Here is a 40620-nt window from a genome sequence, read left to right on the forward strand (position 1 = left end):
AAGCTAAGGCGCGCCCGGCACGCCCTACGTAATTAATTCATGGCTCTATATCTATCGACCTGTTGCCACCCATTACATCAATGGCAGAATCTGACCAAGAACCTTACCATTAGTGACCAAAACCTCTTTGGGGAACAGACCTTCATTGCCTTTAAAATCAGTCACGCTTGCGCCTGCTTCCTTGGCTATTAAAGCACCGGCAGCAACATCATACAGATTTAATTCCTGCTCCCAGAAAGCATCAAGCTGACCATCGGCGACCAGACATAAATCCACGGCTGCCGAGCCAAAACGTCGCTGGCCCGTGGTGTTTTGCGCAATTCTGCCAAAGCGTTCCAAGTTATTGTCTTCCAGGTAAGAGCGCAGGCAGGCAAAGCCGGTACCCACCATCGCATCGGCGAGATTACTTTCTGAGGAAACCGTGATTGGCAGACCATTTTTAAAAGCACCCTTGCCCTTTTCGGCACAGTAATAATCATTTAAAGCCGGTGCATAAACCGCTCCCATCATCAGTTCTTGATCAATCTCCAGGGCAACACTGACACCCCAAAAATATTGCCCTCTTGAAAATGAATGGGTACCATCGATAGGGTCGACTATCCACCGATTGGTTTGGTTAGCGCTTTGGCCACTCTCTTCGCCCCAAAAACCATATTCCGCGTACTTTGTGGTAAGCGTTTCTTTTAAAAAAGCCTCAACCGCAATATCCGCCGCAGTAACAAAATCTCGCGGGCTTTTTTTGTTAACTTCAACATTTTTTAAGTCTTTAAAGTAAGTCAATGCAATGGATCCTGCTTCGCGGACCACGTCTTCAAGTTCAACAAGCGAAATAGACATCTTGGGATAACCTTATCAATCAAAAAAGGTTAATTATACGGCAAGAAAGTTAAGTCGTTGAAAAATGGCTATCGCTAAGGTGATGACTCTCAATTAATTAAAAGCGTTGTACTTAACGTAATAAATTTTACAAATTTTATAAAAAGCTGTTCACCACGAAGACACGAAGATCACGAAGATTTTACCTTGTTTTTTCGTGGTTTTACACATTAAATTAATACTGATCGCGAGTCGGCAAATACCGATCACGGTCATAGGGTGGAGCTTCATGCGCCGGAATAATATCGTTCGGCCAGTCTTTAGCCCACTGATTCCGGGTTTCTTCATCAGCGTAGTAGCGCAGATAAAGTTCGGCATCCTCCTCGCTACCACTACCTACCAAGTCGATGTGACAAGCATAGTTTTTATCGATTGGCATATCCGGATTTTCCACCCGCAACTCCTCATGCCATAATTCCTCATACAGTTCGCGATCACTGAGATGGTTGGTACTATAAAGAAATATGCGCAGCAAAGCCAAGCCGCGTATCACTTCCCACAACTTGGCGTTCAGTTGCATATCATCCAATGCTTCCGGAGCTGGCAACGTCACACCGCCTTGCACCAGCAAGTCAAAAGACGTGATTCTTTCAAATTTCTTGTAGTCCACTACATACTCCCAAAACTGTTCTCTCAATTCCTGTGACATGTCTTCTGACTCAAAAAATGACAATTCACGACGAACAAACTCATCGAGCCTATGTTACAAATGTTGAATAGGTTTCTTTCTATCAATTTCTTCTTTTGCTTCTACCGGCTTTTTTGGCATTGCGATGCCCTCAAAATCATTATCGATCATGTTGGATAATTAGATCTGCGGTAAATATAGATATTCAGATAAATAATTTCCATGTTGACAGATACCATCCCTTCAAGGGATGTTATCTGTATGAGCTTACAGTGATATAAATTAGAAATTTAATTTCTGAAAGTCTATAGTCATACAGAAGCATGCCTGAAACACTTGTTCTCGTTTAGGCTCAAAAAGACATATTCCCGCCGACGAGACTATTAACGTTTTTTTCATTCCGGAATAAATGTCTTATAAAAATAATCCACATCACAAAATGATTGCGTTAGAATTATCAATCAGCAATTTTTTTAAATATATAGTCTTGGTCATTTATATTTTTTCAGCTTTTTATAAAAGCTGCCAACTTCTCTTATCCCGCATCCAGGTTATCTCATAAAGAGCATGAATCATTTAAAGTTAAATAAATCCGATTATTACGTAATAGTACCTTTTGCTACTGTTTTGATTTTAACTATTATATTAATGGTATTAATTCAATTAAATTATTTTGACGCACATAAAATTCAATCCAAGGATCAAATAATATCGGTTGTTGCAACTTCAACCAGATCCCCTGACTCATCTATTCAGATCGGTAGTTATATCGATAACATTTATAACCTTTCTATTGATAATAAAACATTCGATGCCAACGGTTGGGTTTGGGTTACATGGTCTGAAAAAGCAGAAGAATTTTTTCAATCTCGAAAACTAACGCCTGATAAATGGTTAAATTTTGCTAATCAAATTGATAATTGGGACTTCAAATTGGAGCAATTTCATGATGACCCTATCAAACTAAAAAATGGCCATTATCGTCAAGGCTTTAAATTCTCAGGTCATTTTTATATAAATGATATTTCTTTTTATAAATTTCCATTCGAGACCTTAAAAATACCTGTTATATTTGAATTGACTGACTTGAATGAAATCAAAACAGACAAAAGCATTCATGATTTATACTTGGAACCAGATCAATTGGCATCAGGTATCGGGAACTATATTGACCTGACTGGTTACAATACTATTGCTTTTAATGTTTTTTCTAAAACACATGTATACGGCAGTAGTTTTGGCTCGACAATCATGGAGACAAAGCCTATCAGTACCAGTCAAGTAATATTTCAGACCACTTATAAACAATCTGTCAACTCAGGATTGTTATCACAGTTTTTACCATTAACAATTGTCATGTTATTGGTTCTTTTATCACCCACGTTATCTTCATCCCTTTGGGATGTTCGTCTGGGAGTACCACCGACAGCATTACTTACGTTAATCTTTCTGCAGCAAGGTTATAGAGAAAAATTGCCGGATATCGCTTATATTACCTTTATAGATTCGGTTTATAACTGTTGTTACTTCGCTATATTAATTACATTCATACTTTTTCTGTGGGGATCCAATAAAATAAACCTTGCTCCGGAATCCGAGAAAGCACTGCTTATTGATAAAATTGACCTGATAGATAAACGGTTTCAGCTATTTATTCCCACAATAATGATTGCTATCATTGTACTTACCTGGATAAAAATTAATTATTTTCATCCTTGAACAGATTAACTTACTTTCAAATAATGGTGAATTACCCACTTCATTAATAATAAACCCAAAACTACCTCAACACGCCCGCAGGGCTGGAATAACTATCCAGGATCTGTACATAATTGGCACGTTCATAAGCGGCGGGATCAATGGCGTGTTGCTGGCTGACGCTGCCCTTTAACTGGTTGATTGACTCATATTCATGCTCAGCCAACCACTGTTCCATTTCAGTCAACATTTCAGTTAAACGACCCACGCCTTGTTTGAGTAATACGCTGCAAAGATGCACGACATCGGCTCCCGCCAATAACGCTTTCAATATATCCGGTGTTTCGTGAAAACCACCGGTAACCGCCAGAGAAAGCTTGGTGCGACCATACAATAAAGCCGTCCAGCGTATACGCAACAAAGCTTCTGATGACGTTGACAGCTCCAGCTTGGGTAGTACTTCCAGCGTTTCCAGATCAATATCGGGCTGATAAAAACGATTAAATAGCGCAATCCCATCGGCACCCGCAGCTTCCAATCGTCGTGCAAAATGAATGGGCGAACTAAACTGGGAAGACAATTTCATCGTGATCGGTAAATTGACGTGACCTTTTAACTCCCGCAATATATCCAGATAACGATTTTCGACAGCATCGCTACTTTCTTCGATATTGGCTGCAACATGATAAACATTTAATTCCAAGGCATCAGCACCGGCCTGTTGCAATTGCTTGCCGTATTCAACCCAGCCACCCAAAGACGTACCGTTTAAACTGGCAATAACCGGAATCGCCAGCGCTGACTTGATTTTTTGCAGTTGCTCCAGATACTGTTCCTGATAAGTTTGAATATTATCCGGTACGGGGTGAAACGAGTCTGCTTCACCATGTCCCAAGGATTGTTGATAAAAAAACCGTTCCATTTGCTGTGCTTCAGCTTCGATTTTTTCTTCGAACAGCGAATACATCACCAACGCCGAGGCACCGGCATCTTCCAGTCTACGGGCACTCCCCACATCTTTACTCAATGGCGATGCTGACGGGACTAACGGATTCGCCAGTTTTAAGCCTATGTAATTTGTCGTTAAATCAACCATTGTCACTCTCCTTGGCAGTATCGTTTTTAAGTTGCGCTTTTACCGCTGAAACACTGGTAGCTTCGTTCCATTCCAGCTCGGATAATTGTTTGTAGTAACGATAGCGATTTTTAACATCTTGCTGTGCCTGTGCCAGAAAACGCTCGGCCGCTTCCGGATGCGTTTGCCACAACATGCTAAATCGGGTTTCAGTTTTTACAAAATCGCGGTAAGGGATTGACGGTTCCGCAGAATCAAGATGCATCGGGTTTTTACCCGCTTTGGCTTTGCCGGGGTCAAAGCGAAATAACGGCCAATGTCCACTTTTAACCGCTAAATTTTGCTGCCTGTGATTATTGGACATATCCACGCCGTGAGCGATACAAGGTGCATAAGCGATGATAATAGACGGTCCATCATGAGCTTCGGCCTCCAAAAACGCATTGAGGGTTTGGGTATCTTTACCGGCATAGGCAACATGGGCGACATAGACATTACTATAATCCATTGCCAACAAAGCCAAATCTTTTTTGGCTGTTGCTTTACCGCCAGCCGAGAATTTTGCCACGGCACCCAACGGCGTTGATTTTGACGTTTGCCCACCGGTATTGGAATAAACCTCGGTATCAAGAACCAGAATGTTAACATTACGGCCACTGGCCAACACATGATCGACCCCGCCAAAACCGATGTCATAAGCCCAACCGTCACCACCAATAATCCAGACACTTTTTTTGCTTAAACTGTCCGCCAACTGGAGCAAGGTTTGGGCAGATTGCCCAACCTGATCGACCTGATTAATCAGGGACGGTAATTTCTGTTTAAGTGTCGCAACCCGTTCACGCTGTTCGTAAATTCCTGCTTCATCAGACTGGTCGGCGTTTAAAATGGCATCAACCAACTCACTACCTAACTGATCGCGCAGAGAGGCCACCAGTTCTTTGGCATAGTCGTTTTGTTTATCCAAAGCGATGCGCATTCCCAAACCAAATTCGGCATTATCTTCAAATAACGAATTGCTCCACGCAGGACCACGACCTTCCGGATTTTTGGTCCACGGCGTTGTTGGCAAATTACCGCCATAAATTGAAGAGCAACCCGTTGCATTGGCAATCACCATACGATCACCAAACAACTGCGAAGCCAATTTAATGTAAGGCGTTTCACCACAACCGACGCAAGCACCAGAAAATTCAAACAACGGTTGCAAAACCATTGCCCCTTTTATGGTATTGGTTTTTAACAAGCGTCGATCATATTCAGGTATCGATAAAAAGAAATCCCAGTTGTCTCGCTCGGCTTCCCTTAGCGGTGGCTGAGGCTGCATATTTAAGGCTTTACGACTGGCATTGGATTTATCACGAATCGGACAAATATCAACACACAACGTACAGCCGGTGCAATCTTCCGGCGCAACCTGATAGCTCATTTCCAAACCGGCAGGAAAGTCTTTACCCAACATTGGCGTATGCTTAAAGGTTTCAGGACTATCAGCCAAAATATCTGTTGAAAAAATCTTGCTGCGAATAACCGAATGTGGACACACCATCACGCATTTTCCGCATTGGGTACACAAATCGGTTTCCCAAACCGGAATTTCCAAGGCTAAATTTCGTTTTTCAAAAGCCGCCGTACCGGTTGGAAAAGTACCATCAATCGGCATAACACTCACGGGCAAGGCATCACCTCGTCCGGCAATAATTTCACCTGTTACCCGTTTAACAAAATCAGGTGCCGCATCGGTAATCGTTGAGGTAATATCGAACAGACTGCTAACCGTTGTGGGCAATGGAACGGGATGCAAACTGGCCAGTGTTTCATCAATAGCCTTAAAATTAAGTTCAACAACACGCTGACCTTTTTTGCCATAGGTTTTTTCGACAGCATGTTTAATCGCAGTAATGGCATCGGTCTGCGGTAACACACCAGATATGGCAAAAAAACAAGTCTGCATGATGGTATTAATGCGCTTGCCCATGCCGCTTTTTTCGGCGACAGCATAACCGTCAATAACATAGAAGCGAATTTTTTTGGCAATCATCTGCTGCTGCATTTTGGCAGGTAGCGATGCCCAAACCTGTTCGACTGACTCAGGGCTGTTCAGTAAAAATACTGCGTCATCGGCGGCGTTAGCGAGCATATCGTAACGCTCCAGAAAAATCGTCTGATGACAGCCAATAAAATTGGCATCGTTTTCGGCAATCAGATAAGTGGAGCGTATCGGATTAGGACCGAAACGCAAATGCGAGACGGTAATCGCACCGGATTTTTTCGAGTCATAAACAAAATAACCCTGTGCATACAACTCAGTCGCTTCACCGATAATTTTAATGGTATTTTTATTGGCGCTTACGGTACCGTCACTACCCAAGCCGTAAAACATGGCCTGAAAAGTATCACCAAGAGCATCGGTACGATAACTTGCATCCCAATCCAGACTTGTATGCGTGACATCATCATGGATACCGATGGTGAAATTATTTTTTGGTTGTGGCTGTTTCAACTCATCAAAGATCGCCTTGATCATACCGGGGGTAAATTCTTTGGAAGACAGACCATAACGACCACCCACTACTTTCGGCAATACTGAAAACCGGGCCGCACCGCTAATATAGTCCTGCGCGAGAGCACCCAAAACATCCTTATACAGTGGCTCACCATCAGCACCAGGCTCTTTGGTTCGATCCAAAACAGCAATTGATTGGCAAGTCTCCGGCAATGCCGCAAGCAGACTTTTCGCATCAAAGGGCCGATATAATCGCACTTTAAGTAAGCCGACCGATTCACCCTGACAATTAAGATAATCGATGGTTTCCGCTACCGCTTCGGCACCAGACCCCATAATAACGATAACGCGTTTAGCCTGTGCCGAACCTGAATATTCAAACAAGCGATATGAGCGGCCTGTCAACTCGGCAAAGCGGTCCATTGCATTCTGTACAATGCTCGGCATCGCTTGATAATAAGCATTAACCGATTCCCGTGCCTGAAAATACACATCAGGATTCTGGGCAGTACCACGCAGCACCGGCTTATCTGGGGTTAAGGCTCGACTTCTATGGGCGGTCACCCACTCTTCCTTGATCATTGCCCGTAGTACGGCATCATCCAGTAAGTTTATTTTAGCGACTTCATGGGAAGTTCTAAAACCATCAAAAAAATGCATTAACGGAATACGGCTTTCCAATGCTACGGCATGGGCAATCAACGCAAAGTCCATCACTTCCTGCGGCGAATTAGAACACAGCATCCCAAAACCGGTCATCCGTGCCGACATGACATCGCTATGGTCACCAAAAATAGACAAACCCTGACAAGCCAGCGAACGGGCGGCAATATGAAATACCGTCGGCGTTAACTCACCGGCAATTTTGTACATATTAGGCAACATTAACAGCAAACCTTGTGAGGCGGTAAAAGTCGTCGCCATTGAACCTGCCTGCAAAGCACCATGAATGGCTCCGGCAGCTCCTGCTTCGCTTTGCATTTCGGTCACTTGAGGCACTGTGCCCCATAAATTGACCTGTCCGCGAGATGACCATTCATCGGCCCATTCCCCCATATTGGACGACGGGGTTATCGGGTAAATGGCGATGACTTCGTTAAGTTTATGGGCTACCGTCGCGGCAGCCTGATTTCCATCAATCGTAAGTGTTTGCTGATTTTTCATTAGACTGCCCTGTGATAAACAAAAAGTATAACAACCCTATTTTGCGTAATTGATTTAGAGAATGACTGATTTTACCCTTAATCATGAATACTGACATCACCATTTTTTTTGTAAGGTTATGAGTTACCTTACAGGCTGGACTATAATTTTTTTAAGTACAAGCAAAGCAAACGTTTCTGACATGCCTTACGAGTTCGCGGGAAACCACCTTGCCCTTCGATAAAATCAAGTGCATGCTTGAAACCAGCCATTAACCTTTAACTTTAACCTTGCTCCAACATCTCCAAGGCCAGTTGCGCCATATTTTTTGAACCACCGCCCTGCCCTAATTGCTGCTTTACCAAAATCAAATTGGCACGTATTTCATCAGCATAAGGTTTGTCGGTTAATATCCGTTTAACTTCTGCGGCCAGATTATCGGCAGTCGCCTCATGTTGAATAAGCTCTTTGACAAAGCCCTTACCCAAAATAATATTCGGTAAACCTATAAAAGATATATTAACTAGCCAGCGTCCCAACCAGTAAGTTAGCATGGAAAGTTTGTAAGCAATTACCATAGGCACTGTTAATAAGGCAATTTCCAAGGTTGCTGTCCCTGAAGTTGTCATCACCGCATCGCAGCACTGAATAACATCATAAGGCTGGTTTTTTATCACTGTAATTTTAAGCGGTGACAAACGCAAGTATTGATCAAGCAATTCATCACTGATTGAATCTGCTTGGGGCAATATAAACTGACTATCCGGCAAGCTGGACTGTAAAATTTCAGCTGCTGCCAACATGACCGGCAACATGCGGTTAATTTCGTTGGCACGACTACCCGGTAGTAAACCAACCACCGGTTTTTTTTCATCCAAACCAAAATGTACAATATCTTCAGCTCGACTATGCTGAGGATGGACTTTATCAACTGAAGGATGACCCACATAACGTACCGGCACGTTCTCGGCATCATAATAAGCAGTTTCAAACGGAAATATCACCGCCATCATATCAATCGCCTTGCCATACGTTTTTACCCGACCGGGACGCCATGCCCACACTTGCGGACTCACATAAAACAAGACTTTGATACCGAGTTGCTTGGCGTAACGCGCCAATTTAAGATTAAATTCTTTGTAATCAACACACACCAGTAAATCAGGGCGTTCAGTTGAAACCAGTTGTTGCATCAACTTTAACGCCCGACGAATCTCACCATAGTGCGTGATTACCTCAACCACGCCGATGACACCGATAGACCCTGAGTCATAGCGAATATCAATACCCGCCTGCGCCATTTTTGCACCACCCATACCCAAACCCTTAAGGTTAGGCTGCTGTTTTTTCAGCTCCAAAAACATATTGGCAGCATGTTGGTCACCGGAAGATTCTCCGGCGCTGAACATTATCGTTAAAGGGGATTTTTGAGACATGGGTAAGTTTCCCTGGGCTATAAACTAATTAATAGCCAATTCATTGGCAATCATTTCTGCCTGCTTGAGCACTGTTTCAGTGGCGAGCAATTGCATATCAGGCAGATGATGGTCGTATTAATTTAATGTTAAATTGACGCATAATATTTATCTTCTTGCCATTTTCGTGGGTTATTTTGAATATATTCAGCAATTTTTAAATAATCCTCTTCATTACGAATAACATGTTCATGAAAACGTGGCTGCCAGGAAAATTTTGTATTAATTTTTCTCATTTCAAAAGAACATCTACCCTTATACCAGTTTATAAAACGAGACAAATTTTCATGCAACATTGGGTTATTATTTCCCGTAACTCCGCCAATATTTCTGACCGTAGAGACGCGATTTATCGCGTCTGGATTGTCAGCACTATTTGAGACGCGATAAATCGGATCTGGATTATCAACGTCGTCTGGATTATCAGCACTATTTGAGACGCGATAAATCGCGTCTCTACTATCAGAAAGGGGGTTATCAATATTTATTATTCCATGCACATGATTCGGCATGACAATAAAATGATCTAAAACGACAAATGGAAATTTTTGTTCCATTTCCAACCAATATTTATTTGCCAACTGCCCCAAATCCGACAAGTACATTTTTCCTTCTTTAATATTGCCGAAAAAACAGATTTTATTGTCCGTACAAATGGTTACAAAATAAGGGGCATTCGATCCATAGTCCCAGTTTTTTAATCGAGCAGAAGGAATTCTATATTTGCCTTTATACCTATCAACCATAAATCAATCCCCGTAGAGACGCGATAAATCGCGTCTCTACTATGATAGCCAACTATGCTATCAAAACACCTCGAATAACCCCAACAATCTCCCTAATCGTATCGTCTTCAAGAAATGGACAAATCGGCAAGGAAAAACAAGTAGCCGAAACAGCTTCGGTAACAGGCAAGCTTAACCCTGCACATGCTTCTTTAAAAACATTTTGCTGATGCAACGGCACCGGATAATAAACCGCACAGCCAATTTGTTTGTCCTGCAAGGCTTTTAAAATGTCATCACGACGATCCGATAGCAAGGTATATTGATGATAAACATGCTCGCCCAAACCATCTTCATACGGCGTAATTAAAGGTAAATCTGCCATTAGCTCTGAATAAAGATGAGCAACATGACGACGCGCCTGATTGTATTGATCAATACGCTTTAATTTGGCTCGTAAAATCACTGCTTGCATTTCATCAAGGCGACTGTTGTAGCCAATCACATCATGATAATAACGAACATCTGAGCCATGATTACGCAGTTGTTTAATTTTTGCCGCCGTTTCATCTGAGTTGGTAACCACCAAACCGCCATCACCAAAGGCACCCAGGTTTTTGCTGGGAAAAAAGCTATACCCTCCTGCATGACCTATCGCACCGGTTTGTTGACCATTAATGCGTGCGCCAAAGGACTGGCAAGCATCTTCAATCAACTTTAAATTATGTTGCTCGCAAAGCAGCATAATTTCAGTCATGTCTGCCGGTTGACCAAACAAATGCACGGGCATGATAGCTTTGGTTTTCGGGGTAATGGCTTTTTCTATGGCTTCTGATGAAATATTAAAGGTTCTGGGATCTATATCCACAAAAACAGGGGTTGCACCCACATATTTAATGGCTTCGGCTGTCGCAATAAAAGTAAACGCTGTGGTAATCACTTCATCACCGGCACCTATGCCTTCGGCAATTAACGCCAAATGCAGTGCATCGGTACCTGAAGCAACACCAATGGCATGTTTAACGCCCAGATACTCAGCCGTTTCTTTTTCAAAAGCCTGTACATTAGGACCTAATATAAAGGCACAGTTTTCTATTGTTTCAGCCAATCCTCGCTCAATTTCTTCTTTTATTTCTACGTATTGAGCCTTCAGGTTTACCATGGGTATCATAATTGTTATTACCTTTTTTATTTATGTATGTAGAAACGCGTTTCTAATAGTGAAAATTGTATAACTATGAAAAGTAGACAAAAGGCTAAGGGCAAAGATCAACCCATATAGAGATTAGTTTTAGCCTTTAGTCTTTAACCTTAATACTTATTTATCGCCTAATAATCGCGTGATTTGTATCGCTGTTGCCAATGCACGTCGTCCGGCCTCACCAGAAACCAACGGATTTGCACCGGTTTGGATGCAGTTGACAAAATGTTTAATTTCTTCAAGCAGTGCGTCACCACCCTCAAAAACGGATTCTTCCGTAACGATTTCAGGAATACCGGGAAACATTTCTTTTTCACCGGTACGATATTTGGTTAAAACCCGATTTTGAAAATCAACAGAGATGTAAGAACTCGGTCTGAACAGCCGCATTTTGCGTTCCATCTTCATGCTGATCCGACTGGCCGTTACATTAGCTACACAACCATTTTTAAATAACAACCGGGCATTGGCAATATCCGTGCCTTGCGTCAGTACTGCCGTGCCACTGGCATCAATACGTTCCACTTCTGAATCGACCAACGCCAAGATAATATCAATGTCATGAATCATTAAATCCAGCACAACGCTGACATCGTTGGCGCGGGGATTAAAAGGCGATAAACGATGCGATTCAATAAACAGCGGTTTTTCATCTTTATCCAAACCTAATACGGCCGGATTAAAACGCTCCAGATGTCCCACCTGTAAAATCAAATGCTTCGCTTTGGCAATGGCTATTAACTCATCCGCCTCGGCAACCGTTACTGTAATCGGCTTTTCAACCAGAACATGAGCACCGGCATTAAGAAAGTCCTTGGAGACAAGATGATGCAAGGTAGTGGGTACAACAATACTGACTGCATCAACTTCGCCCAACAAGGCTTGGTAATCTGTCAAGACTTTGGCGCCATGCTTGTCCGCTACTGCTTTTGCAGCGGCCTCGTTAATATCAACAACGGCAACTAATTCACAATCAGGCAGGGAGGCATATTTTTCAGCATGGAATTTGCCTAAATAACCGGTCCCGATAACAGCGCATTTTAATTTTTTCATTTGCTTAACTTTGCATGGTGTTCGATTTAGTCCGAAGATAGTCTGATAAAAATAAATTATCAGCCAAGAAGCTGTCCGGACATGGATAATGCCTGATATTGTAATCTATCAAAATGTATTCAGAAACTTTTGTGGCGTTGACGGCCGAAATCACTACTTATCCGGCATCTTTTTTAAAAGATTATTACCACGAAGACACGAAGGCTAACAATTTAAAACGGAACGAACTTACAGATACCATTCCCCTTGAAGGAATGGTATCTGTCTCGGCTAATTGGTCGACGACCCAAAGAAAGAAAACTTCATGTTCTTCGTATCTTCGTGGTGAATGAAAAACAATTGCTGAAGCCCCGTTTCTCCTATATCATGTGCCTACTGAACGTTTGTTAGGTACATTTTTTGAGCTCTAAAGAAAAAATATTAAGTATGGCGATTGTTTTATTCGCTCAAAAAGGCTATTCGGGCTTGTCTATGAGACAGTTAGCTCAGGCAGTTGATATGAGTGTTGCGGCAATTTACCATCATTTTCCCGATAAAGATTCCCTTTATCTGGAATCCGTTCGCTTTGCTTTTTCGGGTAAAGAACAAGTTTTTTCTCAGGTCTGGCAAACTGACTGTTCCCCGGAAGAGAAATTGGGGCTGTTTATTCGTTCATTAGTTGAAGTCATGCTTAATGACCAGAATTTTTGTCGTCTAATGCAACGTGAAATTTTGGAAGCCAATCCCGAAAGAATGCAGTTGTTGGCGCAAGGCATTTTTAAAAGCCAGTTTTCATTATTAATGCAATTGGCCACTGAATTGGCACCTGAGCAGGATGCTTATCTGGTTGCAACCTCCATCATAGGTTTAACTCAATATTATGTTGAGTATCAGCCCCTACTTAAAAATCTTACCGGCTGGAAACCTGAATACGAGATGCCCGAAGTTATTGCAGCACATGTTACCAACCTTTTAATAAACAGCTTAAAGACAAAGACTGCATGAAAAAAATAGCCAGTCTTTTACCTTTAACCTTATCCATTGATAAACTTAACTTGCGAACAACTACCCTTGCCAGTGGCTTAATTGCACTGTTGGCTTCCGGTTGTATGCTGGGACCTGACTTTACCAGCCCCTCAAGTCCCGACACAAAAAGTTATACCACCGATAAACCGTCAAACCTTATTACCACAACGTCATCAGAGTCCGGTGCCGCACAATCTTTAGCATTGGGAAAAGATATACAAGGGCAATGGTGGACGTTATTTCGCTCCCCAGCCTTAACCAAATTAATTGAACAAGCAATGAAGCATAATCCTGATTTACAGGCTGCTTCATCGGCATTAACAGAAGCCCAAGAAAAAGCTTCTGTACAGGAAAGCTCCTTATTCCCTACCTTGGACGCAACATTCTCAACCAAACGTCAAAAAATTTCCGGTGCGCAATTTGGTAATCCTGAGTTTGAGGCGCCTGCTTACAATCTTTCAACAGGATCGCTTCAGGTTGCCTACACCCTGGATGCTTTCGGCGCTATTCGAAGACAAATCGAGGGTTTTGAAGCTCAAGCAGAATATCAGCGCTTCCAACTTGAGGGCACTTTCCTGACACTGGCGTCAAACGTCGTCACCACCGCCATACAAGAAGCGTCTTTAAGAGCCCAAATTAAGGCAACTGAGGAAATTATCGTCGCTCAAGCGAAGGGACTTGAACTAATCAAACAACAGTTCGAATTTGGGGGCGCATCGAAAGTCGATGTCTTGTTACAGCAAACCACACTCGAACAAACGCAAACGACTTTGCCGCCGTTACAGCGGCAACTGGCTCAAAACCGTCATCGTTTGACAGTTTTGACTGGCGAATTACCCAGCACTGAACTGGCCGCCCAATTCACTCTATCCGACCTGTATCTACCCGAGGGATTACCGCTCAGCCTGCCATCAAAACTGGTGCAACAACGCCCCGATGTTCGTGCCCAGGAAGCTCAGTTGCATGTCGCCAGTGCAGAAATCGGTGTCGCTACCGCCAATATGCTGCCTGATTTCACCATCAATGCCAATGTAGGCAGCATTGCCACCCGAATGGGCGATTTATTTGTTCCTGGCAGCGCCATCTGGAGCGTTGGCGGAAACCTGTTGCAGCCCGTCTTTCATGGCGGCGGACTAATCCATCAACGGCGTGCAGCGATAGCCGCTTACGAACAGGCTGCAGCTCAATATCGGAGTACGGTATTACAAGCCTTCCAAAACGTCGCCGATACCCTGAGCGCACTAGAGTTCGACGCCACTGGCTTGAAAGCGCAGGATGCAGCGGTAAAGGCTGCGTTTGACAGCCTTGAACTGAGTCAATTGCAATACAAAATCGGCGCTATCAGCTATCTGCCGCTACTTATTTCAGAGCGTAATTACCACCAGGCACGTATTACCCAAATAGCGGCACAAACCAGACGTTATACCGACACCGCCGCCTTATTTCAGGCACTGGGCGGCGGTTGGTGGAACCGCGAGAAGTTATACACCACCTTATTGGCGAACCAGGATAAAAAAGAAAAAAAGTATGAATGCTTTTTTTGTCTTAACCCTTGAGCCCTAACACTATTTTAAAATTCATGTTTAAACAACCCCCCGGCAGGAAACAGCAATGATTAAACGTATGCTCATTATGCTCATCATGGTAGGCATTGTACTCGGAGGCATTTTTGGTTTCATTAGCTTTAAGGGGCGCATGATCAAGCAATTTATGTCGTCGCAGGGTGTGCCGGTGCAAACCGTTTCCTCCATAACAGCCAACTATTTGGAATGGTTGCCAAAACTGGAAGCAGTCGGTAGCTTGCAAGCGGTTCAAGGTGCCAGCATGAGTGCGGAAGTGGCGGGTATCGTAGAAAAAATCCACTTTAAACAAGGCGATAACGTAAAAGTTGGCACACCTTTGTTGCAATTACGCGCCTATGACGATATTGCCAAACTAGAATCACTAAAAGCAACCGCGCAACTGACCCGTGTCACTTATAATCGTGACCTCGCACAATTTAGTGTCAATGCCATCAGCAAGCAAGTGCTCGATATAGACAAGGCAAACCTGGATATCGCTATTGCCAATATTGCCCAGCAGCAAGCACTGGTCGATAAAAAACTGATTCGCGCGCCCTTTACCGGACGCTTAGGGATTCGACTCGTCGATGTCGGTCAATATCTTGCGGTAGGTACCGCAATTACCACCCTACAGGCTCTGGATACAGTTTTTGTAGACTTTTATCTGCCTCAACAAGCATTAAAATCACTGGCAATCGGTCAACAAGTCACTCTCAATACGGACGTTTATCCCGCACAAACCTTTTCTGGCAGCATTACGGTGATTAATCCAAAAGTCGACATTAACACCCGTAATGTTCAGATCAGAGCCACACTGAACAATCCTGATCACCAACTACTGCCCGGTATGTACGCCACCGTAAATATTGCCACCGGACTGGCGCAACGTTATATCACGCTGCCGCGTACCACTATTACTTTTAACGCCTTCGGTTCTACCATTTATCGGGTCGATACCGATGGTCAGGACGTAGCAGGAAAACCCAAACTGATTGCCAAACAAAGTTTTGTTACCACCGGTGATACACGTGGTGATCAAATCGCCGTCCTTACCGGTGTTAAGGAAGGTGAAACGATAGTCACTACCGGGCAAATTAAACTACGCAACGGCTCACCCGTTATCGTCGACAATACTATTCAACCCAGCAACGACGCTACTCCGCAACCTAAAGACCAATAATACACCATGAATTTTACTGATATTTTTATCCGCCGGCCCATCCTGGCTACGGTAGTCAGCATGATGCTGTTAGTCTTGGGTTTGCGTGCGCTTAGTGAATTACCGGTTTTGCAGTACCCGCGTACCGAAAATGCCATCGTTACCGTCACTACGGCTTACTATGGCGCTGACCCGGACATTATCGCCGGCTTTATCACAACGCCGCTGGAAAACAACATCGCTCAGGCAAACGGCATCGATTATATCACCTCGACCAGCCAGAACAGTGTCAGTACGATAACGGCCAATTTGCGACTCAATTTTGATCCCAATAAAGCCCTGACGGAAATTAATGCCAAGGTTAATGCGGTACTTAATCAATTACCGCCAGAATCACAAACGCCGGTTTTGAGTGTGAAAATCGGCGAAACCATTGATGCAATGTACATCGGCTTTTCCAGCGAAAACTTGCCCGCCAATAATATAACGGATTATTTAATTCGCTCGGTACAGCCAAGGTTACAGGCAGTAGAAGGTATCCAGACTGCCGAGTTATTGGGTGGTAAAAACTTTTCCCTGCGTGCCTGGCTAGACCCCAATAAACTGGCGGCTTACGGACTCACGGCATCTGATGTCAGCGCGGCATTAACCAAGAACAACTTTATCGCGGGACTGGGCACCACCAAAGGTCAAATGGTGCAAGTCAACCTGACCGCATCAACCAGTTTGCATTCGGTTGCTGAATTTGAACAATTAATTATCAAGCAAAAAGACGGCGCGATCATTCGCTTAAAGGATGTCGCCAATGTCTCTTTGGGCGCCGATGATTACGAGTCCAGCGTCTCTTTCGATGGCAACAAGGCTGTTTATATTGGACTTCAGGTCGCTTCAAGTGCCAATTTGCTGGAAGTTATCGCCAGAGTGCGTGAAGTGTTTCCTGATATCCAGGCACAACTACCGGAAGGAATCAGCGGTAAAATTGTCTACGATTCAACGAAATTTGTTGATAGCTCCATCAATGAGGTCGTCCATACCCTTATTGAAGCATTATTAATTGTTACCCTCGTTGTCTTCGCATTTTTGGGCTCGCCCCGTTCGGTACTAATACCCGTTATAGCCATACCGCTTTCTTTGATTGGCACCTTTACCATCATGTTGATGCTGGGATTCTCCATTAATTTGCTGACGCTGTTGGCCTTGGTGCTTGCCATTGGTCTGGTCGTTGACGATGCCATTATTGTGGTCGAAAACGTCAACCGACATATTGAAGACGGTATGCAACCGATTCCGGCTTCACTATTGGCGGCACGGGAGCTGACCGGCCCCATTATCGCCATGACCATCGTGCTGGTTGCCGTCTATGTCCCGGTAGGCTTCCAAGGCGGACTGACGGGAGCCTTGTTCTCGGAATTTGCTTTTACCGTGGTCGCGGCAGTGACCGTATCCGCCATTGTCGCGTTAACATTGTCGCCCATGATGTGTTCGCGGTTACTTAAATCGCATACAACTAACCGTAACGGTTGGGAAGAACGTATCGTCGATTTTATTGATCGCAGGGTCTTTGCCTTGCAGCGTATCTATTCACGAACCTTACACGGCTCACTTAATTATTTACCGGTGACCAGTGCCTTTGCGGTCATCATACTCGGCAGTATTTACTTTCTTTATACCAGCTCCAACCGGGAACTTGCGCCGCAGGAAGATCAGGGCGTCATTATCACCATGTCGACAGCAGCACCGGATGCAACGCTTGAGCAACGCCTGGTTTATGCAGCTGAGGTGTTTAAAAAGTTTATGGAGCACCCTGAAACAGATCACGTTTTCCAGCTGAATGTACCTGGGCAGTCCATTGCCGGTGCAGTCCTTAAACCTTGGGATGAGCGAACCCAAACAGCGAGCCAATTACAGCCCATCATTCAGAAAGAAATGAATGCCATCGCCGGGGTGCGTGTTGCAGCTTTCCAACCGCCACCATTACCGGGTAGCAGCGGTCTGCCCATGCAGTTCGTAATCGGCACAACCGAATCGTTTGAGCAATTAAACACCGTGACCCAGCAATTTATGCAGGAAGCGCAAAAAAGCGGCATGTTTATCTTCCTTGATACGGATTTGAAAGTCGATAAACCGCAGTCACAAGTGGAAATTGACCGCAATAAAACCGCTCTGCTGGGTCTTAGCATGCAAGATGTCGGCTCGTCTCTGGCATCGATTCTGGGTGGTGGTTACGTCAATTATTTCAGTATGACCGGAAGATCCTACAAAGTGATTCCGCAAGTACAGCAAACATCAAGGCTTAATGCTGATCAGTTGCTTAACTACTATATTCGTGCTGCTGACGGCTCGACGGTTCCCCTGTCAACCATCGCTACAATCAGCACAAAAACCGTACCGCAATCATTGAATCACTTTCAGCAATTAAACGCGGCGGTTGTTTCCGGCGTGCCCTTTCCGGGTGTGACGCTGGGAGATTCAATCAATACGTTAAAAGAAATCGCCGCTAAAGTATTGCCGCCAGGCTACTCGATAGATTACGCAGGACAATCACGACAACTGGTTAATGAGTCCAGCGGTTTTATTTTTACTTTTGCCTTTGCTTTGATCATTATTTTTCTGGCTTTGGCTGCACAATTTGAAAGCTTCCGCGATCCCCTGATTATTCTGGTATCGGTGCCCATGTCGATTGCAGGGGCACTTGTTTTTATTGCCTTAGGTATCGGTGGTGCAACACTTAACATCTATACTGAAGTTGGCTTGGTCACCTTAATGGGCTTAATCAGCAAACATGGTATCCTGATTGTCGAATTTGCCAATATCAAACAAAAAGAAGGCATGTCCAAACGTGAGGCAATAGAATCAGCAGCGGGTATCCGGTTACGACCCATTTTAATGACCACCGCCGCGATGGTACTGGGTGTATTGCCGCTTATTTTTGCAACCGGCGCCGGTGCCGTGTCACGTTTTAACATAGGACTGGTCATAGCTACCGGCATAGCCATAGGCACCTTGTTTACACTATTTGTAGTCCCTGCAGTGTATCTGCTGATTGGACAAAACCATTCCAAGATAGCGGCAAATACCCCATAGCGATGCCGGATAAGATACAATCAATACTTATAAGCTACTTAATTAACGAGTAACCAATCAATGAAAACGTCACACTCTTGTACCCAATACACGGTTAAATTACTACGTCCACTGTTTCTATTGTTGTCAGCATCAATGCTCATCTTGTCTTCAGGGTGTGCTACTGTAGGCCACGAGTTTCCAGCCGGACAGGTATCGTCTATCCACATAGGTGCAACGACTCAAAACGACGTTTACACCACATTTGGATCGCCTTGGAGAACCGGTATAGATAATGGCATGAAGACGTGGACTTACGCCAAGTATTACTATAGCCTTTTTAGTGACGGCAGCACTGAAGACCTCGTGATTAAGTTTGATAAACGCGGAGTCGTTGCAGCTTTTGTATTTAACACCACCAAGCGCGCCAAATAAGGCTATCGGATAAAACCACTCGGATTTTTCAATAGCCGTCTGAAATCTCACAAGCCAAGCATAGTAAGCACTACGAGAAATACTTATGAGTCGGCACATTAATTTAACTGAAAACTCGGCCTCATGCTGTTTGATCTAGGCGTACCTCACCATTATTCCTTGGCAAGGTACGCCACTGCTTCCTAAGAAACACACTCAATATTTTTTAATACGAAGCCAAATTCGGCAGCTCGCCTGTGTAATTGTTTAATAATTACTAATAATTGATTAAAATAAACCCAAGAAAAATAGCACTGATGACATCTCATCAAAATAAAAGAACAACAGATTTAAATTTTGGTAACTTTTCATGCAGTACGAGAAAAAAAGCTGAAAATGCCCTCTTCCTTGAATGGTAAAAAGCTCCCCAGTGTTTATTACTGATCTGATCCATACACCATCTGACCCGGTAATTTAACAGTCTATAGCAAACTTAAGAGGAATCGAGGAATCTTTTATGGATAAAATCAAGCTATTACTAGGTGCAATAATCATCTGTTTTGGTGCGCCTTCTTATGCATTACAAGAAACAACATTCAAACCAAACGAGATTGCTTGCCTTAAAAAAGAAGATTATGAAAAACTGCTTAAATATGTTAGTGATCATAATGAAAAAGCTTTTGCTGAAATCATGGACAGCGGCGACAAGTGCCTTGTGGTAAAAAGCGGAACCAGTGTAACTATTCTTGATGGTGAAGAAGCCAAAACTGAAGGACTTATCCCCTTTCAGTTCAAGGGAAATACCGAACGTTTTTGGGCTCAGCGGGAAGCTTTTATTGACTAGGCAACGTGCCACCACGCGAAGCATCAGGTTTACAGCGTTGCCATCAAACTGTAGTACCTGATTTTCTGCAGATCGTTTTTCCTGTCAGTCGACAGGATTACGCATCGTAACAAACTCTTCAGCGGCAGTAGGATGAATCCCTATCGTCGAATCAAAAATTGCTTTGGTAGCGCCGGCGCGAATCGCAACAGCCATACCCTGAATTATTTCACCGGCATCAGACCCGACCATATGTATACCGAGTACTTTATCAGTACTACGCCTGACAATCATTTTCATCAGGGTCTTCTCGTCAAGACCGGAAAGTGTATGCTTCATGGGTTTAAAAACAGATTTATAAACATCAATATCCGGGTAACGATTTTTCGCCTCGTTTTCAGTTAACCCCACGGTGCCAATATTAGGCTGGCTAAAAACGGCGGTAGGAATATTATCATAATCAACCGGTGTCGATTGATCGGTATAAAGTCCGTTAACCAGGGCCATTGCTTCAGCTGTGGCAACCGGTGTCAAGTTGATGCGATTGGTCACATCACCCAAGGCATAAAGTGAAGGAATGTTGGTTTGATAATCCTCATTAACTTTTATTGCGCCTTTCGCATCCAGTTCGACGCCCAGAGTTTCAAGCCCTAAACCGTCAATATTGGGTTTCCTGCCGGTAGCATATAAAATAAGATCAAACTCAAGTTGCTCATTTTCATCGGTACAGGCAGTAAAACTGGTATCGATTTTTTCAATGGAACTGATTTGCGTATTAAACAGAATCTCGATGCCTTTTTTCTGCATTTCCTCGGCAACAAAAACGCGGACATCCTCATCAAAACCGCGCAGCAATTTATCGCCACGATAGCATAGCGTTGTTGCAACGCCCATACCGTGCATAATACCGGCAAATTCAACGGCAATATAACCGCCGCCGACAATTAAAATGCGCTTCGGAAGCGTTGACAACGCAAACATTTCATTGGACGTTACTACCCATTCCTTGCCGGGAATATCCGGCACTGAAGGCCAGCCACCGGTAGCAATCAAGATGCGTTCGCAACTGATTTTCCGCTCACCGATACTTATGGTATGCGCATCAAGCAGATGGGCTTGACCTTCCATCAGGGTAACACCGGAATTATTGAGTAAACCTTCGTAAACACCTTGTAGCCGGGTAATCTCCTGATTTTTCTGGGCCAGCAAATGCGACCAATCAAATTCTGGCGTATTTAACGACCATCCAAAGCCTTTTGCCGCTATAAAGTCTTCACGAAAATGCGACGCATAAACGAATAATTTCTTGGGGACGCAACCGACATTAACACAAGTTCCACCGAGGTAACGGTTTTCGGCAATAGCAACCCGAACACCCAATCCGGCAGCGGTTCGTGCCGCTCGAACACCCCCAGAACCGGCTCCAATAACAAACAGGTCAACATCATAATGGGTCATTTGAGCTCTCTTGGATCAAAAATTAGCGATAAAAAAACCGGGTGGATCAACTCACACCCGGTTGGCATTAGATAAAAACTATTGCTTTAAATAACCAAGCATGGTGTCAGCATCACTAACAGTAAACGGGTCGTCCGGGCAATTATCACTTTTTCCGGGTTCGCTGAACAGCTTGACGATAGTTTTATCATCAACCAGCATGGAATAACGCCATGAACGATAACCAAAGCCCACGTTTTCTTTTTTAACCAGCATACCCATAGCCCGGGTAAAATCTCCATTACCGTCAGGCAGCATTTTTACGTTCTTAACGCCTAAGTGCTTACCCCACTGAAACATGGTAAATGCGTCATTAACGCTTAAACAATAAACTTCATCGATGCCCTGATCAATAATTTCCTGATATTTTGCATCGTAACCCGGTACATGGGTACTTGAGCAAGTCGGTGTAAATGCGCCAGGCAAGCAGAATATGACGATTTTTTTGCCTTTAAAAACATCATCAGTACTGACATCTTGCCAACGAAAAGGGTTATCCCCACCTAAACTTTCATCACGAACACGCGTTTTAAAAACAACATTGGGTACAGTTAAAGCCATTTTATTTCTCCGGTTTTTAATTAATGGGCGATAGGTTTATCGGTAAATAAATAATCATGTAACTCTTTATCCAGCTTGGTATCTCTTCTACGAATCCATTCCAAGATCATCGCCGCATGTTCTTTCTCTTCATCACGGTTATGTGCAAGGATGGCTTTCAATTCATTATCTTTGCACGCATCCACTCTTTGGTTGTACCAGTCGACTGCTTCAAGCTCTTCCATTAATGAAGTGATGGCACGATGCATATCCCGTGTTTCGTCAGATAATTCATTAATCGGTTCGTGATAACCTTCATTTGCCATAGTTGTATTCTCTATTTTAGAGGTGAAAAATTGTTAGTCATAAGTGAAGTGCTGAATACTGTTTCTGATCACTGGCTATGGATTCTACACACGAGACCGAACTTGGTCTGTGCGTTAAAGAACATAGTGGAAATTAGTTCACAATGCACATTACGATTTTAAAAAATAAATCACAACAATACTCTTTCTATACCGCCACTTCCTGCCTGCTTAATATAGTTTTTCATCCAATTTTTACCCAACACATGCCGGGCAATTTCCACAACGATATAATCCACGTCCAGTTGCTCCGCGCCATCCTCAAAGCGTTGTAAACCTTGTACGCAAGACGGACAGGACGTTAGCATCTTAATCGGCCCGTCAAAACCATCGGCGCGTACTTTACCGGTATCGTTCTTTAACTCGACGGCTTTGCTGTAACGCACTTGCGTTGAAATATCCGGACGTGCAACCGCTAAAGTCCCTGACTCACCGCAGCAACGTTCGGATTTAAGCACCTCGGCACCGATCAAGGCATTAACTGTCTTCATCGGGTCTTGCTGCTTCATCGGACTGTGGCAAGGATCATGATACAAATAACGGGTGCCATTAACACCCTCCAGCTTGACGCCTTTTTCCAGCAGATATTCATGAATATCGAGCATGCGGCAGCCAGGGAAAATTTTGTCAAATTCATAATCCAGTAGCTGATCAAAACACGTTCCACAACTAACCACGACAGTTTTAATATCCAGATAATTTAAGGTATTGGCGACCCGATGAAAGAGCACCCGATTATCAGTGGATATTTTCTCTGCCTTATCAAACTGGCCGGCGGCACGCTGCGGATAACCGCAGCACAAATAGCCCGGCGGCAATACCGTCTGTACGCCAATCTCATAGAGCATGGCTTGGGTAGCCAGACCTACCTGAGAAAACAAGCGTTCAGAGCCGCAACCCGGAAAATAAAACACCGCTTCGGAATCGGCACGGGTTTTGTTTCGATCCCGAATGATGGGCACAATTTGATCGCTCTCAATACCCAACAGCGCTCTTGCCGTTTTTGACGGTACGTTATCAGGCATTTTCCGGTTGGTAAAATGAATGACAAATTCACGCATTGGCGGTTTGCCTGTTGATGATGGCGGCTGTGCAAGTTGCGCCTTGCCCCACGGCCTAAGCAAAAAGTTACCAATCCGCTGGGCTTTATAAGACCATTCAATCAGCAACTTACGCATAAACTTAATGCTGTTGGGACGACCGGTTGATAAAAATGCAATCGCTGCCGTTTTAACCGGGTTAAAACTCTGCTTGCCCATTTTGCGTAGCAAATTACGCATATTCATAGATACATCGCCAAAATCGATGTCAACCGGACACGGATTAAAGCACTTGTGACACACGGTGCAATGATCCGCTACATCCTCAAATTCTTTCCAATGGGTAATGGAAATACCGCGCCGGGTTTGTTCCTCGTAAAGAAAGGCTTCTATCAATAGTGATGTGGCAAGAATTTTATTGCGCGGCGAATATAACAAGTTGGCGCGTGGCACATGCGTGGCACAAACAGGCTTGCATTTACCGCAACGCAGACAATCTTTGATGGAATCCGAGATCGCTCCAATATCGCTTTGTTGCAGAATCAAAGATTCATAACCCATCAAACTAAATGAGGTCGTATAGGCCGCTTCCATACCGGCACCCGGCATTAATTTTCCGCGATTGAAGCGGCCTTCAGGATCAACACGCTGCTTGTAGTCGTGAAAACTGGCAAGCTCTTCCGTACTTAGAAATTCGTATTTGGTAATACCGATACCGTGCTCGCCTGAAATGACACCACCCAGAGAACGCGCCAACGCCATGATACGCGCCACAGCGGTATTGGCTTCCTGGAGCATTTCGTAATGATCAGAGTTAACCGGTAAATTGGTATGAACGTTACCGTCACCGGCATGCATGTGCAATGCCACAAACACCCGACCACGCAAAACTTCCTTATGCACGGCATCAATCCGCTCAATGATCGGTCGAAAATTATCGCCCTCGAAAATATTTTTTAACAGCGGTAACAATTCCTGCTTCCAGGATACGCGTAACGAATGATCCTGCAAACGATGAAACAGTGTTGGCTGCGCGGCGCGATTGGTTAACTCGCCGACAGTGATACCATGATCCTTGCAAGCCGCGTCTGCTTGTTGCAAGGGCAAATCAAGATTGTCATACTGCCACTGCCAGCGTTCGCGCACCTGTTCAACAACCGTTAGTGCGTGATCTCTCCGGTCACCGATCAGGTCAATTTTGCCAACGCTGTTTTCATAAGAACGTAACGGTAATTCGCCTTCCAAAAAGTCGCTTAACGCATGACACAAGCGCAATTTATTACGCAGTGATAATTCGATATTGATCCGTTCGATACCGTCGCAATAATCGCCCATGCGCGGCAAGGGAATGACCACATCTTCATTGATTTTAAAGGCGTTGGTATGTTTGGCGATAGCGGCGGTACGCGCCCGATCCAGCCAGAAAGTTTGGCGGGTTTCAGGACTGACTGCAATAAACCCTTCGGCATCACGCGCATTACACAAACGTACCACTTCGGAAGCCGCCAAAGCCACTTGTTTATCGTTGTCGCCAACAATATCGCCAATCAGCACCATTTTTGGCCGACCATGATTTTTGGCTTTACTGGCATAACCGACCGCTTTTACGTAGCGCTCATCCAGATGTTCAAGACCGGCCAGCATCACTCGTAGCTCACCATTTTTAGGCAAGGCCGCCAGATAATCCCGGATCTCAACGATGCTCGGCACTGCTTCCCGAACCTGGCCGTAAAATTCCAGACAGAAAGTGCGCGTAAAAGCCGGCATCTTATGCAAAATCCAGCGCGCTGACGTGATAATCCCGTCGCAGCCTTCTTTTTGGATACCCGGCAAACCACCCAAAAACTTATCGGTAACGTCCTTGCCCAGTTCGCCCTTACGAAAATTTGCGCCAGGAATAACCAACCGCTCTTCAGAGAGCAAATTTTTTCTTTTGGCGTCAAAACGCTTGAGTAAAAAGGTAACTTGATCCTGATCGTGAATCTTGCCCAAATTATGCTTGAATCGCTCGACATCCAGCCAGTTACCATCCGGTGTCACCATTCGCCAGGACAGTAGATTATCCAATGCCGTTCCCCAAAGTACCGCCTTTTTACCACCGGCGTTCATCGCTACATTACCGCCCACACAGGACGCATCTGCCGAAGTAGGATCACAGGCAAATACCAGGCCGGCATTATCAGCCACATCCATAACGCGCCGGGTCACTACACCGGCACCGGTATTAATCGTTGCATAAGTCTGATCAACACCCGGAAGACTAGTCTCCTGCTCCACAGGGCCTATATCGATCAATTTTTCGGTATTAATCACCGCAGAATAAAGCGTCAGCGGAACTGCGCCACCGGTATAACCAGTGCCGCCACCGCGAGGAATAATGGTGAGCCCTAATTTAATACAATCGCGTACCAGATGGCCAACTTCTTCTTCAGTACAGGGATACAAAACGACAAAAGGATATTCCACCCGCCAGTCAGTAGCATCGGTAACGTGAGAGACACGGGCAAAACCATCAAAACAGATGTTATCTTTACGGGTATGTTTGGCCAGTAAAGCCAAGGCTTTCTGACGCATTTCTTGAGTGCGTTTAAAATCCGCTTCAAAGGCATTAACAGCCTGATGTGCAGCGTCAATCAACAAGTTAACCCGACGTGTCCTATCAGGATGCTCGCTTTCATCTTCGGCATCGCGTTTGTGCATCTGTTTAAGACGATGACGTAACGCTGTCAGCAAGGCTTTCCGGCGTTTACGATTATCCAGTAAATCATCTTCAAGATAAGGATTACGCTGAACCGCCCAAATATCTCCCAGCACCTCAAAAAGCATTTTTGCGGAACGACCGGTTATCCGTTCGCCACGTAGCGATTCCAGAATCAGCCAGTTCTCTTCACCCAACAAGCGAATAACAATTTCGCGGTCTGAAAAAGACGTGTAATTATAAGGAATTTCGCGTAGCCGCGCTGGCGACGCATCGGAAAACAAGGGGGGAAATGTTGAATTCACTGATATCCTGCGCTTTGACGTGATTGACAAAACTCATTATAACACTCACGGATGTGAGCGAAAATACCAAAAATTGTGTGGACTTCATTATATTTAAATCAGCAGTGAACAACGACAAATGCTTAAGCTCTCTGCTAATCGACCAAAAGATCGAAAAAAACAATACAGAAAAATTATTTAAAGTTCAATCTGCAGCCACCAGCACAATTAATATAACTGTAATATAAATAAACTTAATTCATGCGATAATTAACGAAATTGCCGTATGTTTTAATATTTGATACAAATGAAAAGAGTAAATAAGTCTGATTTGGAAGAAGCGTTAGCGCTGTGTAAAGGAGCTTTTATATCCGCTGCCGGATTCAGTATGGTTATTAATTTGTTGCAACTTGTTCCAACTATTTACATGCTGCAATTATATGACCGCGTGGTACCTACCGGAAATCGATCAACGCTGCTAATGCTGACCTTGATAGTGATCGTACTGTTTTTGACGATGGGTGCCTTGGAATGGGTACGTTCACAAATACTGGTCAGGGTTAGTTCACGATTGGAAACACTTCTTAACGAAAGATTGTTTCAGGTCGCTTATAAACAATCGCTCTATACAGGTGGACAACGAGCAAGCTCGCAACCCCTCGATGACTTAACGTCCTTAAGGCAATTTATGACTGGCAACGGTCTGTTCGCCTTTTTTGATGTGCCGTGGATGCCTGTTTATATTGCCGTTATGTTTATTTTTCATCCTCTATACGGGTGGGCAGCGGTAGGCACTTCAATAATACTGGTTATCGTCGCCATCATTCAGGAAAAGTCTACCAGTAAATTATTAGGTGAAGCCAATAACCTGGCGATGACAGGCCGTGGCTTGGTCAATAAAAACCTTAGAAATGCAGAAGTTATTGAGTCCATGGGGATGTTGCGAAATATTCAACTGCGATGGCTGGAAGGTACAAGGCAAGTTCTGGTGTTACAGGCAAGAGCAAGTTCTCGCGCCGGTTTAATTAGCGGAATATCAAAAGTTATTCGACTGTCATCACAATCCTTAATTTTAGGTCTGGGTGCCTATTTAGTAATAGAGAATGAAATAACACCCGGCTTAATGATCGGTGGTTCCATTCTGCTGGGCCGGGCGCTTGCGCCAATCGATATGATGATTGGTACCTGGAAAGGTTTTATTACTGCGCGTGGACAATACCATCGCCTGAATGAATTATTGCTTCAGATACCGGCCGAAACCGAGAAAATGACCTTACCAGCACCAGAAGGCAATTTCCAGATAGAAGCTGCAGTAGTTATTCCTCCTGGAGCCAAAACACCAGTATTAAAAGGCATTACCTTAGCCATTGCAAAGGGTGATGTGATCGGCGTAATTGGCCCCAGTGGCGCTGGAAAATCAACTTTTGCCAGAGCTTTATTGGGTATATGGCCGACCGCTAATGGAAAAATCCGTCTGGATGGCGCAGATGTTTTTGCCTGGAGTCGTGATGAACTGGGTCCCTATATTGGCTATTTACCACAAGATATAGAGCTATTTGAAGGCACCATCAGTGAAAACATCGCACGATTTGGTGATATAGATCCGGAAAAAGTGATTACTGCCGCCAAAATGGCTGATGTGCATGAGCTGATTTTACGTTTGCCGGAAGGCTATGACACACTGATAGGCGCAAGCGGCGGCAATTTATCTGGCGGTCAGCGTCAGCGTATCGGTTTGGCCAGAGCACTTTACGGTGACCCTGTCGTTGTGGTATTGGACGAACCCAACTCAAATCTGGATGAGCAAGGTGAGTTTGCCCTTGGCAATGCAATCCAGCGTTTAAAGCATAAAAGAGCCACTGTTATTGTCATTACTCATCGCAACAATGTGCTGGCAAATGTAGACAAACTACTCATCTTAAATGACGGACTTGTTTCTATTTATGGACCCAAGGACGAGGTCATGGCGCATTTTCAAAAGCAACAAATGGCGACAGCACCGACACAGGCTCCTCAGGCAGCCGGCACCCTAACTACTCGGGCATAAACAGACATGAAAGAACGGCTTGCACAAGTAACTACTGTTACAGGAATCCCTCTACTGACTGATGACCGGTCAATTCGTAATATCGGCGTTGTCATCCTCATTGCTACCTTCGGTATTTTGGGTACATGGGGTTATCTGGCACCCATAGATAGCGCTGCACTGGCACCTGGTTATGTAACCGTAAAGTCCCATAGAAAAACCGTACAACATCTGGATGGTGGCATAGTCAGTGAATTAATGGCAAAAGATGGTGATGTCGTTAAGTCAGGGGATGTATTACTGATACTTGATGGTACTGAAGTTAAGGCACAACTGGAAATCATTCGCGGCCAACACATCACCTTGTCAGCGCAAATAGCCAGGCTTATTGCAGAAAGGGACCAACAGAATCAAATCAATTTCCCTGATGAGTTGCGTGATCTGTCTGACCCTCATATTGCCCAGGCAACTCATGGAGAAAGCCAGCTATTTAATGCCCGAAAAAGCGCCCTACAAGGTGAAATATCGGTTTTAAATCAAAGAATAAGTCAGTTGGGATCAAAAATAAAGGGCCTGCAAGGTCAACGTAGCAGTAAAGAAGCGTTAATGATCTCTTATGGTGATGAAGTTCACGATCTAAAAGAATTATTGGCCGAAGGTTTTGCCGACAAACAAAGACTGCGGGATATTGAACGTAATCATGCACAGGTTACCGGAGAAGTTGCCGCCTTAAGCTCTGAAATTGCAGGCAATGAAATCCAGATTGGCGAAACAAAATTACAAATTTTACAGCTTCAAAAAAAGTTCCAGGAAGAAGTTGCCATTAAACTGGGTGAGGTTCAAGCGGAGTTATACGACGTTGCCCAACGTCTGGTAGCAACCAGAGACAAAGTAGCCAGAACAGTAATCATCGCACCCGCCGATGGTCGTGTATTGGGCTTATCCGTTCATAATGTTGGCGGTGTCATTTCACCCGGAAAACCCATACTCGACATTGTTCCGCAACAAGAAGAATTAATCATAGATGCTCAGGTATCGCCGATGGATATAGACAGAGTCAGGGCAGGATTAGTGGCAGAAGTAAGGTTTAGTGCTTTTAAACAAGCCTTAACACCAAAAATGCAAGGTAAAGTCATTAATTTATCAGCCGACCGGTTAACCGATGAAAAAACCGAGCAACCTTATTATCTGGCACAAATTGAATTAACTCCGGACAGCTTTCAAAAATTGGGAGAGCTGGAATTACTACCCGGAATGCCCGCAGAAGTACTGATCAATACCGGTGAAAGAACGGTCTTTGAATACCTGATGCAGCCCATCACTAATGCTTTTGCCCGCGCATTTATAGAAGACTAAGGCCTCATGAAAAAACTACCATTACTCATTATCTGCCTGACTATCCTATACACAGGTACTGGTAAAGCTGAAGACTTACTTACTATCTATCAACAAGCATTAGAAGCTGATCCACAGTTACAAACGGCGGCATTAAAAGTTGAAATAGGTGCCGCACAAAAAGGGCAAGCGCTGGGTCAAATGCTGCCGCAAATAAGCGCCAATACAAATTGGTCGAAAAACAGTCAAACTTCAGGCGTATCTGGCGTGCCCAATAGCGCTTGTTCAAATCCACCCTGCACATCTAATTATAATGGTACCCGTTATACGGTTTCATTGACACAAACGGTACTTGATTTTGCCAAGTTTTGGGACTGGCGACGTGCACAAGAAATTGAAAATCAATACGCCTCAGAAAATATTGAAGCGCAGCATGCCTTGATGTTTAATGTAGTAGAAAAGTATTTTGATGTGCTTGAAGCTGAAGACCAATTACATTATCTTCAGGCCGAAAGTGAAAGTACCTTAAAACAGCTGGAACAGGTTCAAAAACAATATGCCAAGCAACTGGTTTTAGTCACCGATTTATATGAAGTGGAAGCCCGACTTGATCAGATAAAAGCGACTGAAATTGAAGCGGAAACGCTATTGGCGACTGCTCGGGAAAGTTTAAAAGAATTAACCAATACCGAACCGGTAGCACTCTATCAATTGCGTGATGAAATAGACTACAAAAAACTGGATGGTGCGTTGAAGGATTGGATTGAAGTCGCTAAAAGTGAGAATCCTACTCTGGCAGCCCAACTCAGTGCCATAGCAGCGGCAAGTGATAATGTAGCCGTACAAAAATCAAGATATTTACCTGTCGTTGACATGCAACTAAATTATAATGCGACCAATACCGGCTATCAAAGCATCAATTTAGGCAGTAACTATGAAACACAAGTCGCTGCAATAAACGTTAGTATTCCTTTATTTACCGGAGGGACAACGACCAACCGCATGTTTGAAGCTCAACATAAATTATCTATCAGCAAATATGAAAATGAAGCCAAAATTCGTACCTTAATTAAGGAAACCAGTGATTCATTTTTAAGTTCCAATGCCAGTGTCAGACGCATTAGTGCAACCCGTAAAGCACTAGAATCAGCTATTAAATCCAGACAGGCAATGGAAAGTGGTTTTGGTTATGGCGTTCAAACTATCACTGATGTGTTAAATGCCCAACAAGGCGAATTTAAATCCAAAAGAGATTTATCACAGGCAAAATACAGCTATATAAAAAACAGGATGCGATTTATGACGTCTGTCGGTTTAATAAGCCAGGAAAATATGATCGAAGTTAATAATTGGTTGCAAGTCATGCCAAAACAACCGCAAATAAATTCTAATTAAAAGCCCTCGTAATAGCATAGAGATTCTATAAATTCTTAGATAAATAATCTCGATGCTAACGGATAACATCCCTTCAAGGGATGGTATCCGTACCAGTTTGCAGCGACTTTAGCTGGATATATAATTTCTGCAAGACCTTGGAACTGGTTTTATTACGCAGAAAACATTTTTAAATCAAATTCTTTTTAATCTTTGAAGTAACCCACTAAAGCCTTCAGTACTTATAACCCTGTAAATTTTAAGATAGACAGCCGGGCTCAGCAATTGCCGAAAAATCCGGGAAAAACTCATTTTCACTTCCAAATGAATGCCATTAGCATCAATTGCCGTTTTAAGAATGCCAACTTGATAGGTTTCAGGCTTCAATAAGGCCAAATCTTCTGTCCTTGAAATAGCCAGTTTATTAACGACAGATTGCCAGGCATCACCCGCCACATTCAATGAAAATAATTGGCTAACATATTCAATTGCACGTTGAGCAAGCAGATTTCTTAACTCAAACGAGTCACCCAGCTTTAATATCGCCGTAACCCAACTGTCAGTATCATTGCTTACCAAAAAACCAGTTTCTTCGTTGATAATGTAATCAGAATAAGGTGGGACATTGGAACATATTACGGGCATGCCAGCCAAAGCATAATCAAAAAATTTAATGGGACTTTTGCAGGAACTAAATACAGAATCATCCAAAGGAATCAGTCCAACAGGATTGATTAAACCACTTAATAATTTTTTAAAGTCAGTATGGCTAACTAAATCAGATCTTGTTATTTTAATACCAAAATTTTCCAGGTAATCTCCTGGCGGTCCAATAACAAAAATATCATAATCGGATGGATAGGTTTCTTGAATTTTAAGCAATGCCGGTGCCAAAAAGTCAACCAATACCCGATCCGAAGAGGCAACTACCAAGGTTACCTTATTGGTAGTCTGACTCGACTGGTTTGTCAACGGCAAACCAAATGACTCGGTGCAATTAGGTACGCAGATAACCAGAGGGTTCATCTTCAAAAATTTATAGGCTAAGCGCTGGGTTGTGGTGGTGACTAAATCGGCTTTAGCAATAACCTCTAAATAAGTGTTCAACGTATCGGGGCTCATTTTGTGATGCGCTAAAAAATCAGGGATTTCAGTTAGCAAATCATCCAGTTCAAAAACACATTTTTTTCCATGTTTCTGCAAAACAGACATCAGATTGAGTATATATTCTCCTCCTGAGCGTTGAAATACAAAAATGTCTCCCCAATAAAGATCATCAAGCCTGATTTCATTGTAATCTCTATATCTGATACGGCCATTGTATCGATTTTTCCAATTATCCAAAGGATTCTTAATGCGTATATCATACAAGGACAAATCTTTATTGGGGACATAAGCAACAATTCTTACTGCATTTTCGCGCTTTGGTTCTGCAAGAAATATGTTTTGAAAAACAGTAGCATCAGGTTCATCAGAAACCAGATTATTGACCAGATCAATATATTTTTGACTCAAATTTAAATTGCATAATTGATCAACCATCTCAATCGGTAAATGCACCTGGCCAAGCTCTTGAATTTCATAATCAGCTTGTTCAAATAATGCCTGAGCACTCTCTCTGGTAAAAAAACGCAAATGTGTTCGATCCAAGATACCTAAATCTGCATACTCCCACCGTCCCTCAAGCAACATCGCTCTGATGGCCGCATGAGCAACATTGGGCAAAGAAGCAATAATAAAGCCGTCACGATGTAAATGATTATGACAAATCTCAAGCACTTGATTAGGGTCGGCAATATGCTCTAAAACATCGCCAAATAAAATGACATCAAATTTTTCATCGCTATGCCGGGTGAAATAGTCACCTATGCTACCGTTATAAACAGAGTCCAATACCTCACCGGCTTTGTGTGCCGCATGTGGATTCATTTCAACGCCCAGAACAGTGTGGCCCAAATTTTTAAGATACCCCCCTAAATATCCCTCGGAACAACCCACGTCAAGAATTTTTAGGAGACGGTCTTTAGCTTTTTCAACTAAAAAATCAATCGCAATGGTATGCGAGTTATTTTTATTAGCAGTGTCAATGGTTGATATATAAGCCATAATATTTAATAAACTTGATAACAATTATTAGTAAAATAAGCTGTGGATATTTCATAAAAAACCGATATTTATAAACAACCATCCAGCTTTTGTTTTCCTTCAGGACTTGAAACGCTTCCTGAAATCCCCTAGTTTTTTCTTCACTCGACTCAAGGTGTTATTAAGGGGAATAAATATGCCATTGCCAAACATCATTAACCGGATGTTGGCTGCATTTAATTCCTGATGTAAACCGGCAATATCCTGATCATTCTTTCGGATTATTTTCTTACTTGATTCAATGACCTGATTAGAATATTCAAGGTCATGATTAAGGGCTTGAACCACTTCGCGGCATTGATTTAACTGCGTAGTAACCTCATAAAGCTTTTTATGTAAATCATAATTTTCATGGCGCAGGCTGGCAATATCTTGCTCCTTTTGTTGGATTATCGCTTTGCCTGAAATTAATTCGTCCCTAAGCACCGCCAGTTTTATGTCAAAATCAGCGCTACCTTGATAAGCCGGTGTAGAAAAAATATTTTCATTTTGATTCTGAAGACTTATTGCCTGCTCCATAACCGGCTTTGCATCTTCCGGAACAATGCTATCGTCAGAACCTCTTATCGTTAATTTCCCAATAGTATTATCCCGAACGGCCTTTTTTTTAATAATACACAGGGAATTAATTATTTCTATCGAATGGATTTGATTAAGAAAATCGACATTAATCACTAACGTATCCAATCCTGATTGAACCAGAAAATTTTCCATATATTGGTTAATTGACATCCCGTTCTGCCAATGCTGGTGGTTAACAATATCAATTAATTTTTTTATAAAAGCAATTGAAGAATAAGAGTCAAAAAGACCGCCTTCATAATTTTCCCAATAACTACAATGTAAATCTTCGATAATATATACCCCATCGATAGTTAACTTAGGGAAATAAAGCAAGAAAGCTTTAATAATATCAGCAGATTTATGAGAGCCATCATCAAAAACAAGATCGAAAGTAGCTGTTTGCCGAGTAATTTTCTCCAGTACATCTTGTTGACAACAATCACCAATAATGATCTTAATTCTATCATCAGAATAAATAAGACTTTGACATTTTTGGTCAATATCAACACCCACAATACCCCGGGCATTTCTGAAGTATTGGCTCCAAACGGCTAAAGACCCACCATTTTGTACACCTATCTCCAGAATATTAACAGGCCTGTCTTGATACTCTGCGAGCATACGGTCATATTCTTTTAAATACAACTCCCATTTGAGCGATACTTTGCCGGAACTCTCTTGATAAAGTTCGGTAAGGGTTTTATTAATGGTCATTATGTATTCTTAACATGATAGATTTAAACTTGATATCGGCTTATTTATTAATTACTGTCAGCTCTACTCGCTCAAATGGAAGTCCAATTAACCCATAGCGAACTTTACTGGATGATACCGTAATAATCAGTGCATCGTGCATCCAATGATGCTGTATTTGCTCATGAATATCCCCATCCGCGACAGAGACCATAACGACATATTGACCATTAGGAAGCATGGGTAAAGTAAAGTCAAAGATACCATCGAATGACATACCCGCTGAAATTGGGGTAGGTTTAAGATGGGTAAAAGCCAGTGTGTTTTCGCCGAACAAATCCTGTCCCAGACGATCCCGTACCAAAAACCCCAGAATCGGATTTTGCAGTGGTTTATGCGCTTTCGCACGCACAGTCATACGAACGCGCTCACCGCCTTCAAAGAAACCTTCCTGACCAGGCGACAGTCGCGTAAGTGAAACAGAAACGATAACCGCATGGCCAGTTTTCCAGCCGCTCGCCGCATCAATATTATTGCGCACTGTGGCAACAGCACCATAATCAATGATTTGTGAAGTTTCTTTATCTGAAGCGGTTGCATCATCCATTACACGAGGTTCTATCGAAGTCAGCACGGACTCCTCACCGTAGATCTCCTGCAACGTATACTGCAAATAAGCTTCCGAAACGCTTTTTGCCGTACCAATAGCTTCCATTCTACCATTATTAAGCCAGATGCCGGACTCACATAGATTCTGCACCGAGGCGGTATCGTGACTGACAAAAATTAGCGAACCATTTTCCTGAAATCGGCGGATAAAACGCATACATTTTTGTATAAACACGGCATCACCGACTGCCAGCGCTTCATCTACCACCAAAATATCGGCATCCACATGGGCAATAACAGCAAAAGCCAGACGCACCATCATACCACTGGAATAAGTTTTGACGGGTTGCTCAATAAAGTCACCAATGTCAGCAAAAGCAACAATATCAGCAAAGCGGGCATCAATTTCTTGATGACTTAAACCCAGCACCGAGGCATTCATATAAACATTTTCACGCCCGGTAAATTCAGGATTAAAACCGGAACCAAGCTCCAACAAAGCCGCCACACGGCCTTTGGTTTGAACGCTACCACTGGTTGGACTGAGCGTACCGCAGATCATTTGCAAAAGCGTAGATTTACCACTACCATTACGTCCGATAATACCAACGGTTTCACCTTTTTTAACCTCAAAAGAAAGGTCTTTAAGTGCCCAGAATTCACGAAAATATTGTTTGGGCGCTTGCCCTGCCAAACGTTGCAAACGAGGTAGCAAAAACTGCTTCAGCCGATCACGCGGGTTGTCATAGATTTGGTAGCATTTGCTGAGCTGTTGAACTTTTATGGCGATGTCAGTCATGACTAATTATTGCTTTCCTGGAAGAATTTTTTGGTTACTATCTTATGTATTGAAATAATTTCTAATGATTGGGATTTATACGTAATTAATAAATATCTTTCCGGTATTAATCCAACTACTTATCGATCCATTCAAAAACGTTACAGTATTATCCTTGATTGAATCGAAAACATTCATAAGACTTACAACCACACATCCAAGAGAAAATTTTAAATATCCAGATCGCAATTCAAACAATCAGGGTTAATTTGGCTCTCTCCTTTCGAAGATCTATTGGCTAACAAATTTTAAAACGATAAAGTTTACTCAACCTATAAACAAATAACCATTGCCCGCCACTTCCTTTGCAACGCCTGTCGGTATCTGGGACAACGCCAAACCGGTCAAGGTGATGGAAGTATCAATCAGATGATCATTATTTAAGTCATAATGGTAAGTCGCACCTTTATAGCCATCCGCACCCTGATTTTCCATGGCAAATACTTGTTTGCTGACGCCGTTATTCCAGCCCCATATATTAATTTGATCACCTGCGCTAAAGTCGGTTACCGTTGACCAGGTTATCGTACCTCCGCGACCATCCAAAAATATAGTATCGTTACCACTGCCACCAGTCAGGAAGTTTGATCCTGTGCCACCATCAAGTACATCATTACCGGCACTGCCATTGGCGGCATCGTCACCGCCCTGTAAATTCATAAAGTCGTTATATATTGATCCGGTAATCACATCCCCGGTTGCTTTTCCCAGTAATTCATAGTCCAAAAAAGTAACCGGGCCCGTATATTTGGTAGGCATAACATAACTTGATGTACCGTCGCTGGCACTTGAGGTAAACAAAGGCACTGGCGTGTACTGCGCAATAAATTCATTAATCGATAAGTTTGCATCCGAAAAGCTCAGGTTTTCTATACTTAATAAGGTATCTGTACCTTCCAAGCTCTTGACCATCAGAGTATTGCCGTCACTTGAGCGACCGATTTCAGTAACAGCACCCTTATTGAAATTAAAAGTTACTGTGTCATTGCCAGCACCACCATCAAATAAATCATCACCACTTGTACCCACTAAAGTATCATTTCCTGAAGTATCAGTAGTGACGCTGTTTAACAAAGTATTATTCTGAGATAACTCGGTAATGATCGTATTGTAAACAGATGAGTTACCAATATCGGCCCACCATTTGCCAGTACTCTTAACGCCAATAACAGAATTACCCACCAGGAGCGGCCCTCCAGAGCTTCCTGCCCCCATAACCTCTATTGATGATTCGTAAATACCGTAGTCCCAATTGTTAAAAACCGCTGCTGACTGCATCATCATTCCAGTGGATCCAACTGGATAACCAACTGCTATTGCTGCCTGGTTTCCGTTATAACCGGGATCTAATCCCAACCAACCCAATGTGTCGCCAATTGGAGTATCAATACCTATCAACGCGATATCAAACTGGGATTCGCTTTGCAGCATCGTCTGATTGTTTCCATCGGAATAGATTTGCGATGTCCAGGCCTTCGCTGTCCATTTCGAGAAAGTTGGATTTGAAAGCCATGATTCAAACGATCCGGTATTCGCGTTGTAATCAGCCCCGAAATAGAATTCAAAGCCTGTGGCCCAGCCTTTTTCATCAGGATTAAATACACAATGACCAGCTGTCAAAATGTCGTTCCGTCCCACGAGACTACAAGTGCCGAGAGTTATTGAACCATCAGACCATGTTGTCTTGATCAGCCCAATATTATTGTATGGCTGACTGTTTCGTTCGCTAAAGTTAAGCTCAATCATTGGTGTGTTCCGGATAACAAGTAATTAATTTACCAAGTAAGGCAACTCGCAATAAATAAGCCCCCAATTTATAGTCTCCACATACTTAACTTAATGGCAGTAACCGTACCTGACACCTTGATAATTTGGAGTACAAACCCAGGTTTGTACTCCGGCCTTTAGGCAACTGGCAATAATAGTCTGCACACGCTTCGTACACAGCGTTGCAGGAATCATTAAATCGGTGATGCTCCCAGAGTCAGGTAATGATTGGGTGGTATTTATTGCGAGTTACCTAAGAAAGTAAAGTAATTGCCTGCTGTAATGATAAGCACTGTTCATTCAATTAAAAAATAACTTAAAAGTAACAAAATTTACAATCCCATTACTTCTGATTTAAAAGCTATTGAAATCTTCAACAGTTTCGGTCAGGATTGCGCGCCACTGACCGGTATTTTTTATGATAACAAATCATTCAACACTTTCGTGAAAAAATGAAAAATACCCACTATTAACAGAATAAAGGCTACATAGTAAACCATGTAGCCTTTATTACAATCAGAACAACACAAAATACCTGTTAAGATAATTTCTGCAGTAAATCAATCGTGTTGGTTATAAGAAAAATAACTCAAGCGTTGACTGTTTGGTGAGAACGACTAAAGCCTTACACTCAAATTATCCCCACCAATGTTATATTTCAGATTAACTAATATACAAATACCCATAAGCGCCAAAGCTGTCAGTCACCTGCCCGGTAAGAAAATGGGTATTGCTGCCACTGGCGATTTGATTATTCATACCTGCCAAAGTATGCCCCGTCAGGGTCAGTGAATTCAAAGCCGGATTAGTCGTACCGGCTACAGAACCATCAGGTAGCAGATTCTGAAGGTGCAATGTTAAGCCGGTATAGCCCTCTGCGCCATCGGTATTAGAAAAAGCAACCACTTTACTGACTCCGTTAACCCAACCAAAAATAGTGGCGTGGTCCTGACCTTGCTAAAAATCAGTCAACGTTGACAAGGATGTATCTGCCATTCTGCCATCCAGAAAGACAGTATCGTTACCCTCACCACCGCTCAAAAAGGACGACCCTTTAGAGTCGTCAATCATATCATTGCCTGCGCCGCTATTGACGGCTTTATTACCGCTGCCGGCTACCTTGATAAAATCATTACTCTTTGAGCCAATAATAACCACGTTGGCGGACTCATCTATTATAGAAGTTACGCATTGACGGCAGATGAAAAAAAGGGGTTTAAACTTTTTTTTCCAATGATAAATTCAGAAATGAAAGTAGCAACGACCTTTTTGAACAATTCATGGCGTATTTGGTAACAGTTCGTAATGGTATTGTTTGTCGTAAGTCTTTGCAATTGAACATAACCATAAATAGCGGCAAACAAATGATTCTTCGTAGCCTGCTTACCACGCACTTGAAACTTTTCGATATTACAAACCTGTTTGATGGCACGATGATATTGTTCGATTTGCCAATGCTTATCATGTTCAAGGTCAAATGCTTGACTATCAAACTGGCTGAGTTTTTCTTCGTTGGGTAGATAAACCACATAATGACGCAGCTGGTCTTTTAGCCGTGTTCGAAAAAGTTTAACGTTTCCATAATCCTTCAACCAGACCAGTAAGCCATTTTCTGGGATATTGAGCTTTTGAACTTGCTGCCAAACTCCTTTTTCAATTGAAACGGTACGGTTGCTTTTAATCGCAAACATAAACCCTAAGTCATTATTTTTTATAACTTTAAGGTTCTTTACACAACTGTACCAGCTGTCACCAGTTACCATAGCCGACTTAAGTCCCCATGCTAAAACTTCATGAAGCATCTCCAGAAAATACTCATTTTTCGTTTTTTTTTCACTTTTATCGACCACTCTAAAATTCACCGGATAATGAACGCCTTGTATGTCAGTGTAATACATCGTGACAAGGTTGATGCCTTGCACGCTGGCATGATGCTTTCCAGACCAAAAATAACCAATAAAAGCGATATAGTTTGCATAAGGTTTATCTAAAACACTATCGTCAATGCTTAATGTTCCACCGTTAAGATTCAGTAATGGTTTGACTTCGTTGAGTAAATCTTTGCCATCATAAGATTCTCGATTCAAAAAACGATTAACACTATCATGTGAAATGTTCATGTGTTCTCCCAATCGTCTACAGCTTACATAGCTTGGTTCGCTCAATAAAAAACCGGTATACATCGATAAATTGCAACGGGCTGTTGATGGTCGACTTATTGTTCTTATCACTGTGGCGTTTTCATTAGACATCTTTCCTAAATACAGCCATAGCGTAAGTTAACAAGAGCAGCCACTAAATTCCATGTCAAAGAGTAATGCTTGTGTTTGCCCCGATAAACATCTTTGGCAATCCTGAAAATTTTGCATCGGCGATTAACATGCTCAATAAAAATACGCTGTTTTGATAGTGCCTTATTATCGGCTTTGTCTTCTGCCG

At 43.0% G+C, this 40620-nt stretch carries 30 protein-coding genes; 10 read left to right on the forward strand and 20 right to left on the reverse strand.

Annotated elements, in window-relative coordinates; genetic code table 11:
* Positions 1-72: 72 nt before the first annotated feature.
* Positions 73-837: an inositol monophosphatase family protein gene (locus tag N7974_RS14770; RefSeq protein WP_262966359.1), complete on the reverse strand. Its 765-nt coding sequence runs from the start codon at positions 835-837 to the stop codon at positions 73-75.
* 214 nt (positions 838-1051) lie between these two features.
* Complete coding sequence (locus tag N7974_RS14775; protein WP_262966360.1) at positions 1052-1525, reverse strand: hypothetical protein; 474 nt, start codon at positions 1523-1525, stop codon at positions 1052-1054.
* A 546-nt stretch (positions 1526-2071) separates the two neighbouring features.
* On the opposite strand from N7974_RS14775, the gene N7974_RS14780 reads away from it, so the two are divergent.
* The gene (locus N7974_RS14780) at positions 2072-3223 is read left to right on the forward strand and encodes a ligand-gated ion channel (protein WP_262966361.1); all 1152 of its coding nucleotides are present in this window, start codon (positions 2072-2074) and stop codon (positions 3221-3223) included.
* 61 nt (positions 3224-3284) lie between these two features.
* Here the strand turns inward: N7974_RS14780 and N7974_RS14785 are convergent, their stop codons facing one another.
* The 6 genes from N7974_RS14785 to N7974_RS14810 all read right to left on the reverse strand — a co-directional run bounded on the left by N7974_RS14785 (position 3285) and on the right by N7974_RS14810 (position 12380).
* A complete protein-coding gene (locus tag N7974_RS14785) occupies positions 3285-4298 on the reverse strand; it encodes a dihydroorotate dehydrogenase-like protein (RefSeq protein WP_243218835.1) in 1014 nt (337 codons plus the stop codon).
* A complete protein-coding gene (gene nifJ, locus N7974_RS14790; RefSeq protein WP_262966362.1) occupies positions 4291-7947 on the reverse strand; it encodes a pyruvate:ferredoxin (flavodoxin) oxidoreductase in 3657 nt (1218 codons plus the stop codon). Before nifJ ends, N7974_RS14785 begins: the two co-directional genes overlap by 8 nt.
* Positions 7948-8210: 263 nt before the next feature.
* Complete coding sequence (gene lpxB / locus N7974_RS14795) at positions 8211-9362, reverse strand: lipid-A-disaccharide synthase (RefSeq protein WP_262966363.1); 1152 nt, start codon at positions 9360-9362, stop codon at positions 8211-8213.
* 128 nt (positions 9363-9490) lie between these two features.
* Entirely contained in the window at positions 9491-10147 is a 657-nt protein-coding gene (locus N7974_RS14800; protein ID WP_262966364.1) for a transposase, read from the reverse strand.
* 52 nt (positions 10148-10199) lie between these two features.
* Positions 10200-11297 (reverse strand): DegT/DnrJ/EryC1/StrS family aminotransferase, encoded by a 1098-nt coding sequence (locus tag N7974_RS14805; RefSeq protein ID WP_262966365.1) that lies wholly within the window; start codon positions 11295-11297, stop codon positions 10200-10202.
* Positions 11298-11444: 147 nt separating this feature from the next.
* Positions 11445-12380, reverse strand: a complete 936-nt coding sequence (locus N7974_RS14810) for a Gfo/Idh/MocA family protein (protein ID WP_262966366.1) — start codon at positions 12378-12380, stop codon at positions 11445-11447.
* A 399-nt stretch (positions 12381-12779) separates the two neighbouring features.
* Between N7974_RS14810 and N7974_RS14815 the strand changes: the two genes are divergently transcribed.
* The 6 genes from N7974_RS14815 (at position 12780) to N7974_RS14840 (ending at position 20427) form a co-directional block, all read left to right on the forward strand.
* Positions 12780-13364 (forward strand): TetR/AcrR family transcriptional regulator, encoded by a 585-nt coding sequence (locus N7974_RS14815; protein ID WP_262966367.1) that lies wholly within the window; start codon positions 12780-12782, stop codon positions 13362-13364.
* Positions 13361-14941: an efflux transporter outer membrane subunit gene (locus N7974_RS14820; protein ID WP_262966368.1), complete on the forward strand. Its 1581-nt coding sequence runs from the start codon at positions 13361-13363 to the stop codon at positions 14939-14941. The genes N7974_RS14815 and N7974_RS14820 overlap by 4 nt, the downstream gene beginning before the upstream one ends.
* A gap of 55 nt (positions 14942-14996) precedes the next feature.
* Positions 14997-16127, forward strand: coding sequence for an efflux RND transporter periplasmic adaptor subunit (locus tag N7974_RS14825; RefSeq protein ID WP_262966369.1), 1131 nt, complete (start codon positions 14997-14999; stop codon positions 16125-16127).
* A gap of 6 nt (positions 16128-16133) precedes the next feature.
* Positions 16134-19190, forward strand: coding sequence for an efflux RND transporter permease subunit (locus N7974_RS14830; RefSeq protein WP_262966370.1), 3057 nt, complete (start codon positions 16134-16136; stop codon positions 19188-19190).
* A gap of 60 nt (positions 19191-19250) precedes the next feature.
* Entirely contained in the window at positions 19251-19604 is a 354-nt protein-coding gene (bamE, locus tag N7974_RS14835; RefSeq protein ID WP_317451615.1) for an outer membrane protein assembly factor BamE domain-containing protein, read from the forward strand.
* Positions 19605-20100: 496 nt separating this feature from the next.
* Positions 20101-20427 (forward strand): hypothetical protein, encoded by a 327-nt coding sequence (locus tag N7974_RS14840; protein WP_262966371.1) that lies wholly within the window; start codon positions 20101-20103, stop codon positions 20425-20427.
* An 84-nt stretch (positions 20428-20511) separates the two neighbouring features.
* On the opposite strand, the gene gor is transcribed toward N7974_RS14840, so the two are convergent.
* From gor to N7974_RS14860, 4 genes are all read right to left on the reverse strand, one after another.
* The gene (gene gor, locus N7974_RS14845; RefSeq protein ID WP_262966372.1) at positions 20512-21864 is read right to left on the reverse strand and encodes a glutathione-disulfide reductase; all 1353 of its coding nucleotides are present in this window, start codon (positions 21862-21864) and stop codon (positions 20512-20514) included.
* 78 nt (positions 21865-21942) lie between these two features.
* On the reverse strand, positions 21943-22464 hold the full coding sequence (locus N7974_RS14850; RefSeq protein ID WP_262966373.1) for a peroxiredoxin: 522 nt from the start codon (positions 22462-22464) through the stop codon (positions 21943-21945).
* 20 nt (positions 22465-22484) lie between these two features.
* Entirely contained in the window at positions 22485-22769 is a 285-nt protein-coding gene (locus N7974_RS14855; RefSeq protein ID WP_262966374.1) for an encapsulin-associated ferritin-like protein, read from the reverse strand.
* A gap of 170 nt (positions 22770-22939) precedes the next feature.
* Positions 22940-26851, reverse strand: coding sequence for an FAD/FMN-binding oxidoreductase (locus N7974_RS14860; protein WP_262966375.1), 3912 nt, complete (start codon positions 26849-26851; stop codon positions 22940-22942).
* 286 nt (positions 26852-27137) lie between these two features.
* Between N7974_RS14860 and N7974_RS14865 the strand changes: the two genes are divergently transcribed.
* The 3 genes from N7974_RS14865 to N7974_RS14875 are packed head-to-tail and all read left to right on the forward strand — an operon-like array spanning position 27138 to position 31586.
* Complete coding sequence (locus tag N7974_RS14865) at positions 27138-28877, forward strand: type I secretion system permease/ATPase (RefSeq protein WP_262966376.1); 1740 nt, start codon at positions 27138-27140, stop codon at positions 28875-28877.
* A gap of 6 nt (positions 28878-28883) precedes the next feature.
* Entirely contained in the window at positions 28884-30212 is a 1329-nt protein-coding gene (locus tag N7974_RS14870) for an HlyD family type I secretion periplasmic adaptor subunit (protein WP_262966377.1), read from the forward strand.
* A 6-nt stretch (positions 30213-30218) separates the two neighbouring features.
* Complete coding sequence (locus tag N7974_RS14875) at positions 30219-31586, forward strand: TolC family outer membrane protein (protein WP_262966378.1); 1368 nt, start codon at positions 30219-30221, stop codon at positions 31584-31586.
* Positions 31587-31760: 174 nt separating this feature from the next.
* Here N7974_RS14875 and N7974_RS14880 read toward each other — a convergent pair whose 3' ends face one another.
* The 8 genes from N7974_RS14880 to N7974_RS14915 form a co-directional block, all read right to left on the reverse strand.
* Positions 31761-33671 (reverse strand): methyltransferase domain-containing protein, encoded by a 1911-nt coding sequence (locus N7974_RS14880; protein WP_262966379.1) that lies wholly within the window; start codon positions 33669-33671, stop codon positions 31761-31763.
* A gap of 99 nt (positions 33672-33770) precedes the next feature.
* Positions 33771-34988, reverse strand: coding sequence for a class I SAM-dependent methyltransferase (locus N7974_RS14885; RefSeq protein WP_262966380.1), 1218 nt, complete (start codon positions 34986-34988; stop codon positions 33771-33773).
* Between the two features lie 40 nt (positions 34989-35028).
* Positions 35029-36375, reverse strand: coding sequence for an ABC transporter ATP-binding protein (locus N7974_RS14890; RefSeq protein WP_262966381.1), 1347 nt, complete (start codon positions 36373-36375; stop codon positions 35029-35031).
* Positions 36376-36681: 306 nt separating this feature from the next.
* On the reverse strand, positions 36682-38160 hold the full coding sequence (locus N7974_RS14895) for a trypsin-like serine protease (protein ID WP_262966382.1): 1479 nt from the start codon (positions 38158-38160) through the stop codon (positions 36682-36684).
* Between the two features lie 684 nt (positions 38161-38844).
* The gene (locus N7974_RS14900; protein WP_262966383.1) at positions 38845-39087 is read right to left on the reverse strand and encodes a hypothetical protein; all 243 of its coding nucleotides are present in this window, start codon (positions 39085-39087) and stop codon (positions 38845-38847) included.
* A gap of 51 nt (positions 39088-39138) precedes the next feature.
* Positions 39139-39339 carry a hypothetical protein gene (locus tag N7974_RS14905; RefSeq protein ID WP_262966384.1) on the reverse strand — a complete coding sequence of 67 codons (201 nt, stop codon included), beginning with the start codon at positions 39337-39339 and terminating at the stop codon, positions 39139-39141.
* A 26-nt stretch (positions 39340-39365) separates the two neighbouring features.
* A complete protein-coding gene (locus N7974_RS14910; protein WP_262966386.1) occupies positions 39366-40409 on the reverse strand; it encodes an IS701 family transposase in 1044 nt (347 codons plus the stop codon).
* A gap of 29 nt (positions 40410-40438) precedes the next feature.
* Positions 40439-40620 (reverse strand): transposase family protein (locus N7974_RS14915; protein ID WP_317451572.1); only part of this gene is annotated, 182 nt, incomplete at its 5' end.

It is taken from the genome of Methylobacter psychrophilus (assembly GCF_025583945.1).
In the GTDB taxonomy this organism is placed as follows: Bacteria; Pseudomonadota; Gammaproteobacteria; order Methylococcales; family Methylomonadaceae; genus Methylobacter_C; species Methylobacter_C psychrophilus.

What these genes read in the sequence shown, in the direction of transcription:
- N7974_RS14770 (WP_262966359.1), bottom strand. Translation starts at nt 837, where the DNA reads ATGTCTATTTCGCTTGTTGAACTTGAAGACGTGGTCCGCGAAGCAGGA.
- N7974_RS14775 (WP_262966360.1), bottom strand. Translation starts at nt 1,525, where the DNA reads ATGTCACAGGAATTGAGAGAACAGTTTTGGGAGTATGTAGTGGACTAC.
- N7974_RS14780 (WP_262966361.1), top strand. Translation starts at nt 2,072, where the DNA reads ATGAATCATTTAAAGTTAAATAAATCCGATTATTACGTAATAGTACCT.
- N7974_RS14785 (WP_243218835.1), bottom strand. Translation starts at nt 4,298, where the DNA reads ATGGTTGATTTAACGACAAATTACATAGGCTTAAAACTGGCGAATCCG.
- nifJ (WP_262966362.1), bottom strand. Translation starts at nt 7,947, where the DNA reads ATGAAAAATCAGCAAACACTTACGATTGATGGAAATCAGGCTGCCGCG.
- lpxB (WP_262966363.1), bottom strand. Translation starts at nt 9,362, where the DNA reads ATGTCTCAAAAATCCCCTTTAACGATAATGTTCAGCGCCGGAGAATCT.
- N7974_RS14800 (WP_262966364.1), bottom strand. Translation starts at nt 10,147, where the DNA reads ATGGTTGATAGGTATAAAGGCAAATATAGAATTCCTTCTGCTCGATTA.
- N7974_RS14805 (WP_262966365.1), bottom strand. Translation starts at nt 11,297, where the DNA reads ATGATACCCATGGTAAACCTGAAGGCTCAATACGTAGAAATAAAAGAA.
- N7974_RS14810 (WP_262966366.1), bottom strand. Translation starts at nt 12,380, where the DNA reads ATGAAAAAATTAAAATGCGCTGTTATCGGGACCGGTTATTTAGGCAAA.
- N7974_RS14820 (WP_262966368.1), top strand. Translation starts at nt 13,361, where the DNA reads ATGAAAAAAATAGCCAGTCTTTTACCTTTAACCTTATCCATTGATAAA.
- N7974_RS14825 (WP_262966369.1), top strand. Translation starts at nt 14,997, where the DNA reads ATGATTAAACGTATGCTCATTATGCTCATCATGGTAGGCATTGTACTC.
- N7974_RS14830 (WP_262966370.1), top strand. Translation starts at nt 16,134, where the DNA reads ATGAATTTTACTGATATTTTTATCCGCCGGCCCATCCTGGCTACGGTA.
- bamE (WP_317451615.1), top strand. Translation starts at nt 19,251, where the DNA reads ATGAAAACGTCACACTCTTGTACCCAATACACGGTTAAATTACTACGT.
- N7974_RS14840 (WP_262966371.1), top strand. Translation starts at nt 20,101, where the DNA reads ATGGATAAAATCAAGCTATTACTAGGTGCAATAATCATCTGTTTTGGT.
- gor (WP_262966372.1), bottom strand. Translation starts at nt 21,864, where the DNA reads ATGACCCATTATGATGTTGACCTGTTTGTTATTGGAGCCGGTTCTGGG.
- N7974_RS14850 (WP_262966373.1), bottom strand. Translation starts at nt 22,464, where the DNA reads ATGGCTTTAACTGTACCCAATGTTGTTTTTAAAACGCGTGTTCGTGAT.
- N7974_RS14855 (WP_262966374.1), bottom strand. Translation starts at nt 22,769, where the DNA reads ATGGCAAATGAAGGTTATCACGAACCGATTAATGAATTATCTGACGAA.
- N7974_RS14865 (WP_262966376.1), top strand. Translation starts at nt 27,138, where the DNA reads ATGAAAAGAGTAAATAAGTCTGATTTGGAAGAAGCGTTAGCGCTGTGT.
- N7974_RS14870 (WP_262966377.1), top strand. Translation starts at nt 28,884, where the DNA reads ATGAAAGAACGGCTTGCACAAGTAACTACTGTTACAGGAATCCCTCTA.
- N7974_RS14875 (WP_262966378.1), top strand. Translation starts at nt 30,219, where the DNA reads ATGAAAAAACTACCATTACTCATTATCTGCCTGACTATCCTATACACA.
- N7974_RS14880 (WP_262966379.1), bottom strand. Translation starts at nt 33,671, where the DNA reads ATGGCTTATATATCAACCATTGACACTGCTAATAAAAATAACTCGCAT.
- N7974_RS14885 (WP_262966380.1), bottom strand. Translation starts at nt 34,988, where the DNA reads ATGACCATTAATAAAACCCTTACCGAACTTTATCAAGAGAGTTCCGGC.
- N7974_RS14890 (WP_262966381.1), bottom strand. Translation starts at nt 36,375, where the DNA reads ATGACTGACATCGCCATAAAAGTTCAACAGCTCAGCAAATGCTACCAA.
- N7974_RS14895 (WP_262966382.1), bottom strand. Translation starts at nt 38,160, where the DNA reads ATGATTGAGCTTAACTTTAGCGAACGAAACAGTCAGCCATACAATAAT.